At 50.8% G+C, this 57671-nt stretch carries 44 protein-coding genes (2 of these 44 running past the window's edge); 23 read left to right on the top strand and 21 right to left on the bottom strand.

Annotated elements, in window-relative coordinates; all coding sequences use genetic code 11:
- The 4 genes from SH451x_RS03350 to SH451x_RS03335 form a co-directional block, all read right to left on the bottom strand.
- Positions 1-472 carry the 5' portion of an MqnA/MqnD/SBP family protein gene (locus tag SH451x_RS03350; protein WP_479360965.1) on the bottom strand. Its footprint begins 413 nt before the window's first position, so 472 of the gene's 885 nt are visible here — the first part of the coding sequence; the start codon lies at positions 470-472; its stop codon lies off the left edge, out of view.
- A gap of 126 nt (positions 473-598) precedes the next feature.
- Positions 599-1426: an amidohydrolase family protein gene (locus SH451x_RS03345; RefSeq protein ID WP_479360963.1), complete on the bottom strand. Its 828-nt coding sequence runs from the start codon at positions 1424-1426 to the stop codon at positions 599-601.
- Positions 1427-1533: 107 nt separating this feature from the next.
- Positions 1534-2733 (bottom strand): metallophosphoesterase, encoded by a 1200-nt coding sequence (locus SH451x_RS03340; protein WP_479360961.1) that lies wholly within the window; start codon positions 2731-2733, stop codon positions 1534-1536.
- Positions 2734-2799: 66 nt separating this feature from the next.
- Positions 2800-4353 (bottom strand): response regulator, encoded by a 1554-nt coding sequence (locus tag SH451x_RS03335; protein WP_479360959.1) that lies wholly within the window; start codon positions 4351-4353, stop codon positions 2800-2802.
- 975 nt (positions 4354-5328) lie between these two features.
- Here SH451x_RS03335 and SH451x_RS03330 point away from each other — a divergent pair.
- The gene (locus tag SH451x_RS03330) at positions 5329-7119 is read left to right on the top strand and encodes a hypothetical protein (RefSeq protein ID WP_479360958.1); all 1791 of its coding nucleotides are present in this window, start codon (positions 5329-5331) and stop codon (positions 7117-7119) included.
- A gap of 138 nt (positions 7120-7257) precedes the next feature.
- On the opposite strand, the gene SH451x_RS03325 is transcribed toward SH451x_RS03330, so the two are convergent.
- The 3 genes from SH451x_RS03325 to SH451x_RS03315 form a co-directional block, all read right to left on the bottom strand.
- Positions 7258-8226 carry a hypothetical protein gene (locus SH451x_RS03325; protein WP_479360956.1) on the bottom strand — a complete coding sequence of 323 codons (969 nt, stop codon included), beginning with the start codon at positions 8224-8226 and terminating at the stop codon, positions 7258-7260.
- 41 nt (positions 8227-8267) lie between these two features.
- Entirely contained in the window at positions 8268-8921 is a 654-nt protein-coding gene (locus SH451x_RS03320; protein WP_479360955.1) for a hypothetical protein, read from the bottom strand.
- Between the two features lie 79 nt (positions 8922-9000).
- On the bottom strand, positions 9001-10050 hold the full coding sequence (locus SH451x_RS03315) for an exonuclease domain-containing protein (protein ID WP_479360953.1): 1050 nt from the start codon (positions 10048-10050) through the stop codon (positions 9001-9003).
- Between the two features lie 237 nt (positions 10051-10287).
- Here SH451x_RS03315 and SH451x_RS03310 point away from each other — a divergent pair, with 237 nt between their 5' ends.
- Positions 10288-11745: a sigma-54-dependent transcriptional regulator gene (locus SH451x_RS03310; RefSeq protein WP_479360951.1), complete on the top strand. Its 1458-nt coding sequence runs from the start codon at positions 10288-10290 to the stop codon at positions 11743-11745.
- 21 nt (positions 11746-11766) lie between these two features.
- Here SH451x_RS03310 and SH451x_RS03305 read toward each other — a convergent pair whose 3' ends face one another.
- Positions 11767-12729: a serine O-acetyltransferase gene (locus SH451x_RS03305; RefSeq protein WP_479360949.1), complete on the bottom strand. Its 963-nt coding sequence runs from the start codon at positions 12727-12729 to the stop codon at positions 11767-11769.
- Positions 12730-13223: 494 nt separating this feature from the next.
- Between SH451x_RS03305 and SH451x_RS03300 the strand changes: the two genes are divergently transcribed.
- The 5 genes from SH451x_RS03300 (at position 13224) to SH451x_RS03280 (ending at position 19462) form a co-directional block, all read left to right on the top strand.
- Positions 13224-14738, top strand: a complete 1515-nt coding sequence (locus tag SH451x_RS03300) for a hypothetical protein (RefSeq protein ID WP_479360948.1) — start codon at positions 13224-13226, stop codon at positions 14736-14738.
- 303 nt (positions 14739-15041) lie between these two features.
- Positions 15042-16067, top strand: a complete 1026-nt coding sequence (locus SH451x_RS03295) for a glycosyltransferase family 2 protein (RefSeq protein ID WP_479360947.1) — start codon at positions 15042-15044, stop codon at positions 16065-16067.
- Positions 16068-16144: 77 nt separating this feature from the next.
- The gene (locus SH451x_RS03290; RefSeq protein ID WP_479360946.1) at positions 16145-18091 is read left to right on the top strand and encodes an ABC transporter ATP-binding protein; all 1947 of its coding nucleotides are present in this window, start codon (positions 16145-16147) and stop codon (positions 18089-18091) included.
- 24 nt (positions 18092-18115) lie between these two features.
- A complete protein-coding gene (locus SH451x_RS03285) occupies positions 18116-19057 on the top strand; it encodes a prenyltransferase/squalene oxidase repeat-containing protein (protein ID WP_479360945.1) in 942 nt (313 codons plus the stop codon).
- Positions 19058-19225: 168 nt separating this feature from the next.
- Positions 19226-19462, top strand: a complete 237-nt coding sequence (locus SH451x_RS03280; protein ID WP_479360944.1) for a hypothetical protein — start codon at positions 19226-19228, stop codon at positions 19460-19462.
- A 346-nt stretch (positions 19463-19808) separates the two neighbouring features.
- Here the strand turns inward: SH451x_RS03280 and SH451x_RS03275 are convergent, their stop codons facing one another.
- The gene (locus SH451x_RS03275) at positions 19809-20909 is read right to left on the bottom strand and encodes a glycosyltransferase (RefSeq protein ID WP_479360943.1); all 1101 of its coding nucleotides are present in this window, start codon (positions 20907-20909) and stop codon (positions 19809-19811) included.
- 617 nt (positions 20910-21526) lie between these two features.
- Between SH451x_RS03275 and SH451x_RS03270 the strand changes: the two genes are divergently transcribed.
- The 6 genes from SH451x_RS03270 (at position 21527) to SH451x_RS03245 (ending at position 27175) form a co-directional block, all read left to right on the top strand.
- Positions 21527-21829, top strand: a complete 303-nt coding sequence (locus SH451x_RS03270; protein WP_479360942.1) for a hypothetical protein — start codon at positions 21527-21529, stop codon at positions 21827-21829.
- A gap of 18 nt (positions 21830-21847) precedes the next feature.
- Positions 21848-22618 (top strand): histidine phosphatase family protein, encoded by a 771-nt coding sequence (locus SH451x_RS03265; RefSeq protein ID WP_479360941.1) that lies wholly within the window; start codon positions 21848-21850, stop codon positions 22616-22618.
- A gap of 30 nt (positions 22619-22648) precedes the next feature.
- The gene (locus SH451x_RS03260) at positions 22649-23374 is read left to right on the top strand and encodes a proteasome-type protease (protein ID WP_479360940.1); all 726 of its coding nucleotides are present in this window, start codon (positions 22649-22651) and stop codon (positions 23372-23374) included.
- A gap of 12 nt (positions 23375-23386) precedes the next feature.
- Positions 23387-24229, top strand: a complete 843-nt coding sequence (locus SH451x_RS03255) for a transglutaminase-like domain-containing protein (protein ID WP_479360939.1) — start codon at positions 23387-23389, stop codon at positions 24227-24229.
- Positions 24230-24667: 438 nt separating this feature from the next.
- Positions 24668-26167, top strand: a complete 1500-nt coding sequence (locus tag SH451x_RS03250) for a trypsin-like peptidase domain-containing protein (RefSeq protein ID WP_479360938.1) — start codon at positions 24668-24670, stop codon at positions 26165-26167.
- A gap of 30 nt (positions 26168-26197) precedes the next feature.
- Positions 26198-27175: a UDP-glucuronic acid decarboxylase family protein gene (locus tag SH451x_RS03245; RefSeq protein ID WP_479360937.1), complete on the top strand. Its 978-nt coding sequence runs from the start codon at positions 26198-26200 to the stop codon at positions 27173-27175.
- Between the two features lie 33 nt (positions 27176-27208).
- Here the strand turns inward: SH451x_RS03245 and SH451x_RS03240 are convergent, their stop codons facing one another.
- Genes SH451x_RS03240 through nadC form a run of 3 tightly spaced genes read right to left on the bottom strand, consistent with a single transcriptional unit; the run spans position 27209 to position 30218 of the window.
- Positions 27209-27754 carry a hypothetical protein gene (locus tag SH451x_RS03240; protein WP_479360936.1) on the bottom strand — a complete coding sequence of 182 codons (546 nt, stop codon included), beginning with the start codon at positions 27752-27754 and terminating at the stop codon, positions 27209-27211.
- Entirely contained in the window at positions 27747-29258 is a 1512-nt protein-coding gene (locus tag SH451x_RS03235) for a radical SAM protein (protein WP_479360934.1), read from the bottom strand. Before SH451x_RS03235 ends, SH451x_RS03240 begins: the two co-directional genes overlap by 8 nt.
- Before the next feature lie 27 nt (positions 29259-29285).
- On the bottom strand, positions 29286-30218 hold the full coding sequence (gene nadC, locus SH451x_RS03230; RefSeq protein WP_479360933.1) for a carboxylating nicotinate-nucleotide diphosphorylase: 933 nt from the start codon (positions 30216-30218) through the stop codon (positions 29286-29288).
- 423 nt (positions 30219-30641) lie between these two features.
- Here nadC and SH451x_RS03225 point away from each other — a divergent pair, with 423 nt between their 5' ends.
- Together SH451x_RS03225 and SH451x_RS03220 are read left to right on the top strand one after the other, a co-directional pair.
- The gene (locus SH451x_RS03225; protein WP_479360932.1) at positions 30642-34175 is read left to right on the top strand and encodes a secretin N-terminal domain-containing protein; all 3534 of its coding nucleotides are present in this window, start codon (positions 30642-30644) and stop codon (positions 34173-34175) included.
- 187 nt (positions 34176-34362) lie between these two features.
- Positions 34363-35250, top strand: a complete 888-nt coding sequence (locus SH451x_RS03220) for a hypothetical protein (protein WP_479360931.1) — start codon at positions 34363-34365, stop codon at positions 35248-35250.
- 26 nt (positions 35251-35276) lie between these two features.
- Here the strand turns inward: SH451x_RS03220 and SH451x_RS03215 are convergent, their stop codons facing one another.
- Both SH451x_RS03215 and purE read right to left on the bottom strand, forming a co-directional pair.
- A complete protein-coding gene (locus tag SH451x_RS03215) occupies positions 35277-36446 on the bottom strand; it encodes a 5-(carboxyamino)imidazole ribonucleotide synthase (RefSeq protein WP_479360930.1) in 1170 nt (389 codons plus the stop codon).
- Between the two features lie 62 nt (positions 36447-36508).
- Positions 36509-37006 (bottom strand): 5-(carboxyamino)imidazole ribonucleotide mutase, encoded by a 498-nt coding sequence (gene purE, locus SH451x_RS03210; RefSeq protein WP_479360929.1) that lies wholly within the window; start codon positions 37004-37006, stop codon positions 36509-36511.
- Between the two features lie 187 nt (positions 37007-37193).
- Here purE and SH451x_RS03205 point away from each other — a divergent pair, with 187 nt between their 5' ends.
- Positions 37194-38111, top strand: a complete 918-nt coding sequence (locus SH451x_RS03205; protein WP_479360928.1) for a DUF58 domain-containing protein — start codon at positions 37194-37196, stop codon at positions 38109-38111.
- A gap of 96 nt (positions 38112-38207) precedes the next feature.
- Positions 38208-40211, top strand: a complete 2004-nt coding sequence (locus SH451x_RS03200) for a VWA domain-containing protein (RefSeq protein ID WP_479360927.1) — start codon at positions 38208-38210, stop codon at positions 40209-40211.
- A gap of 38 nt (positions 40212-40249) precedes the next feature.
- On the opposite strand, the gene SH451x_RS03195 is transcribed toward SH451x_RS03200, so the two are convergent.
- Positions 40250-41194 carry a sugar phosphate isomerase/epimerase family protein gene (locus SH451x_RS03195; protein WP_479360926.1) on the bottom strand — a complete coding sequence of 315 codons (945 nt, stop codon included), beginning with the start codon at positions 41192-41194 and terminating at the stop codon, positions 40250-40252.
- Positions 41195-41431: 237 nt separating this feature from the next.
- Between SH451x_RS03195 and SH451x_RS03190 the strand changes: the two genes are divergently transcribed.
- The 3 genes from SH451x_RS03190 (at position 41432) to SH451x_RS03180 (ending at position 47317) form a co-directional block, all read left to right on the top strand.
- Positions 41432-44281: a PSD1 and planctomycete cytochrome C domain-containing protein gene (locus SH451x_RS03190; protein ID WP_479360925.1), complete on the top strand. Its 2850-nt coding sequence runs from the start codon at positions 41432-41434 to the stop codon at positions 44279-44281.
- Positions 44282-44320: 39 nt separating this feature from the next.
- A complete protein-coding gene (locus SH451x_RS03185; RefSeq protein ID WP_479360924.1) occupies positions 44321-45796 on the top strand; it encodes a DUF1501 domain-containing protein in 1476 nt (491 codons plus the stop codon).
- A 414-nt stretch (positions 45797-46210) separates the two neighbouring features.
- Complete coding sequence (locus tag SH451x_RS03180) at positions 46211-47317, top strand: cache domain-containing protein (RefSeq protein ID WP_479360923.1); 1107 nt, start codon at positions 46211-46213, stop codon at positions 47315-47317.
- Positions 47318-47350: 33 nt separating this feature from the next.
- On the opposite strand, the gene SH451x_RS03175 is transcribed toward SH451x_RS03180, so the two are convergent.
- From SH451x_RS03175 to SH451x_RS03165, 3 genes are all read right to left on the bottom strand, one after another.
- The gene (locus SH451x_RS03175; RefSeq protein ID WP_479360922.1) at positions 47351-47590 is read right to left on the bottom strand and encodes a hypothetical protein; all 240 of its coding nucleotides are present in this window, start codon (positions 47588-47590) and stop codon (positions 47351-47353) included.
- An 89-nt stretch (positions 47591-47679) separates the two neighbouring features.
- On the bottom strand, positions 47680-48075 hold the full coding sequence (locus SH451x_RS03170; RefSeq protein ID WP_479360921.1) for a hypothetical protein: 396 nt from the start codon (positions 48073-48075) through the stop codon (positions 47680-47682).
- Positions 48076-48200: 125 nt separating this feature from the next.
- Entirely contained in the window at positions 48201-49037 is an 837-nt protein-coding gene (locus SH451x_RS03165; protein ID WP_479360920.1) for an SAM-dependent methyltransferase, read from the bottom strand.
- Positions 49038-49483: 446 nt separating this feature from the next.
- On the opposite strand from SH451x_RS03165, the gene SH451x_RS03160 reads away from it, so the two are divergent.
- Positions 49484-50761: a PQQ-binding-like beta-propeller repeat protein gene (locus tag SH451x_RS03160; protein WP_479360919.1), complete on the top strand. Its 1278-nt coding sequence runs from the start codon at positions 49484-49486 to the stop codon at positions 50759-50761.
- Positions 50762-50818: 57 nt separating this feature from the next.
- Here SH451x_RS03160 and larE read toward each other — a convergent pair whose 3' ends face one another.
- The 3 genes from larE to SH451x_RS03145 all read right to left on the bottom strand — a co-directional run bounded on the left by larE (position 50819) and on the right by SH451x_RS03145 (position 53853).
- Complete coding sequence (gene larE / locus SH451x_RS03155) at positions 50819-51652, bottom strand: ATP-dependent sacrificial sulfur transferase LarE (protein WP_479360918.1); 834 nt, start codon at positions 51650-51652, stop codon at positions 50819-50821.
- Between the two features lie 67 nt (positions 51653-51719).
- A complete protein-coding gene (locus SH451x_RS03150; RefSeq protein WP_479360917.1) occupies positions 51720-53057 on the bottom strand; it encodes a DUF4912 domain-containing protein in 1338 nt (445 codons plus the stop codon).
- A gap of 448 nt (positions 53058-53505) precedes the next feature.
- Complete coding sequence (locus SH451x_RS03145) at positions 53506-53853, bottom strand: 4a-hydroxytetrahydrobiopterin dehydratase (protein WP_479360916.1); 348 nt, start codon at positions 53851-53853, stop codon at positions 53506-53508.
- A gap of 163 nt (positions 53854-54016) precedes the next feature.
- Between SH451x_RS03145 and SH451x_RS03140 the strand changes: the two genes are divergently transcribed.
- Together SH451x_RS03140 and SH451x_RS03135 are read left to right on the top strand one after the other, a co-directional pair.
- Positions 54017-56395 (top strand): DUF1592 domain-containing protein, encoded by a 2379-nt coding sequence (locus SH451x_RS03140; RefSeq protein ID WP_479360914.1) that lies wholly within the window; start codon positions 54017-54019, stop codon positions 56393-56395.
- Positions 56392-57671, top strand: the 5' portion of a protein-coding gene (locus SH451x_RS03135) for a DUF1552 domain-containing protein (protein ID WP_479360913.1). It continues 64 nt past the right edge of the window; only the first 1280 of its 1344 coding nucleotides appear in the window; the start codon lies at positions 56392-56394; its stop codon lies beyond the right edge, outside the window. The genes SH451x_RS03140 and SH451x_RS03135 overlap by 4 nt, the downstream gene beginning before the upstream one ends.

Genomic DNA, 57671 nt, shown 5'->3' with positions numbered 1-57671 from the left:
TCAGTCCAGCATGAATCGTCTTACCACGCAAGTTTCCTTGTTTTACAACTTCGTTGATTTCGTCAAAGGGAACAACAACATGCTCAAAGTCGTTCTCGAGATACATCTTGAGGCTCAAGAAAGCTGTCGTCAATTCGCCGGGCACTGCGATCGTCTTGCCACGCAAATCATCTTTGGTCATTGGCGACGTCGACACGATCATCGGACCGTAGTTGTCTCCCATGCTCGCGCCGCACGAACAAATCATGTACTTGTCTTGCAAGTATGCGTATGCGTGCAAACTAACCGCCGTCAGCTCAAGTTCGCCAGTAAAGGCGCGGCGGTTTAGCGTCTCGATGTCGACCAATTCGTGGACGAACTCAAACGGTGCGGTATCGAACTTTTCTTTCGCTAACGCATAAAACATAAAGGCATCGTCAGCATCAGGCGAATGGCCCACACGTATCGTCTGCCGCACTTCTGTCGCACTCATTGTTCTTTCCCTTCAAAAGTCCGCATTATCAGGCATTTCGCAAAACATGGAAGTTGCAATATTGCTCCTGCCCGCAGAAATCGATATCCCGTAACGCAACAGCCACCCAATCCCAGCAATCGCTTGCTACAAACGGTACCATTCCGTCGCATTCCCGGCCCAAAACGCCAGTTGCTGGTCTTGTGAAAGGCCCGCGGCCAATGTTTCACACGCCTCGATCCAAGCCGGATACTCAGCCGCCAGCAAACAAACCGGCCAATCGCTACCGTACATTAGCCTTTTCGCGCCGAACGCATCCAGCGCAACATCCCAGTACGGGCGAATTGTATCCAAGTCCCAACGACCACCACGAACCTCCGTCGCAACTCCCGAAAATTTGCAGGCGACATTCTCGCGTTTTGACAGCACGCGGATCCCTCGCTCCCAATCCGTGTCAAATTGCTGCGGTTCAATGGCCGGTTTAGCTATGTGATCGAGCACAAACTTCTGTTCCGGGTGCCGATCGACGAAGCGAATCGACTCGTCTAACTGGCGACCGTAAATCAAAATGTCGTACGCAAGATTGTAGCGACGTAAGGAGGTGATGCCTTCGTTGAATGCCGGATCATCCAAGAATCCGTCAGCCTCGTCTTGCACTACGTGGCGGATCGATTTAAGCCACGGTTCATGCGTCCAACGCTCCAGCAATCCAGCAACATCCGGTTCGCGCAATGGCGCCCACCCAACAACGCCCTGCACAAGCTCATTTTCCCGCGCCAGCCAAATCAGCCATTCCGTTTCCGCTACCGTTTGGCGTGCCTGAACTGAAACGACGCCAGTGATTTTCGCTCCATCAGCTACTTGCTGAAGATCTCGCGGCAGAAAATCTCGTTGCAAACGCTCCATGCCTTCACCGATCCAGCCGTATTCTTCTTGGCTGTAATTCCAGAAGTGATGATGAGCATCAATGCGCATGGTGAGTCCCGTAGCTTTGACCGGCAATCAAAAAGTGAACTGCGATTCTGAGTCATGGGGCGGCCCGCGTCAACAGCCTGTCGCGTCGATGACGGCCAGGTCTAGATTTAAGTTGCGATTCGCAGCTTCAAGACACATGCTTCTGGCATACAACGAATGCGGAGAGGTTGTGTGCCCGAGAGGCCGCGAGTCACGTGCATGGTCTGATCTCCGCGTCGAAAGATCCCGGAGGCAAACCGACTTCCGTCCCAAGCCGGCGAAATAATTGGCCCAACTATCGGAACACGAACTTGACCACCGTGAGTGTGACCACATAACAACAGATGACACTGGCAACTTTTTCCCCATCGCCACTGGTCAGGACTATGAGCAACTCCGATTCGCAACAGGTTGTCGGGCACATCACTACGCAGCAAATTTCGTTCATCTATATTTCGATCGGCAAACTCAAACCAGGGCCGCTCGTTGCCAAGCATCTGTAATGAACGACGATCATCACCTAGCTCGACACAGGTTTTTCCTAAGTCACTCCAGCCCTCGTTTACCAGTCGCTTACGCAATTCCTCCGGGTCTGCGATCCGCCGATCATGATTGCCAAGCACAAAATATTTACCAAGTGGCGAATTGACATTCTGAAGCAGTTCCATGACTTCGTCGATACACTTCGCATAGTCGATTAAGTCGCCCGAAATGCAGAAAATATCGGGCTGTGCACTGACCAGTTGATCGATTGCATGCGCCGTATATCGCTTGTCAAACCAGCCCGTAAGATGCATATCTGACAGGTGCGCCACAGTGCAACCCTCCCAGGCCTTAGGCAAGTTAACAATGGGCACTTCCTTGCGACTGAGTTCAATATATCGTATTTGATTGCCAGGAAATCGGTCTAACTTTTTCAGCCATTTGGGCTTAAAAAGCTCTTCTCCAATTCTTTGCTTCATGTTGACCACGTCGCGCTGGATGTTCTTCTCATGAACGGCTTGCTTCCAGTGTTCGAGCCGACCAATGATCCACATCGGGAACAGGTACGCAAAAGCAGCAATGCATCCGATTCCGTAAAATCTGCTTGGCCAACTTAGATTGAAGAACAAAGATCTACCGTGAAAGACTGCGTCCCAAGCCGTGCGGCCATCGATCAGAAGTAGCAAGATTGGGAGTACGCCAAACGCTGCTAGAATTCCTTTCTCGATCCGTTTTACGATGTAGCGTGGCAAGCCGGTCGCGTTGATTCGATTGAATGCGTAGGTAAAGAACGCACCATGTCCTAACACAACAATGGCTATAAAAGAAATGGCAGCGACGTTCATGAACCGATTCCCAACGGTCGACAGTGGTGGGCAGGCAACATGACTTCAATCGCGAAGCCGGGCCGTTCAAGCAGCCGAGATTTGATAGACGTCAAGAATAATTTCCGTAACGCTCACCAGTTGATCAAGCCGGAATGGCTTGTAAAGAATTGCTTTTGGATGCAAGCCAGCTTGCCTCGCCTTCACGATCGAATGGCCAGGGTCGTAACCAAATCCAGTCATCAAAACCATTGGCACAGGATTCATGAAGGCCTGCAGTTTTACCATGAGCTGGTAGCCGGAAAAATCAGGCAAACGTATATCCGAGATGATGACATCGTACGCTTCCCCCTCGCCGCAGTTCCGGACCATCAACACCGCCTCAGCCCCCTCCTGCGCAGTCTCTACAATGCATCCATAACGCTCGAGCAATGCATGTGCATCGTTGCGAACTTGTTCGTCTGCATCGACAACCAAGATTCGGCGACCGCGGAATTTCTGGTGCTGGGCTGCGTTGCAACCAGGCGGTGTCGCTTCGGCTGGAGCTAGCGATTCGCCGATTCGATGGATCGACCGCTTGACTTCACGTGCTCGCTTCAAGATTCTTTGAAGGCGTCCAACGACTGCGACGTCGTGACCAATATACTTTTCCATTACGTGGACGGCGTTTAACAGAATGTCATCGATCGGTAACGCTACTGCTGAATGGATCGCTTCGCAGCTTTGCTGGGCTGCTGTGTTACCCTGGGCTACCAACAGTTCGAGTGTGTTCAGGGCTACAGCGATATCCTTGGCAAAGATTTCAAGGAACTGCTGATCGGCTCGATTAAAGGCACCGACCTTCGGACTTTCTACATTGATCGTCCCGATTAGCTGGTCATGGAGAATCACCGGCACCGTTAGCGAGCTTCTCGCTCCTTCGAAACCTTGCAAGTACAACACATCACAAGTCGTGTCATGGCAAAGGTAGCTTCGCCCACTTGCCGCCACGTAACCCGTCACGCCGTTACCTTGCGGACTGGCCATCAAACGCCTGTCGGCCGCATCTTGATCGATCCCAACAGAAAGCAGAGGAATGAGATTGCCCGTCGAATGTTCCAACAAACGGATTTCGATGATCTCGACATCCAACAAGTCTCGGGTGTAATGTCGAATATTGTCCTTAAGCAACTCAATGCGTTGCTCCACGTCCATCGCAAAAATTTCGTCAGGCTTCAAGTCAGTGAGCTGAGATCCTGCTTGATGAATGGCAGCCAACTTTTGCTGCTGAAGCATTTCGGCGGTTACATCGCTCAGCGTAACGATCAAGTAACGGTTGCCTTCCGAAACGTCGGAACTCGTCTGGGGAGAAGGGATGGCGTACAGCTGATAGTACTTACCGTTACTGCATTGCAGAGTGCAATTCGAAGCGCGGTCGGTCGCCATCGCAGTTTGAAGCGGACAGACTTCCGAGCCAATAATTTCGGGATTGGCGATGGCTTCGTAGAACGGTTGCCCAAGCGGGGTTTCGCCGTCAAACCAGTTTGCAAATTGGCGGTTAGTCCAAACAATTTGCAACTGCTGATCGACAATCGCAACTCCGTCAGGAAGGCAATCGAGGATTGCCTCTCGTGTAGCCTCGAAAGGTTTCTGCCCAGCCACGTTACATTCCCAAAAAGTTCACGCGTTTCTAAATCGCCCGCACCGCTATGTCAGCTCACGCGGACGCTTACCTTTTAGCAACATCTCTACGATCAAGTTGGTCCAGCCCGAAACATACCTATCCATCGGCTGAACCATGCAGCGAAACGTAGTATCGTCAACTATATTGCTCTATATGAGGGATAGCAATTGATCGGCCGCTAACACAAGTAGATATCTGCCGGGCCTTTGTCCAGTATGCGGGTCGAGAACTGACTTATGACAAGTACGTACTACTATTGTGCGACGTTCGGCCTCTTCGACCAAAAGCATGTTTATCGCCGTTGAGCGAGATTAAAGGCGAACGGCAAGCCGCAGTCAGCGGTGCATCACTTGTTCAAGATTTGTAACTGAAGAATGGGCCGGGCTGTGGACGAGGGCTAAATCATAAACCCGCGGCCTGTCAAAAAAATTAAAAAAAGTTTCGAGCCATGTCACCGGCTTTCACCCAGCTGTCCTGTGCATTGCTCGAAATGCGGCAATTCGTACTGTGTAACAACACTCCAGTTTGGGTCAGAAATTCGCACGGGCGAAACCTTGGTGGATATAGTGTACGGGCCGTGTACGAGGTCCTGCAAGGTGGGCAGTAGCTGGCAGAAATTAGTAAGAAAATCGCTGCGATCCGACAAAATTCTGCGAATCACGAATCGGAAAACCCTAAGCGCATCGCGATCGCATGTTAGTTTAGAAAAAATGCGTAAAATTTAACGCGCGAGGCTTCCATGTTAGGGGCCGCAAGATAAACTTCTGGGAAATGTTGGTTTAGGAAAAGCCTGCAAAGCAATTTATTGTAGCCGCATGTCCAACTGAATCAGCGAAAAGTCTATCCTATGCAGTAATTGCGGGTCCCCGTGGCCGGTATGGACATTGGGGTAATTTGTTCTTTTTGGTGCGGCCAACGGGGGTGCGCCAATTCAATCACTTGAGGAGACAGCAATGAAGTTGCGTCCAACGTTTTCACTAGCTTTAGCGGCTCTTTTGGGCCTAAGCCCTGTTTATGCACAAGACTGCGGTTGCAGCAGTCCAGCACCTGTCGCAACCAGCGGTTGCAGCTCATGCGGCGATAGCGCTGGCATGGGTTCGGCATGTGGTCCATCGGTTTCCTACGTTGAAAAGACCGTAATGGTTCCAACGCAGACAACCGAAACTCGAATGGTCAACAAGACCGTTTATCGAAGCGAAGAACGAACTCGCACCTATACGGTCAGCAAGCAAGTTCCACGTACTGAAGCTCGCACGAGCAACTACACAGTTATGGTCCCTTCGACCAAGACTGAAACCTACAACGTAACTGTTCCTGTCACTACTCAAGTCGCTGAGTCGTACAACGTTCAAGTTCCACGCACAGTAACGGAAGAAGTGCCATACGTTGTAAGCGTCACCGTTTACAATGACCAGGTTCAGGATTACACAGTAACTGTTCCTAAGACCGTTCAAGAAACCGTTGACTACACTGTCATGGTTCCTGTAACCACTCAAGAACAACAAACCTACACTGTTATGGTTCCATCAGTTGTACAGGAACAAGTTCCTTACACTGTAACCGTTCCAGTTGTTACCCAAGAGCAAGTACCTTACACAGTAATGGTACCGAGCTACACGACTGTTGACGTTCCTTACACTGTCCAAGTTCCTGTTACAACGCAAGTTCAACAGAACTACACTGTCAAGGTTCCTCACACTGAAACCCGTTCAGCAAGCCGCACCGTTTGCCAACGTGTTCCAGTTACTACCAGCCGGACTGTCTGCAAAGACATGGGTAGCTACCAAACAGTCATGGAAGAAGTTCCAGTTGCTAGCTCGTGCAGCGTAAGCAGCTCTTGCGGATGTGCAGCTCCAGCTCCAAGCTGTGGTTGTGGCACTCCTGCTTGCGGTGGCGGATGTGGCGAAGCAGCACCTAGCTGTGCACCAGCAACGCGTACCGTTTGCAAGCAAGTTTGGGTTCCAAACGTAGTAACGGAAGAAGTTCCTGTTACCACCTACACAACTCAACAAGTTGAGCAACCTTACACCTACAACGTCACTGTTTACAGCGACGAAGTTCGTACCCGTACCGTTAACCAAGTTAGCTACACGACCGAACAACGCTCTCGCCAAGTTCAACAGTGCTCGATGAATGCGGAAACGCGTTACCGCACTGTCAACAAGACCAGCTACACAACCGAGCAACGCACTCGAACCGTCAACAAGACTGTTTGCAATGCTGAGCAACGTACTCGTATGGTCAACAAGACTGTAATGCAACCAGAAACCCGCCAACGCACTGTTAGCAAGTGTGTTATGACGACCGAGACACGACAACGCACCGTCAAGGTGCCAAGCGTTCAACAAGAAAACCGTACTCGTACTGTCAGCAAGGTTGTCTATGACACCCAAACTCAAACTCGTATGGTTAACAAGACCGAGTATAAGACCGAAGCTCGTACCCGTGACGTAACTGTCATGGTTCCTGAGACTCGTACTCGTGACTACACAGTAACTATCATGGACACCGTTCAAGAACAAAAGACCGATACTTACATGGTCCAAGTTCCTGAAACTGTTCAAGAAGAAGTAACTGTTAACGTCTGCAAGATGGTTCCACAAACCGTTACCGTTCCAGTAACCACCTACGGCACAAGCTGTGGTTCGTCGGTTATCAGCGGTGGCGCTTGCGGTGCTGCAGCTAGCAGCGATTGCGGATGCTCGGCTCCAGTTGCTACCAGCAGCTGTGGTTGTGGATCGTAATTAAATTAGGCAATCTGAATCGACTTCAAAACGATTCAAATTAGTCTTGATGAAATGAAAGCCGGCCAGGTTGTGAAAACAGCCTGGCCGGTTTTTTTATGGATTCGTGAGCCCACAACGCTTCGAGCGAGAAACTTGTTATCGGCTCATTTCTACGCCGCGTAAATCTGGATCGTAAGCTTGCGGTTGTTCCGCCTGATATGCAGGCATCGTCACGCTCGGCGAGCCGAGATTGAGATTAGCAAGATCCACGACTTGGAATCCCTCCGTTGGTGGATTTGCGAACTTAGATGTATCGAGCTGCACGTCCTCGTTGATTCGATAAAATTCGAAGCTCACCTCCAAAGTCAATGGCTCACCTCCGACTGGCATCAACTGCACTTGAGTAGTTCGTGGCAGGGATGCGTTGATCGCAGAGCGGTACTCATGCCTCGAAAGCACGGCGTTTGCCAAGAGACGACCGTTAGGATCCCGCAACATAATTTGCTTTACCGTGCCCTGTTTTGCATCGATATGCAAGGTTCGATAGTAATCCCCAGCAGGGGAGGGCACGATCGAACTTAAACGGATCAAGCCATCAGGGCCAACTTGAGGTGGTTCTGTTACGTGCTCAGGCCGAATCGAAATGATACCTAACGCCTCGACTAACCAGAGCGGCGACACCGGAAGAATCTGTCGATTCAACTGCGATTCGAACTGTGCGTGATAGGCATAGTAAAGCGTGGGAGCCATATCATGTCGCGACGACATCCAAAAGATTTCGTCATTACTACCGAGATCGAAATCGACGCCGGTCATTCGCGACAGCCCACCCTTCATTCGAAAATTCCGATCTCGTTGCCAATCCAGAGTTGCGCTCAAAGTCGGCATACCAGCCAGACGCACGTTGACGGCTGGGAGTTGATACTGATAGACGCCAGATGTTCGGTTCACAACCTCAACCAACTCCGTCAGAGTCGGTGGCGTCTGAAACAAGATCGGCGGTTCGAATTCAGATGAAGCTCTCTTGGGAATGCAAGTAGCGCCACTACCACAGAAGACAATTACACAGCACAAGAGTACTAGTGGTATGGAATGACGAAGACTATTGCCTTGAAGTTTGTTCACGTTTCGTCTTTGCATCCTTGCAAGTTACTAGCTTTTATATTTTAGGCCGCTTCACCAAGCCGCAGGGCCGTTTCATCGTCGTCGATATCTAGTGAAATAGCGGGTGTTTTCACATCCTCTTGTTCAACGTCTTCCTCACTGTCGATGTTCGCCGCAGCAAGCTCGTCAACTTGCGTTTCGGCATCGTCTTCAGCCACATCGCTCATAACAAGCATGTCCTGCAGTTCGAGTTGTGTTTGGCTCACAACCTCTCCGACAAAATCTTCGCTCAGTTCATAGACCAGATACTCCGCATCTTCACCGGGTGACCGCAAGCTGACCGTCCCGTCATCAGCGGCCTGGCTATCGTCGTCAGCCATTGGTGATATTTCAAGCACGCGACGTCGCACGAGTAGCATTGCGAGCAAGTATGCAAGGTTTTCGCGACCTGGGTCGTCACAAAGTACACCGAGCTTTTCGAGCAATAGGTTGTTCGGAGTTGGCTTGGCTGCTACAGGCTTTGCATCGGGCATCACCGACTGCCACCACGCGACTGCCTCTTCCGGTGCCGAGGTCCATGCTGACGCAGCAATGTCGTATCGGACCGTCTGCGATCCCTTAAGTGCGATTACAGAATAATACCGCTCGCCAGGTTTCAGGGGGCGATCTGTCAATCGACAGCGTTTTGTACAGCGATGAATGGCATATTCTTGCATAGCCGTTCAGGCTACTAAAATCGATGATTGCAACGAAATAGCAATGTTTAGAATCATCGTTCAGACCGCCAAGACGTGGTTATCCAATGCCAGCGCGTGCCACCGCCGCTCCGCCTGGAATTAGAGCTAGCAATTGTCGCTGCGTAATAGTCCGGACAGGCTGCCCCTCTGCAGAACGGCTTTCGATTTCCAGAGCCTGCCTTTCGCTCAAAACGGCGGGCAAGAGATTGTCGCTTGAGGCTTGGGTGCTAGCACTAGTTTGCGTGCCAACAATAACGTAACTCGTCTGCATGTTGATGTCGGTCTGAACTTGAGCTCCGAGATACTCGAGAAAACCGACGGCAGTTTGCCGGTCCAGTCCTAAAAGCCGACCGGCGAGCACGACGCTTTTACCAGCCAGCGGTTTGGCGTCACCACACGCTCGAACGACAGCGTCAGCGACGATCGACGCGATGTCCGTGGAGTCTTTGTTTGAGCTAGCCAATTCCATTCTCGTCGCGGAACGAGCCGCCGGATCGTCGGCGGTCGCTTTAGAGCGTTTGATGGACCGCGTCTTTGGCGCGATCTTGACGCCGAATTGCACGCGTCCACGAAGGATTGATAGCTTTTGCTCTAACTGCGGAAAGCTTTCCACTTCCGCGATTTGCGCGGCGGCAAAAACGATATTCGCGCAGGCACGGGAATCCTCCAAGGCGTCATGATGCTGAAATTCGTAACGCAGATTATTGGCGATTGATTTGAGCGCAAAACTGGTCCATGCTGGCCACGTTCGCCTGGCGATTAGCCGCGTGCAGCTATATTCGAGATAGGGGCAAGTCAATCCATAAGCGGACATCGCAGCGCAAAGAACATTGAGATCGAATCCGGCGTTGTGCGCGATAATTGGATAATTCTCGAGCACCGGCTGGATCTCGTCCCAAACCAAATCCCAGGTGGGCGCATCCTTTACTTGGGATGGATGAATACCATGCACAGCAATGCACCGCGGTGAAAAGTACATGCTCGGGGGGCGAATGAGTCGGACCATTTCCTGAACGATTTGGCCATTTTCAACAATAACCAGTCCAATTTGGCAGGCACTGTCAGGTCGTTGGGAGGCCGTTTCAAAATCGATCGCCACAAATCGCATCGCATCTCCTTTGTGCTTTTTATTTCCGCCCCTGCATTTATAGGTATCTTCCAGCAGACTTCAAGCTGCGAAGAGATCAACGGTTGTAACGAATTTACCGAAACTTCGGAACGCGTTGACTAAAAGCAGTAGTTCGCAGCAGACAGATGTTGCTTTTTCTCCACATGCGTTGCGATTTGCGAACTACGTTTCGCTTAGGTTCTATTCGCACAACATTGCCAGGCAACTACAAGTCCGATGACAAAACGTTCTCAAGCTACTCAGTTACTACTCGTTGATGACGACCGCTGGCTAGCTGATTCGATGGCCGACTGGTTACGCACCGAGAACTTTGAAGTGCGAACGGCGTCGACGATTACGGAAGCAAAAGCGTTGCTGCGTAAGTACGATTTCGACTTGGCATTGTTCGATGTTCGCTTGGGAGCTGAGGACGGTTTTGACCTACTCCGTTTTTCGCGAAAGAATCACCCAAGTGTTCCTGTCATCATGATCACGGGTTACGCCGGACCCGAGAGTGGTTGCGAAGCAATTCAGCTGGGTGCATTCGATCTGATTACTAAACCGATTATAGATCAAGAGCTCTTGCTGTCGCTCAATCGAGCCGCCAATCAACAATCTGTTGCTCGCGAGAACGAACAACTTCGAGCCGCACTCGACCGACGATTCGGGCTCGAAGCGATCCTGTCTCAAGACATTCGCATGCAACGGATCTTTGACATCATTGAAACGGTCGCTGACACTCGTGCCAGTATTCTGATCACTGGAGAAAATGGGACTGGTAAAAGCATGATCGCCCGAGCGATTCATAAACGTTCGGACCGAGCCAACAAACCTTTCGTAGAAGTTGCCTGCGGCGCATTACCAGACAATTTACTTGAGAGCGAATTGTTTGGACATGTGATCGGCGCATTTACGGGTGCCACGACCAACAAAGTTGGTAAATTCCAACAAGCCGATTCAGGTACGCTATTTTTGGACGAAATCGGTACTTCTTCTCAGGCTCTTCAAGTCAAACTTTTAAGAGTGTTGCAGCAGCTTGAATTTGAACCGCTGGGTAGCAACGAAACAATATCGGTCGATACACGCGTCGTTCTGGCCACAAACGAGAATCTGGAGCTTGCCGTATCCGAGGGTCGCTTTCGCCAGGATCTCTTTTACCGTATGAATGTTATTCATATCGAGCTCCCAGCGCTCAGGGAACGAGTTGATGATATACCGCTTCTGGTCGACCATTTTGTTCATGTAGCGGCCAATCAATATGGTCGTGCCATCGAATCGGTGACGCCGCGGGCGATGGACGCCCTGCTTTCCCACAACTGGCCCGGTAACATACGAGAACTCGAAAACGCGGTCCAGCGCATGGTTTTGCTGAGCAAGAGTGCGATCCTCGACACCGATGTACTGCCTGTCTCGATTCTCAAGTCGCAAAGCATCCCGGACTCCGGCGCAACTTCGCGGCACACAAACACAAGTACCCCCACCACAATCGAATACCTTCCTCAACAGACGCTTACTGAGGCACTTGAGGAACCTGAGCGGCGCATCATTCTGGCAGCGCTTAAGAGCCACAGTTGGAATCGAGCCGAAACTGCGGACGCTCTTGGGATCAATCGGACCACGCTTTATAAGAAGATGAAGAAGTTGGGTCTCGAAAGTGATTCGTTCAACGCAACATCACTTGAACTTTCCGAATAAACATCAGGGGCAGCGATTCGACTAGATCTGAAAATCTGTCTCGACCGGTAGTTCCTCGCGTTGCTCGCTTCGAATTCTTAAACGTGGTTTTTCCAATACGACAGTCGTTCGCGGCTCAACGGTGCTCGTTATCCAAACGCTCGAACCAATGACGCTGTCGTGACCGATGACTGTCCGTCCGCCCAATATCGTTGCATTCGCATAAATTACGACGCGATCCTCAATCGTTGGATGACGCTTTGTGCCGCGAATCAGCGCGCCGTCGGCATCGGTTGCAAACGACAAAGCGCCTAAAGTAACTCCTTGGTAAACCTTCACCCAATCACCAATCTCACACGTTTCACCAATAACGACCCCTGTCCCGTGATCGATAAAGAAATAGTGGCCAATGGTTGCGCCCGGGTGAATATCAATTCCCGTTTGCTTATGAGCCCATTCGGTCATCATACGGGGCACAAATGGAACATTTGCTCGCAAGAGCAGGTTGGCAATTCGATATACCGTGATCGCCTCGAGTCCCGGGTAGCAGAAGATGATCTCGTCAGGATCGGTAACAGCCGGGTCACCTTCATATGCGGCTTTCACATCGGTTTGTAGGATAGCTCGTAGCGAGGGAATGCCTTCGATGATTTGAATGGCAATCTCGGAGCCCTGCTGATGATAGTATTTAGCGTCTTTGCAGTCGTCCGGCTTGCCTTTGACTCGATCCTGATGCAACAAAGCCCTCGCAATTTGCGAAGTCAGCTTGTCATGCAACGACTCCACTAAGTTCCCGACATGGTAACGAACGTTGCCAAGATGCAGGCCTTCCCGTCGCCGAAATCCAGGGTAGAGGACGTCTTTGAAATCCTCAAGAATCGATACAACGACTTCATACTTAGGCAGCGGGCAGTCGTTGAGATGATTTAGGCGATCGTCCGTGTGATAGGAATTGACGATGGATTCTGTGAGGGTCGGTAAGGTGTCCCGGATACTACGTTCCATGGGATTGCTCGCATGCCTGCAAGTTCAGGCAGAATTGAATTAGGAAAAATGCATGCATTCGCTGCTTAACAGAGCAGTTTCGTGCGATGTAAGTGATTGACGAGCAACGATTTTAGCGATTTTAGTTCGATTGTAAGGTCACACGCCGTGGTTTGAACATTTTGAGCGACTCGACGTTGGGAAAGATACGGTAACAGGATTCCTAGTACCGATTAGTAATGTATGGTTTGTTGACGATCGACCGCTGACATCATTAAGGTCAGGGCCGACCACGACGCATCCAATTCGGCTGATATATTTGGCAAAATCGACCGATTCCTTACCCTAGAAGGACAGAATGCGGCGATCCTAGCCGTAAGTGACTATATTTGGGTGATCAAAAGCCAAATTTTACTATCGAAATCGGGCTCTTTGGGAACTAGAATCAAAGGTCTGAATTTTATCCGACTGATTTTGCCCTAATCCGTTCCGCCTGCACTGACGAATCAGCACCTATGGAATTAAGCTCGATCCTCTTCCTCGTGTTGGTGTTTGTCGCCTTTATTCTGACCATTTTCTTTGTGGTTAAGGATTTCGCGGCGCTAGGCGTACTACACACCATCCTGTTCGTTCTGCTGTTCATTTGCGTTGTGACCTTCACGATCACAACGGCAAAAGTCCACCAATTTCGCGTTACAGACATCCAGCGTTATGCGAAGGCGAAAGCTGCAAATGTGAATTTGACAGATCAGCTTGAGCAGATTAAGTTCGGAAATCTGACCACACCGACGGCAGATACTTCAAATCTACTGCCGCTATTGAGCGAACTTGGCCGGCTGAATTTAGACCGTGGTCGAGTTTGGCGTGGAGTGGCACCTCAGGCCTTCAGCAATGGTATTGCAAGCGTTTCATTGCCGCCCGCTGCAGCTTCAGTCGCACCGTCCGCTTTGGGGGCAGACCCAGCGCCGGCAGCTGCGAATGTGACAGCTGATAACTTAACGCCCGAAATGATCGTTTATGTTTTCGGTGAAGGCGTCGATCAGAATAACCGCGTCGTACCGCTCTTTTATTTGGGTGAGTTCTTCGTAGCAGAAAGCCAGGGGGGAACGGCCAAGCTGCGTCCGACGATCAACTTGACGGTCTCACAAACTCAAGCACTTCAAAACGCGCAGTTCCCTCGCTGGTCTATCTACGAATTAATGCCGCTCGATGACCACCGCGCATTTGCCGAACCAAACAGCGAAAGAACGGAAGACGAGATTTTCGGCCGAATGGATCCAGCTGTCATTGGTTCGCTATTAAATATCCCCGTAGAATTGCTCGAAAAGGCGACCAGTGAAATGACGCCAGAGGAAGCGATTAACGCTGCCATTCTGCGGTCCTACGTGCTGGATGGCCAGCGATCTCCCGAGGGCACTCCTCCGGAAGCGATTTGGACAAGGATCAAATTCCTGCAAGAGCATTCGATTACGGTGGACAGCACGGAAAATCGAAATGCATTGGAAGGTGGTTATTTTGATCTTAGCGGTCGAACGGTCGATGCCAGACTCAAAAGAGCAACTGGTGAAGACGATCCGTCAAAGAGCACGGTCGAATTCCGACGGGATGATGAGGTTGTGTTTCCAAGCGAAACGGCAGACGATTTGATTGGGGAAGGGAAAGCCCAACTGCTGGCGGAGATCTACGTCCGCCCGTTGAACGATTATGCTTACCTTTTCAAACAAACCCAACTTCGTATTAATCGTGCGATTCAAGAAATTGAGTTGACGCAACGTGAAATCACACGAACACAAGAAACCGAAAAGAAAGGGCAGGATCAAATCGTTGCCAAGCAAGCTGAAAGGCAGAAGCTCAACGCAGACCTAGCCCAACTTGAGAAGGAGCTTGCTGTCGTCAGAAGCGAACTGCAAGGGCTTGACGGTCAGGTTGGAGAGATGAAATCCGAGCTCAGCAATCTTTTCCAACGAAGTCAAGAATTGTACCGCCGGCTAATTCAAACTCAGCAAGCCATGGCGGCAGGCATCAACTAAATAGCAAACGCTAGCATTCTCCAATCAAGTATGTCCGGTTCTAGCGTCTTCGGGACATTGGCGGACATCTGCGGCGTTTCGCAAGTGAAAAGCTTTACTTTGCGGTTTCACTATTCTGGCTCCGTCTCTGAGGGCACGTCTAAGTAGATGCGACCTATTAACGTCATTTGAAACTTGGAATGAGTTGAAAGCGACGTTGCTTCAGACGCCGATTTTTGCAATTGTGGCTTCGCTTCGTAGCCCGCTTTGTTCGCAGCCCGATTACTGCCGACAGCGATGCTACTTTGAACCCTAATTGCATAAATGAACATTTTTGACTTTGTACAGTTCGACGAAAGTCGGTTTCCCCCTGCCGATTCGGCATCGCAGATGTATCATCGGCGCGTGCAAGATGGTTACGATCGCATGCGGAATGCGTCCGTTGTCATCGCCGGACTTGCTCGGAATGTTGCACATATTTTGCCTGCGACGATTCTTCGAATCGAATCGCTCGGTAAGACGTTTCGCGATTACAGTGTCGTCATCTATGAGAATGATTCGAGCGACCACACGCGTGAGTTGTTAGAAAGTTGGCGGTCGGTAAATCCCAAAGTTCACTTGTTGAGCGAAACGCTGGAAGCCCCCGTCAACCGCCCCGTACGCTGCAGTTCGCGGGCACGTTGGATGGCTTATTATCGCGGCTGCGTACACCAGTACATCGTCGATACGCTTCCGCAATCTGATTTTGTCGTGTTGTTGGACACAGACTTGATTGGTGGCTGGAGTCCTGATGGCATCGCCAATACCTTCGGTCACGACAACTGGGATTTCGTTGGCTCGAACGGCATGATCTACAAGCGTCTTGGACTTCGCAGCAATCACTTGGCACACTATGACGCCTGGGCCTATCGCGTTGATGCGCAGATGACAGCCATTGCAACTAGCGAAGTTAACTCGATACACTTTCGGCGTGGCGAACAATTAAAGCCTATCTCGTCTTGTTTTGGTGGGTTGGGCATCTACTCCTATCCAGCCTTTAGCAGTGGCAAGTACGAGGGAGAAGACATCGAACACGTGGGCTTCCATCGCTCACTGATTGCCAACGGTCATGAACGACTATACTTGAACCCGAGCCAAGTCGTTATCTATGGACGCAAGCATCGGCGATTCGACGACTACTTTCGCTTTTTGCAGTCTTCGATTTTGATAAAAAGTTTCTTCGGAGCTGAGCCATGGAGATTTTATCGTCGCATAGATTTTTCACACTGGGGTTCAACTCAGCTGCTTCAGATGTTAGAGAGCTCTCATACGGGCAACAGCATTCCAATCGGCATTAGCCGTGCAGCCTAACACCCAATGAAGCCTTTTGTAGACGAACAAGTTTTAAAGACACTTGGTAACTTATTTAGATTCTCGAGTAAAACGTAATGCATAACTTCCGACGTGCTCTTAAAGATGCGACGAAACAATGGCCATCATTGCTCGCTGCTTCTGGTTGTTCGATTATCATCGCCATTCTTTGGTCAGGAAACATTGCGGCCTTTTACCCGATTTTACAAGTCGTGCTTGAAGACAAATCGGTTCAGCAGTGGGTCGATGAACAAATCACAGCCAACGATGCAACTGCAGCTCATTTCACCAACGAAATTGCCGCGTTGCAAAAAGAACTTGACGAAGGGCGACTGGAGCAACGGGAGTTCGAGCTACAAAAGCAGTCTCGCGAACTAAAACGCGATAGTGCTCTCGCAACGAAATCGTACTATGAAAAGATTAAGCCTAAAGTCGAAAAATGGGTTCCGAAAAGCCCCTTTCGCACCATCGTAGCCATTGTTGGGATCCTCATGATCACGACCGTCATCAAGCACGTTTTCATGATTGCCAATGAGCTACTGGTAGCGCGAGTTGCCATCGATGTAACGCGAAACTTGCGATCCAAGCTCTTCTCCAAAGCTTTGTTTATGGATAGAGCTTCCTACTCGCAGCTTGGCATCAGCGGATTTTCGGCGCACATTACACAGACCTCGGAAGGGCTTTCTGGCGGCTTGGTCAACGTGTTGGGAGCAGCGATTCGTGAGCCTTTGAAGATTATTACGTGTGTCGTCGGCGCAGCAATCATCAACTGGCGACTCTTGTTGATGAGTGTCGTTGTAGCACCATTTATCGGATTCATGCTGGTCTGGATCACGCGACGACTCAAATCAATTTCGCGCAGAATCCTCGGTCAAGCCACGCTTTTTCATGAAGTCATGCTGGAATCGCTCAACAACATGCAGACCGTACAAGCCTACAGCATGGAACCGACAGAATCAGCTCGCTTTGACGAATCGATTCGCCTAATGCGATCATTCGGTCTGCGACTAACGTTTTTCACAGCCCTGGCTAAACCCGTAATTGAGTTCCTTGGCTTGGGCATGCTGTGCATGACGATCGTATGTGGTTCCTATCTCGTGCTTCAACAGAAGACAGCCATTTTCGGCATCACTGTGTCGACCGAACCGATGACGGTGCAAGCACTCTTGACATTCTTCGGGTTCTTAATTGGCACGAGCGATCCACTCCGACGACTCAGCGGCATCTATTCGAGCATCTACACCGGCAGTATTGCAGCGGATGCGATCTACGGCGTTCTGGATCGTCAAGACAAAATTGTTGACGCAGCTGATGCAAAAACAATTGCCTCCCCCCACAGTACTTTGCGACTGAATAATGTCTCGTTCGGCTATCGAGCGGATCACGTGATCTTACATTCGGTAAGTTTGGAAATTCCATTTGGCTCGACGGTCGCCATTGTCGGTGCGAATGGAAGTGGCAAGTCGACTATGATCAACCTGCTATGCAGGTTCTACGACCCACAATCCGGGAATCTAACGCTGGATGGCGTAGATCTGAAAGATATGAAGGTTAGCGATCTTCGTAATCGACTGGCGCTTGTAACTCAACAAACCGAGCTCTTCAACAGCACGATCCTGTACAACATCATGTACGGATCCCCTAACGCGACGGAAGAAGAGGCACTGGACGCTGCTCGCGCAGCCCATGCGCACGAGTTCATTGAAATGCTTCCGGATGGCTATGGAACTCGCGTTGGCCACAGCGGTCACCGCTTATCCGGTGGGCAACGGCAGCGAATTTCACTGGCCCGCGCTCTCTTGCGAAACCCAGAAATTTTGATTTTGGACGAGTGTACTTCACAAATTGACATGCATAGTGAACGATTGATCCGTCAGTCATTACGAGAACATCGTGGACGACGTACAATGATCATCATCACGCACCGCGAGGCGTTGCTTGAACTGGCGGACGTCACCTATGAAGTGAATCAAGGTGTGTTTAGCAGGGTCGAGCTTCCGGAGTCCACTTCGCGTGCAGCCTAATCATCCTTGATTGAGTTCACCGTTTTGGAAAAGCTTACGTATCTTCAAAGACTGACGCTGCAACTCACCGCAGGCGCGGCATTGCTACCCGAAGGGCTGACCAGTCGACATACGAGTTACCTGCTGCAACAGCAAAATACAGACGGCGGCTGGTCGGGCCGCGAAGGTTCTAGCGACCTCTATTACACGGGGTTCGCGTTGCGAAGCCTGGCGATCACGGGCGCATTGGAAGGCGAAGTAGCTAGACGGGCTACGTCGTTCCTGCAATCTTCACTGTCACGCTCGCAGAGCATCGTTGATCTGATCTCATTGATCTATGGCGGTCAGCTAATTGAAGCTTCAACCGACATCGATCCATTTGCCGATTTTGCTGCAGATTGGCGTCAACGAGTTATTAGATTCTTTGAAACGCTACGACGCGATGATGGTGGTTTTGCAAAATCCCCCGACAGTTTGCTTGGCAGTTCCTACCAGACCTTTCTCGTAATTCTGTGCCGCGAGTTGTTAGGGGAAACAGTACCATCAGACGATCCCTGCGTCAATTTCTTGTTAGGCCAGCGGCAATCTGATGGAGGCTTCTTGGAGGTTCGCGTTGCGAAACGGTCGGGAACGAACCCGACGGCCGCTGCCGTTGAAGCGCTCAGTAGCGTTGGCGCATTGACCGACGACATACGACGCTCTGCAATCAGCTTCATGTTAGACATGCAGACTGATGATGGCGGATTTGCGGCAAACACTCGGATGCCAGTCGATGACCTGCTCAGCACATTTACAGCACTCGTAACGTTATGGGATTTGGATGGGTTGGAGGAGGCTGACTTGCGATCTGCGTGGGACTATGCGCAATCGATGGAAAGAGAGGGCGGCGGGTTTGCAGGCTTTGCATTGGATCCCGCCAAAGACGTGGAATACACCTTCTACGGACTTGGTACGCTCGCGTTGTTGGAACCCTATCGTGAAGAATAGTTCACAGCTTAATTCGGTCACACGATTACGCTTAACGCGTCATTGGAAAGCAGTTTGTTGGGCAAGTAAGCTCTCTTGACTGGTCCAACCCCCCAGGACAAACATAGATTCTTTCGGTCGTTTAAAACGAGGAGTTCGCCCCTGTATACTCGACTAGCAATTCGCTTGGTGCTCACTGTTTTGTTAGCAGTACCAGCTGCCTTTGGCATCCTGGGGATTGTCTACGTCTTTTTCATGCTGATGGTCGGCCCGTGGGGTGGAGCACTTGACCTACCTCCAGGTAGTACGCCATACGAGCCCGACAAAATCCTCCTGACTTTATTCAGGCTCTTACTGATCGTCGGGCCGCTACTAATTGGCTGGAGATGGGCTGGCCGTCTGATGGCAAAACGTCCTTTGAATTAAGTCGCGCATTTTTAAATTGATCGCGTTTCCTAAACTCATTTCGACTCAACGACGACAAGAGCAAAGGTTTCACCTTGACCAGCAGCAAGCCAGAAGTTTCCAAGACTGTTTTCTGCATTCTCTTCCCGAACTACAGTCCATTTACTCGTTCTGCTTTGCGTTTTGCTTAGTTTCCCTCATCAACATGCGTCAAGATCGACCAACATCTGTCAAATTGAGGAAATTCGTAACATGCGACTTCCGCCGATTCACCATGAGTATGTCTAGTGATTGCCGTTGAGAGCTCCAGGGGCAAAAAATGTTCATCCCTTAATGCTCCAGCAACTTTTGCGGGTGTCCAATTCATCTACAGATTCGTCGCGTCTTCTAAGACCGGTGGGGTGTTCGTGCGTTGCGGCAGTTTGACTTCAAGTCGCAAGGAGTTGAGTTCACTCAGGATGCTCGACTCGTTGAAGTCCTCCTGTGCAGATTTCCGTCTGACGACACAAGGCTTGACGACAGACTCAACGACAGAAAATTGTTGTGCTGATGGGCCGGCTTGTACGAGACGGTAGAGGTATTCACCAAGCACCACCATCCCAATGGCGAGTGGGCAAATTGAGCTCACAATGGTCATTGCCAGATAAGCCGTAACGGTCGCGGCCGATGCACCTGAAAGCAGAGCAACCGCTGAAGAAGTGATTCCGATAGCCGCAAATGCAATGACCGAGAGGGCTGATAGGTAAAGTCCGCGGACGGGTGTCCGGGAATGCGAAAGCAATGCTTCGCGCAAAGTATTGAAATGATTCTGGGCTCGGAGTTTCAAAGATGGAGGGCGGTGCCAAGTGCGTTCCATGCCAACGATTGAACGCCGAAAGCCAAGCCTGGCAGTCTGTTGCGCGAGAGTTCGATTATCGCACGGCTGGGTACGAAGGGCGCTGACTACCTTTTGATCCATCAAACAAAAGTTGGCTGCATTGTAGACGACAGGCACCGAGCAGCGGCGGCCGACCATACGGTAGCCAGCCCGGAGTGCTTGACGGTATCGCGACCTTTCCGCTTCTGTATCTCGAACGGCTAGAACGCAGTCGGAGCCTTTACGCCATTTGCGAAGGAACTCCGTAATAGTGCGAGGGTCTTCGCTGCCGTCAGCCGCAATCGTGATATAAGCATCGGCTTCCACTGCTTCCAAGCCCGCTTGGATGGCGAGTCGGTTTGAAACAGGAGCGGCAAGATTTACGCAATGGATGCTTGCCTCACTGAAGCAGATGGCGTCCAGATACTCACCCAAGTGTCGTTTGATCGGACCATTTCGAACTAAAACAATTTTCCAGGGTGCACGCGTCGTTCGCATTACGGAACGGATGTCATTGATGGTGCGTGGTGTCGCGATCGTACTGGCGTCGACGGGGACTACGATGGCGATCATTTTGTCTTGGACGTTTTCGCGGACTTGGGCGATAGACATGCTGTTTGCTTCCAAAGCCGGAATAACTCTTACACTGTTCAAAAGCGATTGCTCGAGGCGAGTTGGTTGCTCAAGACTGGCTGAATGAGGTGTGGCGAAGCAGAGTTTTCCAGCGGTATAGCGGTTAATCGAGGATGCGTGGAAGGAAGGTCGTTGGCCAGCAGGGAAACTGGAGCCATGAGAACTGTAGCCCACGAATAATTAGAACTGCGTTGGATTCGAAAACAGCCTGGGGCCAGCAACGTAAAACTGGATGGGTTGCATCGATTTTCACGATTGGCAAGCCAATACAGGGAAGGCGGTTTAGGCAAGCTTGATGACACTTGGGCGGCTGGAATGCTCAAGAATCGATCAGAATTCTGCTTCGCCTCTAAGGAAGCACGCTCGAACCGACCCCTATTCTCAGAGTTGATGCGAGGCTGGATACGATGTTAACCAAATTCTTACACAGACTCGCTTGACGCTGATCTCGGTACAGTATTTGATAGAGCAGTAGAACGATTCGGCGGTGCACATCTGGCTTTTGCCAGTCAATTGACATGAAACCTCTGGCTGAAACGCTGGTTGTCGCCCCATCGCTCCAACTCCTCCGTACGAATAAAAGCTGGCAGCAAATCATGGCATCAAATACTACGATGACTTCGTCGCAATCCTGGGGAGCTGGCTGGCGTCTTGCTTCTTACATATTGCTGACCACGGTCGTGAGCTGCCTTGCTCTGGTCGTGAACATGGGCATGATTTACGTCTTGTTTATGTCATTGGCCGGTTTCGTTTCCGAGCCGGTGGCGCTTTATGGCGGCCAATTCATGCTATATGTCGGTCCTTACATGCTCCTCTTTTTAGAGTGGCGGCTGTGGGATTCGATTGCTGACCCATTTCGACGGTATAGTTCCAACGGCTCCGGGAATACTGGTGAATGATAGTTTGATGAGTGTTGCATGACGTCGGATAGGTTAAAGAAAGCACCAGAGGCTGCGCAGATTCAGGGACGATTTCTTATCATTCGCCACGCGCAATCTGCCAACAACGCTCTACCGGAGCACTTGCGAGTCTGCGACCCAGGATTGACGGACGTAGGCCATAAGCAGGCTCAGCACCTGGCAGAATATCTTGCAAATTGGCCCATCGCACATTTGTACTGCAGCGGTTTTTTGCGATCTCTTGAGACAACGGCGGCGATTGCCAAGCTCAACCGTTTGCGGCCTTTTGTGCATAGTCAACTTTTTGAAGCCAAAGGTTGCTACAGTGGGCACGTCGAAGGAAGCCTCGTTTCGGAACCTGGATTAGGACGACTAGCTATTCTTCAAAAGTTTGAAGGCTGGGAAATCGACGAGGCCATCACTGACCAAGGCTGGCATTTTGGGAGGCCAGTTGAAAGTCACGAGCTGCTTGTACAGAGATCGAATGATGTTGTGAACTGGATGAGTCAGCGTCTGCTTGTTTCGCCTAATCAAGGCCTTGAGGCAGCGAATCCAGCGTGGCACGCCATGGTTATTCATGCTGATTTCAAGCAAACGTTGCTGTCGGCTCTCATGAACGCCAACATAAAGTCAAAGGACTCTGCACCGCGTGCGACTCATAATCAACCGTGGGAAGTTGAAATTCCCTGGAACACTTCTGTAACGCAAGTAGAACTTGTTGGTGGACAATGGAATGTCGTTCGCTATAACGAAGTCACTCACTTGGCAGATCATCTGCTAACTGCCTAAGTTGAACTTCATCGAATAGCGAAGAATAGAATGACATTTTGTATCGCCGTGCGCGTCAAAGAAGGAATCGTGGCGCTAGCCGACACGCGGATCGTGAAGGGGGGCGAGCGGCTGAGCAAAGCCAAGCTCGCCCTGCATCTGGCGCCGAATGGTTCGTTTTTTACCATGACCAGCGGACTGCGAAGCGTTCGTGACAAGATGTTGATCTACGGTGAAGAAGCGATGGCAAAGTCCGAAGACTCATTCACCCGACTTTACGAAGTCGTGAATTTGTTAGGTGAGCAACTGCGGCGTGTACGCAATGAAGATGGGGACGCGTTGCAACAAGGAGGGTTTGCTTTTAACCTGCATGCGATTGTGGGCGGAAGATTGTCAGAAGACACCGGCCCCAGCCTTTTCCTGATCTATCCTGAAGGCAACTGGATTGAAATCAATGACGACTCGCCTTATTTCATGATCGGCAGGACGCCGTATGGTCGTCCCATCATGGATCGGTATTTGGATATCAATCGGCCGCTCAATCAAGCCACAGCGCTTGCGTTGTTGGCTTTCGATATGACGGCTTCAAGCGTAACAGACGTTGACTATCCGATCGATGTTGCAATTATGCGATCAAACGCCACGGAGTTCGTGCAAGGGCGTTACAGTTCGGCTGACTTAAAAGGTGTCACTGATCACTGGTACAACGCTATGGCACAGTGTTTGCTTTCAATGCCCGACCAGTGGCTCCAGCCGCTCCTATTTTCTTCTACCTAAGCCTATAAAATTATGCAACCAATCGTTGTCGGTTCGAGATTAAACTATCAGATAAATAGCCCAACCGTCTTTCTACTCAATATCTCTATCGCAGCGACGTCCCATCAAGAGGTTTTACAGGAGTCACTGACAGTGAATCCGAACCTGCCGATTACGGCGTGCCAAGTCGGGTTGGCTCAGAACCGATTTCATCGCCTATCCGCTCAGCCGGGAGAGATCCAAATCGAGTACAAGGCGACAGCGAGCTTGCAACCTGTAACTGAAGACACGCCGCAGATCGAGCAGATCGACTATGCGAATTTGCCAGCTGATGTGCTAACCTATTTGAATCCGAGTCGCTACTGCGAATCAGATCGACTCGCGAACTATGCCTTTGCTCAGTTCGGCAATCTGCCAGCCAACTTTGATCGAATCAACAGCATCTGCGATTGGATTTGCAATCATCTCGAATATCGCGGCGGTACGACCAATGCGCAGACGACAGCTTGCGACGTGCTGTTACAGAGACAAGGTGTTTGCCGCGATTTTGCACATTTGGCGATTGCCTTTTGCCGGGCTCTGGGTGTTCCCGCTCGTTATGTTTCTGGGTATGCCTGCCGGTTAGAGCCACCAGATTTTCATGGCTTTTTCGAAGCGTACCTGGGTGACCGTTGGTTCCTGTTTGACCCAACTCGACTTGCACCTCCTGCTGGCTTGGTTCGGATCGGCACCGGTCGTGACGCGGCCGATACTGCGTTTGCAACAATCTGGGGAGCAGCTACTTTGCAGAGCATGGAAGTTTACGCCATTGAACCGCAGCAAGAAGAGCAGCTGTTGAATGAGCACGCATCTCAAACCGCAGTTAGCACTGCGTGAAAAGTAAGGCACGAGTTAGCCATCATACGATCGACGCGTGTTTGGTCGGACTAGACAAGCGTTTTCTATAAGTAAGCCGACTGCGGACGGGAGGTTCGCGAGCGGTAGAATCGAGGCAGCGACGGTAATTTTGCAGCGCCCGAGAATCGCGATTCTAGAATGCTGCGATGGTCTCGCTCCTTAGTCAGCTAGCTAAACGCACGCATGCGCACGGCGCGTTTGCCACGGAATCGCAGCTAAACTCATGCGTCAAATAACTCCGCCTCCATAGGCCTGGTAGACTTGGAAGACTTGGTAAGCCAGGGCGTTTATTCCCGATCGAGTTCGGGAGGTCATGCGGCTAGTCGTTTAGAACCGATTCAATGAGTCGATAGCGTTGCTGTTTGGTAATAACTCCAAACTGCATGGTCCGACTAGCCCTCCGAAGACTCAGAACGCATGAACTATATCAGCGACCATGGACGCGTCAATCGGCTTCGATATGTGCATTCGTTGGGATTTGCTATCGCAGCAATAGTTTCGACAAATTGCATTAGTAGTGCAGAGACCTGGGCGGTTGAACCACAAGCCATTCAGGATCGCGCTGAATTGCTGGCTATCCAACCGATTGCAACCAACGACGATTCGCCTACCACAAGCCGCAAGACACCGATCGTACGAGCGATTGCAAATGCGGAAGCAGCCGTCGTCAACATTCAAGGCAATAAGACGATTTCTACGGTAGCTGGGTCCGGAACGGTCAAGCAAGAAGTCAGCGGGATGGGTACTGGGGTCATTATTGATCCCCGCGGTTACATCATCACAAATTTGCATGTCGTTCAAGACGTTCCGCGTATAGAAGTCACGCTAGCCGACGGTGAAACCGAAATCGCTAAACTGTTGAACTATGATCTTGATACTGATTTGGCAATGATCAAGATCGAGTCCAAAAAACCGCTACCAGTGATCCCATTTGGCACTAGCCATGACCTGTTGCGTGGCGAAACAGTCGTAGCGATTGGCAATCCATTTGGTTACCAAAACACGGTTACCGTAGGCGTCATCTCTGCATTACATCGCGATGTCCCAGTGAATGGATCACAGCAATATCGAGATTTGATCCAAACTAACGCCGACATTAATCCGGGAAATTCTGGCGGCCCACTGCTGAATATTAATGGCGAAGTCGTTGGGATCAACGTTGCCGTCCGTGTGGGTGCTCAAGGAATTGGTTTCGCTATTCCAATAGATCAAGCGATCGACGTTATGGCAGACTTGATTGCTGCACAGAATCCGAACGCTCCAACGCATGGTGTGAATTTAATTCGGGTAGTCGACAGCAAAGGCCTTCACTGGCAAATACAACGGGCGCCGACTTCCGAAGTCCAGTTGACTTCCACCCGCAGAGAGGATGCTGTTCACCCATTCCAGTCCGATGTACCTTTGCAGACAGGAGACTTCTTGGTTTCCGTCGATGGGACAAAAGCGCCACCGCGATTGGCGCTTGAATTAGCCAGGATTGACCGAAGGGCTGATGATCGTGTCAGCTTGGTAGTAGAACGCAACGGAACAACACTCCAAACATCGCTTCTATTGGAACCCTCTTCCCAAGAGTCGCAACGAGCAGCGATCGCTGAAACAGAACTGGCGTGGACACAGTTGGGTGTTCGGCTGAAGGAAGTTGACGCAGATCAGGTTCGTACAACGGCGGAAGAATATCAAGGCGGCTTGAAAGTTGTTGAAGTGCGACCAGGTTCGCCTGCAGCTCGACAGAAGATTGCCAAAGGCGACACGATAGTCGGTATATTGAGCTGGCAAACTCCTGATTGGAAAGCACTTAACTGGGTGCTGAACAACAACGATTTCAAGAAGAGTACGAATACGAGATTTTACGTCGTTCGAAACAATAGGACCTTTTTTGTTGCGATGGATCTGGGACAATCGGGCTCTTTGCGATAGTTCTAGTGTTGCTTCATAATTGAGGTTCTTGTGGGACGAATAGAGCGAGTACTTGTAACGGGTGGAGCGGGTTTTCTAGGTTCCCATCTTTGCGAGCGACTGATTGAGCAGGGGCATGATGTGATCTGCCTGGACAATTTCTTTACCAGTCAAAAATCGAATGTCGAACATCTGCTCGATCATCGAAACTTTGAGCTCATTCGGCACGATGTGACGCTTCCAATATTCTTGGAAGTCGACCAAATTTACCATCTCGCGTGCCCTGCAGCTCCTGGACACTATCAGTATAACCCGATCAAGACGATGAAGACGTCCATACTGGGTTCTATCAATATGCTCGGGATGGCAAAACGTTGTCGCGCAAAGATCATGCTTGCCAGTACCAGCGAGATCTACGGCGATCCCCAAGTGCATCCGCAGGTTGAAAGCTATTGGGGCAACGTCAACCCAATCGGCATTCGTTCTTGCTACGACGAAGGCAAACGCGTCGCAGAGACACTCTTCATGGATTACTATCGCTCCAATAACGTGAATATTCGAATCGTTCGTATCTTCAATACGTTTGGACCTCGGATGCATCCTTATGATGGTCGCGTGGTCTCGACCTTTATTCGTCAAGCGATTACGAATCAGCCAATCACAATTTTCGGTGAAGGGGAGCAGACTCGGTCGTTCTGTTACCGCGATGACTTGGTTGACGGCTTTCTGCGATTAATGAATGGACCCGATGACTTTATTGGCCCCGTTAACATTGGAAATCCCGGCGAGTTCACGATACGCGAGCTCGCTGATAAAGTTATTGCGATGACTGGGTCGAAAAGCCCACTTGTGAAACGGCCACTTCCATCCGACGATCCCACTCGACGACAACCAGATATCACGCTCGCTCGAAAACACTTAGGCTGGGAACCCACCATTAGTTTGGAAGAAGGGCTGACCAAAACAATCGCTTGGTTCCGATCGATCGATATGACTCACTATCGTCCGCCGACTCCGAATTATTCTTAAATTTGTCGTTGCGACAGCGTAAGCAGATTCAGCTCAGAAGCTGCGTTTCATTGAGCGGGGGCGTCCAGCTGTCGCACGCAAGATGAGAACGGACACGAGCAAGCTGATCAGGAAACTGAACAGAAACACCATCGAAATTCCTAACCCGCTGTCGCCGCCAGCGCTGAAGACGACAAGTCCGCTTGGTATGCAAATGGCAACGAAAGTGCCTGTCATCGCAAACGCTACCAACAATCCGATCCCTAACGACGCAAAATAGCTCGCGGCCAACTGATCGCTAGGGCAGCGGATTTCTGAATCTGGTAAGCTGCTGTGATATTGGCGATTACTGAAGATCCCAGATCTAATCCAGCCGAAGATCATTGCGACTGTTAGAAACAGGCCTAGGCCTTGCGTGATCGCTGCCACAACGATGGAAAGAATCAATGCGATTGCCCACGAACCCCAGTACATAGGCGGATAAGTGCGCCGATTGGGGAACTGGTTGATTCCCAGATCGTTCTCAGGTGACTGATAAGGATCAGGCACTGCACTTGAGTTATAGGGGTCTTCGTAAGGGTTATTGTCTTGGTTATTCATTGACACTCAACTGGGCTGCAGGTTCAGTGGCACTGCGATTGCCGGTATCAGCCTTCAATGGCGGAAGTGCAACGTGTCCGTCGCGGTAAAGCACATTGTAAGCGCAAAATGGGATTAAATGTCCCGATGGCAGAGTGTGATGCGTGCAGCACTTCATAACACGTCGTATATCAAAGTTGTAGACATCTAGAAACGATGTAATCGTAATCCGCAGCAGATCTCTTGCCCCTAACTTTTGAGCTAGTGCGTCGGCAATGAATCTCTCCGTCATCTTCCTGTTATCGAATTCAACGTGGCTACTTTTCGTCGTAGCCTCAGCGTTTCCAATGGACATCAACTCAGGTTCTGGCTGGCAGTTGCTGTTGGGTCCGCAACAATTCTTTCGCGTCAAGTACTGTGAAACCATTCGGACGCCCTGTTCTCGGGTGAAAGCCAATCCGTTAGCCAGCAGGTCAATACTGTTATCCAAATCGAAGAATCGCGTTAGGGGTATGAACGTATTCCCATCGCGATACGCCAGGGAAAGTATATGGCAATTGGGATGAGCACAGGGCAGTGGGAAGAAATCACTTTCGCTGAATAGACCGTCCGTCTGCTCGCAAATTCCATGCACAACATCTGGAAAAGTTATTCGTTGTTCAAGTTCTTCGGGCAAGAAATGGCGGCCGCTGTAAGTTGCCGGCTGGAAAGAAATGCCCGTGACGCAACGATGCTCCGCAGCAAACTGCACGAGCGCGCCCATCTGGGAGTCGTTCACTCCCGCCTGCAAGGTCGCGACGATCGTGACATTTAAACCGGCAGCTTCGATACGTTCAATCGCCTTGAGTTTTGTTTCGAGCAATGGCTCACCGCGAAGTGATTCGTAAACGCTATCAGTTAAGCCATCAAACTGAAGATAAATCTCCATCCGTTTACGATTCGCCGCTAACTTTTCTAACAGCGTATCATCCGAAGCCAATCGAATGCCGTTGGTGTTCAGCATCACATAATCGATCGGCTGGGCGAGTGCGTAATCGATGATTTCATACAGTTCAGGGTGCACAGTCGGTTCGCCGCCAGAGATCTGCAATACTTCCGGCCTGCCTTCTGATGCAACGAGTGTGTCGATGGCAACTTTAATAGCCTCAAGCGATTTGTGCTTTTTCCCAGGTAAACTGCTGGCATAACACATGGGACAACTCAAGTTGCAGGCGTCCGTTATTTCAAGAACACCAACGCACGTATGCTGTTCATGTTCCTCGCATAACCCACAGTCGAGCGGACACCCTTTGTCAGCTGCAACACTAGTTTTCTGTGGAAGTTTGGCTGGTTGAGCGTTCTCAAAACGATCAAACCATTTTACGTCGCTGCAGATAAAATCTTCGCGCACACCATGATTTGGACAAGTTTTGCGAAAGTAAACTCGATTGTTGCGCGAGATGATCTTTGCGGGAACAACATCTCGGCAATCTGGGCACAGTGATTGAGTCAACCCCAGAAAAATATAGTTTCGATGTTTAACCACAGCAGTCTTTCTCGTTGGAAAATTTGCTCAAGACTGAATCAGCCAGTCAAGCCCAAGGTCTAGATTTACAGCCGAATGTGTCAACGCGCCAACGCTGATTCGATCGACGCCTGTTTCAGCAATTGCCCCGATCGTATCAAGGTTGACTCCTCCCGATGCCTCGAGCTCAACTGATGGCATGACTTGATCACGAAGTAGAACGCACTGACTCAGCTCGCTACAACTCATATTGTCCAGCAACACAATATCTGGATTCGCCGGGAGAGCTTGCTCAAGCTGTTGGATGCTATCGACTTCGATTTCTACGATGATCTGTTCGTGGTGTGGAATTGCGGCCGATTCGAGAAAATCTCTCGCCATCTTAACAGCAGTAAAGGTGTCGAGAGGCTTACCATCGCTACCGCCGTTGGCAGCCAGATGATTATCTTTAATCAACACGGCATCGTAGAGTCCCATACGATGAGTATGCCCTCCGCCACAACGCACAGCATACTTTTCGAGCCGTCGCCAGCCCGGAGTCGTTTTGCGAGTATCGTACACGCGAGCAGCCGTGTGTTCGACGCGACTAACAAAACGTTCCGTCCACGACGCGATGCCACACATCTTACCAAGTATGTTCAGGATCGTTCGTTCGCATGTCAACAGATCACGTATAGAACCGCTCAGTGAGGCCAAAGTTGTCCGAGGGCCGAATTTCTCGCTATCCCCGACCATGATTTCAAACTCGATCGATGCGTCGAACTGTTCTACGATGGCTTCTAGTAAATTAAAGCCAGCTGCTACGCCACCTACGCGAGAGACGATCGCCGCGCTGCCTCGACCTCCTTGGGGGACCAATGCCGCGGTTGTCAGGTCAACCGACCGATCGAGATCTTCGCGGATCGCCATTCGAACAATCTGTCTTAAATCGTCCAGAAGAATAGCGTCAATAATTTGCGGCTTAAAATCGCGAGTAGGCATCTTTAGTGTAGTTTGCGTAACGAATAAGTGACTGAACACATCGCGTCCAGTAATGGAAAAGCCGTTGAACCTGGGCGATAGACTAGCATATTCTCAGCAACCGTTCATCTGCCAGTGGGAAAGCACTTGGCCGGCGTAAATCGACAGGTGCGATCAGCGATGTTCGGCCTTGGGAGCAATTGTTGTTTTGCGGGTCCTTCCCTAGCCGCGGACAAGTTCGGTGATTCGGCAATTTGCGTAAGATATTCTGGAAAATCTACCTTTGCAGGTTCTTCCTGCCATTTCGATTGAACAAATAGGTCTGTCTTTTCCGATGTTGACGATGCAGCGGTGCTTCTGTACCGCATGCGCTTGATTCGATTTTCGTGTTTTTCGTGAAAACCGGATTTTTTTGTCAAGTACCTTTAGTCGGGTGGGGCAGCCGTGCTACGTAGTTCCAGAAAATTCGCGCGCTATGGTATTGGTATCTGCTCACTGCATCTCGCAGTGATCTTTGCCGCAACCACATTTGGGCAGCAGTTCCAAGTTCCTTCGCAGACACAAAGCCTGCCTAGACCTGCGAACAGCGGTAACTTGGGTCAACCCAATCTTTCGGCAGCCCAGCCTACCCTGCGGACGTACAATCTGCCGCCAGAAATGGTTGGTACCGTTGCGGCAGCATTGCGAGTGAAGTTCGCCAATGATCCGTCGGTAACCATCACCACGGAACCCAACAGCGATCGTCTGATGGTCATGGCAACGGAGCCAGTACTTCAAGATATAGCTGTCACCGTTGAACGTGTGAATCAGGAAGTCGGCGTTAAAGTACAAGCGAGTGGCGGTGAGCCGCTGACTCCGGCTGAAACGCAACGCATTTATCAGTTGCGAAATACCGATTCGGCTAACTTCGAAAAAGAGATTGTCGCGATCGGCGGACGACTGTTGTCCGTTTACAAAACATCCCAGGGGGATATCGCAGATTATCGCTTGGCTGGCCCAAACAAAACAACCAATGACCTGCGTGTAGATCGTCGCAATAACTCGGTGCTGCTGCAGGGTTCAAGTAAAAGTGTCTCGGCCTGGCAGCGTGTTGCGGCCGCGATTGACAACGGTTTTGCACCTGGAGGTAGCCCCGCAACGCTTGCAACGCTTGACAAAGCCAAACCAGAGAACATCCAGCGCGCAGTCAACCTGATCAAAATGGTCGCCTTCCAGAATGAAGGTGAAATCGCAAACGATGAAGACACCGGAGTCGTTCCGTTCGGCACTGATTCCGACGACGCAGCCACCGCACTTGGCACCGCCGAAACTCTGGGCGAAGAAACCGGGTTGTTCGGCGACGTGCAGATCGAGTTCGTTCCAGAGTTGGGTGTCGTGATCATCAAAGGCCGTAAGAGCGACGTGCAACGCGTTCTGAAAGTCATCGAGGACATCAAAAACAAGAGTGGCGAAACACAGCCACAGGTTGAGATTGTCGCATTGCGGCATGTTGATTCGCTTGCACTTGCCGGAATCCTAACAACGCTTTACACTGAAAACTTTGCATCACGCCAAGGCACAGTAAGTATCACCGGATTGGGACAACCCAACGCGATTTTGCTGATTGGTCGTCGCGAAGCAATGACGCCGATCCTGGAATTGATTACAAAGCTGGATCAACCTTTGGATCCGACAAGCCAGTTGAAGGTCTTCAAGCTGTTGCACACTTCAGCTGTCGATGTTCAAACGACCCTGCGTGACTTCTTTGTTGATCGTCCAGGCTCAGGCACCAACGCTCGTCCCGGCCTAGGTGTTCGCGTAAGTGTGATCGCCGACTACCGCACGAACTCGCTGATCGTTCAAGCCAGCCCGCGTGATCTTTTAGAGGTTGCGAAACTGATTGAAGAAATCGACGTCACAGCAACTGCCGCAGAGAACGAGATCCGCGTGTTCTCGCTTCGAAACGCTTTAGCGGCTGACCTGCAACCGATTTTGCAAAACGCTATCAACGGTGTTGCAGAAGGTGCTGATACTCGCGCTACGCCCCCCAGCAGTCGGCTTACGATGGTCACGGGCGATGAACGTGTAAACTCAGGGATCCTAGCCGGAGTGGTTGTCACCGCGAGTCCAAGTATCAATGCTTTGGCAGTGAGAGCTCCATCCAAGAGCATGGATTTGATCGCAACATTGATTCGAGAATTGGACCAACCGCCCAATCTGGAAGCCCAGATCAAAGTGTTCCCAATCGAGAACAACGACGCCACCTCGCTAGCTCAGCTTATTCAGCAAACGTTTGGTCTACAAGTCACCGCTGGTGCAGCCACGACAGGCATCGGAGCTGGCTTCAATCAGAACGCCGCCGCGCAGGCTGGCAGCAGCGATGCACTGGTACCACTTCGCGTTTCAGTCGACACACGTAGCAACAGCATCATCGCCAGTGGATCCAAGAGTGATTTGGAAGTTGTCGAAGTGTTGCTTTGGCGTCTCGATGAAGAAGGTGTTGAATCGCGTCGAACCGAAGTAATTTGGCTACGAAATAGCAACGCTTCAGATGTTGCAACCGCTATCCAGACGTTCCTTACTAACCAACGCACGACGATCAACCAGACACTACTGCAAGGTCAACAAATTAGCCCTTCGGAGCAGATTGACCGCGAAGTGATCGTGGTGGCTGAACCAACAACGAACTCGTTGATTGTCAGTGCGACACCGAAGTACTACGAACAGATACTTGCCGTCATCGAACGACTTGATCGTCGGCCACCGTTGATCATGGTGCAGATTCTCCTGGCCGAAGTTCAGTTGGACGACTCATTTGAGATGGGAGCAGAATTCGGCCTGCAAGATTCACTGCTTTTCGACCGCAACACAGCAACCGGCGGAACGCTGACGAGCCCTGGCTTCAATTTAAACACTCCTTTTACCAATGCTGTTACTACAGGAACACCTGGAAACTTGGCAGGTCAAGGTCTTTCGGGATTTGGCTTGGGCCGTTCCAACTCAGCCCTTGGTTATGGCGGGCTTGTACTATCGGCGGCAAGCGAGTCGGTGAACATTCTCGTGCGAGCATTGCAAGATGCAAACCGATTGCAAATCCTCTCACGACCTCAAGTGATGACTCTTGATACCATTGAAGCATTCGTTCAAGTCGGTCAAAACGTACCACGCGTGACATCGGTGACTGCGGGGAACGTCAACGTCGCTCCAACGATTGCTACGACTGATACGGCCGTTGGTTTGATTATGCGAATCCAACCACGAACAAACCAAGACGGTTTGATTATCTTGGACGTCCAAATCGAACGCAGTGCCCTTGGCAATGTCGACGCAGGTATCCCAGTTGGATTTTCAGCCAACGGCGACGTCATCCGTTCACCAATCATCAACATCACTCGGGCGCAAACCCGCGTCAGTGCCTACAACGGTCAGACTGTGGTCTTCGCGGGTTTGATTCAGAAGACACGTAACACACGTTCGCGTCGCATTCCATGGTTGGCTGATATTCCTATCGCTGGAAATCTATTCAAGTTCGACTCGGAGACCGAAAGTCGTTCAGAACTATTGGTTGTCATGACGCCACGAATCATTCATAGCGAAGAAGACATGGATATGATCAACGACATCGAAAGTTCGCGAATGAGCTGGTGCTTAGCCGACGTCGTCAATATGACTGGAATTACGGATCTGTCCCCAGGCAACGGGCTTTGGGGGCCAGCTTGCTCGCCAGTGATTTATCCTGACTTGCAACCAACCGTGGAATACATTGACGGCGTTCCATCGGAGATCATCCTACAAGACGATGCAGGGGGCTATCCGCAGCTAACACCAGCTCCAATCGGACCGGGTCCAACGGAAGTTCCCGAAATTATGAACCCCGTTGTAATCCCACAGGCCAATCGAATGATTACGCCGCAGCCAAACCAAGTGCAGCCATCACCGATTCAGCCTGCCCAAGCTTACGAATTGAATCAGGCGACAAGTATGAATACTTTCAACTAGAGCCATATCAATCATCCACTTTTAGGCCATCACGCTTGCACAAGCGTGGTGGCAAACGGCGAGCAAAATGAATCCTGTACAGCTTCAATACGCTCGCTATCAAGTCACTTGGTGAAACCAATATTTGAATCGCTTAACACTCGATTGCATCCCAGTACAGTAGTCTTAGGCAAGGAAGCCTGTAGTTATGTTCAACACTCGCGAAGTTTCGATTCATTCAGCACCAACACCGATTCAGCGTCGCCGCTTCTTATTGACTGCGACCCTGACGACTGGTCTTCTTATCACCGGCTCGACACAAACTGGTTGTAGCCCGTTTTCGTCGGACGCTAAAGCTGGTGCCAAGAAAGAATCAAAATGGTCTTGGTTTAAGAAAAAGGAGTACCAAGAACCTCGCTCGATGGTCGCTATTTGGACCGAAGATACTTTGGTCGCTCCTGGCAAACCGGTGACCCGAGGATTTGGCGGACGGATCTATTTCTACAATGAAAAAAACCAGGCAATCCCTGTTGATGGCGAACTGGTTGTCTACGGTTTCGATGAGTCGACGCGTAACATGACGCAAGATGTGCGACCGGAAGCAGATCGGCGATTTCGATATACCGCCGAACAATTCACAACGCACTTCTCTGAAAGCGACCTTGGCGCCTCCTATAGTGTCTGGTTGCCGTGGGAAGCTGATGGTGGAATGCAACGCGAAATTACACTCATACCAACGTTCACTTCAAAATCAGCCAAGATCATACGTGGCGAATCATCTAAAGTCTTGCTAACCGGTAAGAAGTCTTCGACGCCGACGCGCGAAACCCTTCCAGGCATGCCACCTCCAATGCAACCTTTGTTAGGAGCGAATTCTCCAACGAATCAGGTGCAAACAGCATCTGCGACCATGCCGACTAATGGCTACGGCTACTTGCCCGGCCCGACGATCCCTTCGCCGTCGAGCTTTGCTCCGAGCCAGATGACGAATCAAACGTTCGATAATATGCAAGGCGCTGCCTTGACACCAATGCGTACGACAACCATCGAGCTTTCAAAGTCGTCCAGCATATTCAACGGCGTACCGAAGAAGTAAGAAACGTAGTGACTACCGAGCGGAGTCTACTCAGTCACTGCAAATAGCCTACCTGGGGAGCGAATTAAGCTTCGCCTCAGGTGCATTGCATGGTCGCTCGCTGCCTTTGATGTCGGCGCGACCACGGTTAGGTGGCCCATCTTACGACCAGGCCGAGCTTCTGCTTTGCCGTACAGATGCAATGTTGCTGAAGGATCCGCGAGGGCATTTTCCCACAGCGGCTCTCCGCTGTTCCAAATGTCGCCCATGAGGTTCACCATGGCGGCCGGCGTACGTAGCGCAGTCGATCCTAAGGGCAGCCCGGCAATTGCTCGCAGCTGCTGCTCAAATTGACTGGTGATCGAAGCTTCAATGGTTAAGTGCCCTGAGTTATGAGGTCGCGGTGCGATTTCATTGATCAGCAACTTCCCGTCTGCAACGAAAAACTCGACGCACAGCAATCCAATCAACCCGAGATGGTCGGCAATTCCTGTCGCAATCGATTCCGCTTCCTTCGACAATCCCGCCAAATGCTCTGGCACCGGACAAACGGACAGGTCGAGAATATGGCGAACATGAGTGTTATGAATTAATGGGAAGGTCTTGATTTCGCCTTGTACCGATCGCGCCACCAGGATCGATACCTCGTCTGTAAAGCCAATCCTCTTTTCCGCGATGACATTGCTTGGTCCCAGAATCGCCAGTGCGTCCATCGCTTCCGCTTCGTTCCGAACAGACCGCTGTCCCTTGCCATCATAACCCCAGTTTGCTGTCTTCAGGATTAGGTCCCAACCTAATTCTGCTCCAGCCTGGCGGAGCGTTTCTGTGTCATGAATCGCTCGGAAAGGTGTGACCGGAAACCCAGCTTGGCTGAGCGTCGTTTTTTCGACAATACGATTTTGAGCGGTCGCCAGCACAAGCTCTCCCGGCCTAACGGGTGTTATCGAGGCCGCGCGTTGAATCGCAAGTAGCGGGATGTTTTCAAATTCCAACGTAAGAACGTCGACCGACTTTGCAAACTCTTCTATGGCTTGAGGGTCTTCTAATGCGCGCTGCAGCGTCTGCGAGGTTACTTGAGAAGCCGGGCTGTCTTCTTCCGGAGTGAAAATGCTGACATGGTAGCCAAATCGATGAGCAATTTGCGCGAACATACGCCCGAGTTGACCGCCCCCCAACACTCCAATTTTTGCACCCGGCAATAGTACTTTGTTACCCACGTTTATAATTGGTTGCCCTTGAATAGAGTTGAATTAGATTACACTTCGATATACCTGAGTGCTCATTCCGCAACTTTTTCGGAAACACTCTCGGTTTGTTGCTGCATATAACGGTCAACAGCTCCAGCCGTTATGGAAGACTGGTTGGCTAGAATTCTTGCCGCCAACAAACCAGCGTTCTTGGCTCCGGCGCGGCCAATTGCTAAAGTGCCGACAGGAATTCCACCCGGCATCTGAACAATGCTCAGCAACGAGTCGAGTCCCGAAAGTGCTGCTGACTGCACCGGGACCCCCAGGACTGGCAACCGCGTCATTGATGCCACCATGCCGGGCAGATGGGCAGCACCGCCGGCACCAGCAATGATGACCTGCAACCCTCGGTCGACCGCCGACGTTGCATATTCGACCATGCGCTGCGGAGTCCGGTGAGCAGAAACAACCGCGACTTCGTGCGGAATCCCAAGCTCTTCCAGGATATTTGCCGCCGACTTCATCGTCTCCCAGTCGGATTGGCTACCCATAATGATCCCGACCAGCGGCTTTTCAGTGGTGTTATTCATAGGATTGAGTCTGCAGTATGCACACGTGCTGCAGGTTTTGCTTTACAATTCAACGAAGCGAGGGTGAAAATGGCAGCGATGTCGGCCATCAGGCCTCTGATTATGGTTAAAGCGAGTTACCTTAAAAGCCGTCATCGGTTATTTCCTTTATGACGGGCAGGCCGAGCGAACGAGCGGTAAGAATCTGATGAGCACATTGGCGGAAACAACAAAGAAAACTGAAGCCATCTTGTTGCCGGAAACCATGGCTAAACTCGAGCGTATGGAGCTGGTGACGCGGAAAGTTTTTCGGGGCCGCATGAAGGGCGAACGTCGCAGCCAACGAAAAGGCCAGAGTGTCGAGTTTGCCGATTTCCGGGCTTACGTTCCGGGTGACGACTTGCGGTTCATCGACTGGAATTTGTTCGCACGCATGGATCGCTTGTACATCAAACTATTCCTGGAAGAGGAAGACCTGCATATCTATCTGTTGGTCGACGATTCCACTTCGATGACTTTTGGACAGCCGACGAAACTATTTGCAGCGCAACAGCTTGCAGCCGCCTTGGGTTACGTTGGTTTGTGCCGCGGCGATCGCGTCAGCGTCCAATCGTTTCATGCTTCACAGCCTGTCGTCCTGCGTGGACGCTCCAGCACGCATCGTCTGGTTTCGACGCTGCAAGATTTTTCCGCACCACAGAATGCCTCCGACATCCAGACTCGCGGTATTTACGAAGCCGTTAAACAATTTGTTTCCCGCTGCAAAGGGAAAGGGATCGTCGTCCTATTGACCGATCTAATGGACAAGAACGGATACGAATCAGCTTTGCGGATGCTGGTCGCTCGCGAATTGGACGTTTTTCTCGTCCATATTCTCAGCCCGGACGAGATTGAACCGACGTTGAAGGGAGACCTGAAGCTGATTGATAGCGAAGACGAAGACTCTCGCGAAATCAGTATTTCTGCGGCTCTGCTACAACGTTACCAAGCGACTTTGGCAGCCTTTATTGCGGAAGCAAAATCGTTCTGCAATCGCCGCAGTATCAATTACATTTCCGCAAGAAGCGATCAATCGATCGACTATATGGTTCAACATTACCTTCGGGCGCGAGGGCTGGTACGATGAAACGAAGTCGTGCAACTTTGGTTGGCACCAGGTAAGGTTGCCACTTTCGCTCCATCCGTTTTGACATTAACTTTCTTAATACCGCGATAGTTTTCTATGAGTTGGATCAGTGCGTTAGCGCCGTGGCAATGGGCTGTAATGTTGTCAGTGCCACCTCTGATTGTGCTGCTTTATTTTCTAAAGCTTCGTAGATCGCCGTTGCTGGTGCCTAGCACCTACCTCTGGCGACGAACGGTCGAAGATATTCAAGTCAACAGCCTTTGGCAGCGACTCCGGAACAATCTCTTGTTGATCCTGCAGTTACTCTTCATTTTGTTGCTTATATTAGCGTGCCTCCGGCCCGGCTTTCGATCAAGCGAAACCCAGGGTGATCGCAAAATTTTCCTGCTGGATAACTCTGCAAGCATGCAGTCGACTGATGTTGCTCCATCACGTTTTGAGTTTGCGAAAGACGAAATTCGCAAGCAAATACAGAACCTCAACGACGGCGATGTGGCCATGCTGATCGCCTTTTCAAACCGCGCCGACGTTCGCCAAGGTTTTACGTCCGATCGCAGTCGACTCCTGGCCGCACTGGATAGTACCCAAGCAACCAATCGAACCAGCAACATAGCAGAAGCCTTGCGCGCAGCGGCGGGATTGGCGAATCCTGGGCGTAGCAGTTTCGGAGATATGACCGATTTGCAAGTTGCCGAAGCAATGCCGGCAGAGATCGAAATTTACAGCGATGGTCAATTCCCAAACGCCAACGATTTTAACCTTGGAAACTTAACTCCAAAGTATATTCCGATTGGCACCGCCGAATCGGATAACGTCGGAATCGTTGCCTTTTCCGTCGACCGTTCGCTCGAAGATCGAAACCTAGCTGAAGCCTACGGGCGAATTCAAAACGCTGGTACAACAGAGCAGACCGTAACTGTCGCGTTGCGTCAAAATGACGATTTGTTAGATGCTTCGGAACTAACAATCCCCGCAGGAGAAGCTCGGGGTGTAACCTTTAGTTTAGAAGGAACTGTCGCGAACGCCGTCTATACTCTCGATATCGATCACATTGATTCATTGTCCGTGGATAACAAGGCCACGGCAGCTTTACGGCCCGACCGGCGCATTGAAGTGTTAGTCGTTTCGGACGGAAGCCAGGCACTACAAACGGTGATGGCAACCTCAACCATAGCCGAGATGTCGGCCGCGACCTTTATCACTCCCGACACCTATCGCCGTTGGAGTGAGAACAACTTTGCACCGCTTGCCGATGCCGGCATCAATCTTGAAATCGCGTTCGACTTGATCATTCTCGACGGCGTAGAAATCACAGCGATGCCTCCAGCCAACACCTTAATTATGGGGGGATTGTTAGGAAACAAGTCCGGTTGGAGCTTTGGCCAAAAGTCAGGTCCAGTCATCATTGTCGACTGGGATCGTGCTGATCCGTTAATGCAATTCCTAACCATGAGTAGCGTGCAGGTAGTTCAAGGGCAGAGTGTGGCTGGACCTGAAGGCAGCCGCATCCTGATGCGTGCAGACAATGGCCCCATCTTCTCGATAGGTCCTCGAGGCGCTTACCAGGACGCGGTGCTCGGATTTGGCTTGAGAGCTGAGATCGACGGTGAAGTAGTTACCAACACCGATTGGCCGATCAAGCAAAGTTTTCCCGTATTTATATTTGCAGCACTAGAGAATTTGGGGGGGGCAACTCGACATCGCTCCAATCTCTCCGTTCGCCCCGGTGACGCAGCCGTGCTGAACGTCCCTCCGCGACTTAACGAGTTCTTGATCGCCGGCCCGGATGGCACCAAACAAAAAATTGAGCGAGACAGTGCGGGGCAGGTTATCTGGACTTCGACCGAACAACAAGGGCTATATACTGTCGCCACTCCCGACGGTCCGGACCAACCACTTGATGCATTTGTTGTGAATCTAGCTTCAAGCGACGAGTCGAAGACCGCTATCGCTAGCGACCTACAATTTGGATATCAAAATATCGCTGCCACCACCGTAAAAACGCCTCAACGGCAAGAGCTGTGGCGATGGTTGCTGGTCGTTGGCTTGATGGTACTTGTGCTTGAGTGGACTGTGTTCTCCAAACGTGTTTTCGTCTGAAGCAAGCACTACACGAAAGCAACCGGTGAAAGCCTTACTCAAACCAAAGCGAACGCTTCCTTCATCGCCTTGGAAGTTGCTTCAGCTGCAGCTTCGTTGTTCATATCGTTCAACTTTTGATTGAACGGTTCAGCGCGGATAGGACCATCGAAACCAATTTCGACTAAGGCACCTAGGAAGGCTTTGAGGTCAATAACACCAGTTGCGCAGGGGAGCTCGCGGCGATTATCAATCTGTTCGTCACGTTCCAAGCCAGCAGGAGCGTCATTTAGATCAACCGCGATGATTTGATTGTTGTCTAGCGACTTAAGATCGTCCACCGACTCTCCGGCAGTGTACCAGTGCCAACTGTCTAAAATGAAACCAACGTTGGACTTATTGATTTCCGCCAGTAGATCTTTTGTTTCAGCCATTGTGTGAATAAACGGATGCTGCTTTGAGGCCCACAGCGTCTTGGGACCGACATATTCAAGGCCAAACCGTAAATTATTGTCGCCCAGAATCGACGCTATTTCTCCCAGGCGTCTCACGTGCAAGCGAAAATTTTCCATGTAAGTAAGTGACGCACTTGTAGGACTGAGCCATGTTCCAACGCGAGTCACCCCACACTTGTTGAGGGCAGCCGCAATCGGCGGTAGTTGCTTGAGTTGCGATTGGAATGTGGTTTCATCATTGCGAAAGTCGACGGAAACGCCACCGGCTCCCCAAACGAGCTTGTTTTCACCGAGCTGTGCAACGATTTCCGTACGAGCCGCATCATCCAAGCTAGCAAGAAATTCTCCCATAGGCTGGATCGATTCGAAACCGTTCGAGGCTGCCAACGCGATCAATTCGCGTTGGTTGACATCAATACCCACAGTGCCGGGACATAAATCGAGCGTGAACTTACGTGAAGCCTGAGCCGCACGAACAGTCGTCCCCCTTAACATTGGTCCCGCAACAGCGGCAGTGGCTAACAATTTTGTGAAAGTTCGACGTTGCATGAGCGGGGATACCTTAAAGTTCTAGTGAAAAAGGGAGCTTTGGGTTAGACTATAGCGTTGCGAATTACAATATGACACGGTTAGGTCTGTGGTAATACCCTTGTCGACGTAAGTCCGGCTGTCAAGGAAATCTCTCTAGCCGTTTCGAACTCGTAGATTGACCGCAAAGGCAAGTAGGAAGAGAGCCAGTTTTCCGTGAATGTTCTATCGAAAACTCTCGTTATATGCTCACTTCTAGTGAGTTATTCGATCTCCACAAGACGACGGTGCGCGGCAGAGGATTCGATCGACTTCAACAGCCAGATCCGGCCAATACTCAACCAGCATTGTGTATCTTGTCACGGCGGCGTGAAACAAGCGGGGGACATCAGCTTCGTCTATGCCGATCAAGCTTTGACGGTTATCGAGCCGGGCGCACCAGACGAATCCTACTTCATCGATCGAGTAACATCGACCGACGAAGACGACCGCATGCCTCCCGCCGACCATGGTCGTGCTCTGAACGACCAAGAGATCGACCTTTTGAGGACGTGGATTGTTCAAGGCGCAAAATGGGGTGAGCACTGGGCATTCGTAGCGCCCAAGAAAGTGAGCCCACCGCAGCTCGCGGGCGATCAGTGGAGCAAGACTCCTGTTGACCCGTTTGTTTTGGCACGACTGCGTGGGGCCAAACTCGAACCTTCTGTCGAGGCCGAGCCCGATCGTTGGCTGCGACGTGTGTCGTTAGACCTAACTGGCTTGCCACCAACTCCCGCAGAACGAAGCGAATTTTTGGAGGCTGTGAATAATGTCGGCGAAGAGGCTTATCGCGCCGCTGTTGATCGGCTTCTTGCATCGGAGAGATTTGGCGAGCGATGGGCAAGTGTGTGGTTGGACCTTGTCCGTTACGCTGATTCAAAAGGGCTTGGGCAAGATGGGCGGCGATCGATTTGGAAGTACCGTGACTGGGTTATCAAAGCATTCAATTCCGACATGCCCTTTGATCAATTTACTATCAAGCAAATTGCTGGCGACTTGCTGCCAAATGCACATATTGACGATTACGTTGCGACAGCGTGTCAACGCTTGACGCAAACGAACGAGGAGGGCGGTACGGATGACGAACAATTTCGAGTCGAAGCGGTCATTGATCGGATCAACACAAACTGGCAAACTTGGCAGGGCTTAACCTTTGGTTGCGTCCAATGCCACTCTCATCCGTACGATCCAATCCGTCACGAAGAATTTTACTCCTTCATGGCGTTCTTTAACAACACTGCCGACTGTGATCTTGATAATGACGCACCCAACCTCAATGTACCCTTGAGCGATGCAGACTTGAATCACGCGAGTGAAATTGACGCCGAGCTTAACAAGCTGAAGCTCGATTTCTGGAATTCTGCATACACAACAGTCACTGACAAAGCTGACTGGGAATTCCTCAGTGGCTTTAGCGTCAGCTCGAATAACACTACTCAAGTAGAAACCGTTACAGTGGACGGCATTGCTGAGTATCGCACGCGGGGAACGGTCGCAAAGAGCACGACGATCCTAGTTGATGCACCGCTTAAGCAAGATTTGAATTCGATTACGGCGCTGCGTTTTACAGGGCTACCGGAGAATGAGGCGCAAGCGTTACTGGATGCGGAATGGGGGTTTGTGATCTCGCATTTTCAAGCAGAATTGATTCACCCTGACAGCGAGCAACCAGTCCAGCTTGAACTGGCTTATGTGGTTGCCGACGAACCTTTTCCGCTGCTCGATCCACAACGCAGCCTCGACGCGAAGAACGATCGTGGTTTCGGCCCCTTTAGCAAGATGACAAACCCGAGATCGGTCGTCTTCGTACTCCCGGAAGCTGTTACTGTTGCCCCCGATTCGCGAATTCGTATAAGCGTCGCGCAGAACGTGTTTGAATTGGCAGCTTTTCCACTAGTTGCCCACCGCGGCCGCTTCGCAGTTACCGATTCGTCAGAAATAACACAGTGGTGGAACAGTGCTGATCGAAATGAATTACAAGCTCGATTGACGGAATTGGAAAGCGAACGCCGAAGGATCAAATCCGTTCCAACGCCAATCATGCAGGAAAGGCCGTCCCAGCTGACTCGGCAATCACATGTCTTTGATCGCGGCAACTTCAGTACGAAGTCTACTCGAGTGTATCCAGGAGTACCTCAGTTCCTACCATCCCTCACGACGGACTCGCAGCCAACGCGGCTGGATCTGGCGAAGTGGATTGCAAGTCCTGAGAATCCTCTTACATCCCGGGTGTGGGTAAATCGAGTGTGGGCGCAATTATTTGGTATCGGAATCGTGGAAACACAAGAAGACTTTGGTTCTTCAGGTGATCCGCCTTCCCATCCTGAACTTTTGGATGATATGGCGGCAAGGTTTGCAAGCGATATGAATTGGAGTCTCAAAAGTTTGTTACGAGAGTTGACTCTGAGCGCTACATACCGCCAGTCTTCGATAGCGAATGACCATTTGTTGGAAGCCGATCCACGGAATCGGCTATTGAGTCGTGGACCGCGGATTAGATTACCGGCGGAAACAATTCGCGATCAGGCACTCGCAATTTCAGGACTATTATCTCCGAACCTGTTCGGTCCTCCGGTGCACCCACCGTTACCAGAAGGCGTATGGATGCCTTTCCAAGCTGGTGATCGATGGAACACACCCGGGAAACAAGACCCAGATCGCTACCGACGGACAATCTACACCTATACGAAGCGGACGATTCCTTTCCCTGTAATGGCGTCTTTCGATGCTCCCTCGCGCGAGTTCTGTGCGCCGCGACGATTGGAGTCCAATACACCACTTCAAGCTTTGATGACGCTCAATGATGCCACGTTTGTCGAAGCCAACCAAGCCTTTGCGAAAAGAATGCGTGCCGCGGGGGACTCGTTAGAAGAACAACTGCGTTTTGGCGTAGTTGCCGCAACGTGCCGAGAGCCCAGTGAAGCCGAATTGAAGGAGCTTGAGTCGCTCTTTATTGCATTACGTGACGCTGGCGACGATCAAGGTGAAATCGATCTATCGTTTGAAAGCGATCCATTAGAGATAGTAGCTGGAGTGCTGCTGAACTTGGATGAAGTCCTGACAAAGTAAAGCTGGAAGACTTCGACCACAACAAGAATAAGAGCTGTTATGAGAATCAGTATAGAGCAAGAAGCCGCTGCCGAACTTTTAAAGAGTCAGACTCGGCGTCATTTCCTGGGCGGTTGCGCGACTGGATTAGGCGCGATGTGGCTCGCGAATCAAACTCAGCCAGCGATGGCTGGCGACTCGCTAGCCTCTGCGACGGCGAACCTAACATCCGGCTTGCACTTTCCTGCTAAGGCGAAACGGGTGATTTTTCTGCACATGCTTGGGGCCCCCAGCCAACTTGAGCTATTTGACTACCGTCCAGAGCTTAAGCGTTTCGATGGCAAGGACTGTCCCGAGGAGTATTTGAAAGGGCAGAAGTTTGCGTTTATACAGGGCGTGCCAAAAATGCTGGGCCCTCAGTACCCTTTCCAGCAGTATGGCGAGAGCGGTGCGTGGGTCTCTGATCGATTGCCGCACTTCAGTTCTGTTGTTGACAAAGTTTGCTTTATTAAAACGATGCAGACAGACCAATTCAATCATGGCCCTGCGCAACTAATGGTACACTGTGGCCAAGCTCGTGTTGGGTACCCTTCCATTGGCTCATGGGTAACATGGGGGCTGGGGACAGAAAACGAAGATCTGCCTGGTTTCATTGTTCTCCTCTCCGGCGGACGGCCACCGCGTGTCGGAAATGCGCTCTGGAGCAGTGGGTTCCTCCCCTCGGTTTACCAAGGGGTCCAGTGTCGCTCGAAAGGTGACCCGGTCCTCAATGTCGCAAACCCAGAAGGCGTCTCACGAGAGACCCGACGCGCCGCCCTCGATACGCTTCGCAAGCTGAACGAAATGAATTATGAATCTTTTCATGATCCAGAAACCGTTACGCGCATATCGCAATACGAAATGGCTTTCCGCATGCAAACCGCAGTCCCGGAATCAATGGATATCACGCAAGAGCCTGAGCACATTCATGAACTTTATGGAACCAAACCAGGCGAGACCTCTTTTGCAAACAATTGTTTATTAGCCAGACGGCTCGCGGAACGAGATGTCCGCTTTATCCAACTGTTCGACTGGGGTTGGGATTCGCACGGAGCAGATCGCAATGAGGCAATTAACCTGGGCTTTAAAGATAAATGTAAAGAGATCGATAAGCCGATGACTGCGTTGCTGCTCGATCTTGAACAGCGAGGAATGCTCGACGATACCTTAGTCATCTGGGGCGGCGAGTTCGGACGAACGTCGATGGCCGAAAATCGAGGTGGTGTGACCATGACGAATATCGGTCGAGACCACAATCCGAACGCCTTCACTATCTGGCTCGCTGGGGCTGGAATTCGACCTGGTATGACTTTCGGAGAGACGGATGACATGGGTTATCACCCGGCAGAAAACCCGGTGCAATTGCGAGATTTCCATGCGACTTTGCAGCATCTGCTGGGGATCGATCACGAACGTATGGTCTATCCTTATCAAGGTTTGAAACAGAGATTGACTGGCGTTAAGCCTGCGAGCGTGATTAAAGATATTTTGACTTGATAGCTACTGCGTCCTGTCAGCGCCTTAAATAATCTAATCATTTGCGGTTTCACGAAGCCTAATTGGTTGAACATTTGGTACAGCCCGTACAACCAGTGGATTGAACGCCAAGGTCTGCAAAATCTTTGCACTCTTGTCGATCGCGCACCTGAACAAGTGATAAGTTTTCTGAACGGTTTTTCGAGACGAGCTTGGCGGTGCGGCTCGACGGACTCGTTTTTTCAATAAGATTTCAAGGTCAACGAGAAATTACTGGCGCGAATGTGTGTCAGGAAATTTTAATAAGTCCATTGGGCTATGCTCATCGGATAACTTGAAAGTAAAACTGAGAAAACGGTAGCAACCGATTGTTCTAAAGTTCCTCCCTCAAAGTTCATTTCAGAACTTCGGCAGATCTGTCTGCTTGGTTAAATCATGAGTACTTCAACATCGCCAAAATTAGATTCTACACGCCCACAGGCTTTTACTCCTCCCTCGGAACAGATAGCATCTGAACGGAAAAAAGTCGGCGCGGAAGCGTATGTTCAAGAACTTGCCGCTGAAGTTGGAACAGCTGTTAGCGAAATTCGACGCGTCAATAATAGTACGCGGACTCTAGCCTTGAACGCGAGGATCGAAGCGGCACGCGCAGGCCAGCATGGTGCAGCTTTTGGAGTCGTCGCAAGCGAAATGCAAGATCTTTCTACGCGCACGGCGGAAGTTGCCGATGCACTGGCCTCCGTGACGAACTCAAAGATTCAAAGCTTACTCGATTTGATTGGTGGGAACATTCGAGGGACTCGGCTCAGTGATCTCGCAAGGACCAATGTCGACCTCATTGACAGAAATCTTTACGAAAGAACATGTGATGTCCGCTGGTGGGCGACCGATCGAAGCCTCACGGATGCACTAGAGAGCATGGATTCCACGGATTTCGACTACGCGTCCCAGCGGCTCGGAATTATCTTGGATGCCTACACTGTCTACCATGATCTAGTACTGTGTACTACCGACGGCAAAGTTGTAGCCAATGGACGACCAAACAAATTTTCTTCTCTTGGGAAAACTGTAGATCATTTGCCTTGGTTCCAAGCGGCAATGCGTACATCGTCGGGCAACGAATACGGCTTCCAATCGGCCCATGATTCCGAGCTGGTCAACGGCGAATCTTCGCTGGTTTATTCTTGCACAGTCCGACGAAACGGCAATGCGAACGCTCCAATCGAAGGCGTGTTAGGCGTTGTTTTTAATTGGGCGAGTTTAGCATTGCCAATCTTGCAGAACGTTCCATTGGCCGATGAAGAGAAGGCTGGCGTGCACTGCCTAATCGTCGATGAACTTGGAAGAATCCTTGCCACACAAGAAGGTTGCGACGGCAAAAGCACGATCCGCTTGGAAGAATTCAATCGTATCTTGAGTTCTCCCAAAGGGTTCTTCAATGCAAACTATCTGGGCGTTGATTCCTGCGTAGCTCATGCGCGCGCACCAGGTTTTGAAACGTACAGTACAGGCTGGTACGCTTTGATCATCCAGCCGCTGTAATGGTGTACGCGAGTTCTTGACCGACGCCCTTGATTACCGGGTTGCCACGCAGCGACGGATCGTTTGGTACAAACAATAAAGCCCGATAAGAAAGCCGGTTGCTGACACAATCCTAACCAACGGCTTGTCATGTGCAATCGGCGCGAAATATTCACCTACCGCGAATGCAATTCCGCTCATCCCAAACCAAGCCCAACGATTACCTGTCAATTGTTTCGACTTGTGCGATTCGCTCTCGGACTGCGGCGCTTCGTAGGGGTCAGTATGAGCCACGATCTAGTAGCGATGAGAAGGCAATTTGAACTAATCTACTATCCACTTAGGCAACGCCCCACTCAGGAATTGACGCAAACTTTGGTGAATTAGTCCTGGTTGGGAAGCAGCATGGATGCCATTGTAATAACGACCATCAAAGCAGTGAACAATGTGCCACCGATGAAGAGGAACCAGCGCAGCCACTTACCTTTAAAACCGAGCCAACGGACATAAGTCTCGCCAATCGGCCCTAAGAAGTAGCAAACACTTGCAATGACTGCGCCTTCTAAGATCATGACAATTGTCTGGAAACGAGCGAGATTTGGTGCCGCAATCAACAACGTTAACAGTCCCAGCGAGACGATATAGATTAGACGAAGGCGTTCCCAAGCCAAAAACGTTTGTCTTGCGATGCCACCCAAGGTTTGGTCACCTGATCGGGAAGAGGGGTCTAGGACAATTCCCGTTTCGTGTGTGGGCGATGAGTAAGGATTTTCATTCATGTAAAATTCCCACGGATTGTGCATTTTGCCTTAAATTGCCCCAACGATTCGACAATCGACTCATCTTGGCGCAGTGAGTGTTGCCGTTCAAACGTCGTCGTTAACATCTTTCTCAAGGTCAGTTTTTATGATTCTTTGACGGCAACAAAGCAGCCGTATTCCATGGCATTGCTCCGATACGCATCAAGAATCGAAGTAAATCGGTTCAAGAACAGGGTGTGGTTTTGTCCAAGCAATCTTGCAATTAGACGAACTCCTGACCGGTCAACGCGCTGGAGGCAGATTTCCCAGGTCTTAAGCACTTTTTCAGTCCAGAGTTGGCTCACTTGCACTTTCATGCCTGCGTCGACAAACCATTGTTCGTAGTCTTTCTGCGTGCCTAACGACGGGCAGAACATCCCTTCGCAAACTTGTTGCACTTGTTCGATTGTATTGGAAGCGAGTTCGTTTGCCCCTGCAAGCCATGCGCAGATAGCGAATTTTCCACTCGGACGCAACCAAGTTGCAGCTTGCATAAAAAATTCTCGCTTCCTAAACAAATGCTCGGTACATTCGATGCTCCAGACTAGGTCTAACGATTTCTTCGGCAGACGAATAGTTTCGACGTCTTCACATTGAAACACCGGTTTTGGATTGATTCGTTGAAGTCTCGAAGCTGCAGATGCCCAACGCTGTTGCACAGCACTAATCGTAACGCCTGTAACATGGCATCCAAGTTCGCTTGCGAGCCAGCGACTTGAACCACCCATACCACAACCTACATCGAGAACTTTGGATCCAGGAGCGATTTGTGCTCGGTCTGCAAGACGTTCCGTGAGTTGCAGCTGAGCCTTGCGCGGCGATTCGTCGCTCTCCCAGAAACCATGATGAATGTGAGGCCCCCACAAAAGTCGATAGAACAGAGTCGCAACATTGTAGTGGTTTCGAATAACGCTTTGCTGGATTCCTGGAAACTCGATCATCGGGTGCCCCTTCCGGTTTCAGGCTGTTTTAGTCCATCATACGGTTTGACGAGGTGCCATGTCGGCATCTTGCAAGCTTTACAGAAATCCACATAGAGTTGACTTTGTGGAAAAAAGCAGCGTCCTGCTCCTCATTGGGCCAAGCAACCTCACCCTATTGCCCAAGTTTTGACGCCTGGTCGCTCGGGCTGTTCCCAGGTGCTCTAACGTGGAGCCGACTGCATTCGTGGGATTTGAATGCTGTTTTCCTACGTTCTTGCATGGAAAATCACTACTATTCATTCACGCCCCCTATCGGGTAACCTATAAGGATCGAATCTGCGGTCCAATGGATTCGAACTTTGGCGAGCGCTTTCCTTATATAGCAAATAGCATCTTGGCAAAGACTCATAACCAGCGTCGACTACGATGCGTTTCAGATCGATAATTTCAGAGGATTTGTTTTTATGAATCGACAATTTCGTTCACTATCTTTGGCATCCCTCGTCGCCGTCAGTACGAGTTCAGTCATTTATGCTGAGACCAGTGAATGGCCAACGTTCCGCGGTACTGATCGAACAGCGGTTTCAAGCGAGACCGGATTGTTGAGCCAATGGCCTAAAGAGGGTCCAAAGCTTCTTTGGGACACCGCCGGTGCTGGTCGTGGTTATGCAAGTCCAGCTATCGCGGATGGCAAGATCTACACGCTAGGTGACTCGCTTTCGACCGCGAGTGATAAAGATGAATATCTGACATGCTTTGACATGAAGTCAGGCAAGCAGCTTTGGAAAGTCAAGACAGGAGAAGCGTGGAATAGCGGTCAGCAAGATTGGCAAGGCTCTCGAAGCACACCTACTGTCGATGGAGACAAAGTCTATGTCGTAACTCCGCATGGAGTGTTAGTGTGCGTTGACACCGCCGGTAAGATTTCTTGGACAAAGAATCTTAAGAGTGAATTTGGTGGAGATAAGGCTGATGGTTGGGGATACAGCGAATCAGTTTTAATCGATGGTGACAAATTGATTTGCACACCAGGCAAAGAGAAAGCAACGATGGTCGCCTTGAACAAGTCCAACGGCGAGACGATCTGGACAACCCCACGCCCCGGCGATCGGGGAGCTGGACACTCGTCAGCGGTTATCAGTCAAATTGGCGACATTAAAGTATACGTACAGACAACCGGAAGCGGCGGGATGGGTGTCCGCGCTGAAGACGGCAAGCTTCTCTGGACTTACGATATTGATCAAACGACAGCCGTTATTCCGACCCCGATTGTTCGCGACGACTTGGCCTTCATCGTCGCAGGCTATGGCCGCGGCGGTGCTTTGGTTCGCCAAGTAGCAGATGGCGACAGTGTAAAAATCGAAGAGATCTATCCGTTGCAGAAGGAACTAGCTAACAAGCATGGTGGTGTCGTATTGATCGGCGATTACCTATACGGCGATTCCGATGATAAAGGGATTCCATTCTGTGCAGAATTGATGACCGGCAAGGTGGTATGGAAATCGCGTGGTTCGGGCTCTCGCTCCGCTGCGTTTGCCGCTGCAGACGGCCATCTTTACATTCGCTATCAAGATGGAGTAATGACGCTGGTCGAAGCGACGCCTAAAGAGTTCAAGGAAGTGGGAGCGTTTACACCACCACACAGCGGAGATCGTCCAAGCTGGGCGCATCCTGTTATCGCAGATGGCAAGCTGTTCTTGCGAGAAGGCGATCACATCATGTGCTATAACATTTCGAAGTAGTTGAGCGTTGCAGACGCACCATTCGAATTCTCTAACGGCAGCGAAAGCTGCCGTTTTTCATTGCAGGATCGGCAACATACGATTCAGCCCGCCGCTCTGCAAACCTGCGTGATCAACCGAAACCATCGCAAATCCTAACGCTCGAATTTTCTCGCCCAGCGAATCGACGTCAACGGAATTCTGAAATTCAGCAAGCCTATGTGCTGGAAGCTCGATACGCGCATGGCTGCCAGGCAAATAGCGAACGCGAACTTCATCAAATCCGAGTTCGTGAAGCATCGATTCTGCCGATTCAATCATTCGAAGACGCTCTGGCGTAACCGCTGTTCCATAAGCAACTCGACTGGAAAGGCAGGGGGAGGCAGGTCTTGAAGCGATACTTAGTCCCCACATGGAAGCTAACTCTCGAACGCTTTGCTTGCCAATATTGAGGTCTGCTAAAGGCTGATGTACACCGTGCGACTTGGCCGCTTCCAGGCCTGGCCGATAGTCGCCAAGATCATCGACATTTGTGCCTGACACCAAATTTTCAATGGACATCTCCCCAGCAAACAACTGCAACCGAGTGTAAAGTTCGCTTTTACAGTAGAAGCAGCGGTTTCGATCGTTGCGAATATAGGCGTGATCGTCGATCTCATAAGTGTTCAGAAATTCATGGCGCATGCCAATCTGCGCGATAACATCCAGCGCAAATTCTCGATCCAGCTGACTGACGGCTGCCCCGAGGCCTGTAACGGCAATGCATTGCTGCTTGAGAGCCTTGAACGCCGCGAATGCCACGACGCTGCTGTCTACACCGCCGGAGAACGCGACGACGCAAGGTCCAATTTCGGCAAGCCGCTGAACTAGCAGATCGGCTTGCTCCTTGATTTGATCAGTCGAATCTTGCAATCTAGAACCATGTACCGAAACGAGAGAAACCGACGTTTGTCTACCGCGATGGCGGTGTGGCTTCAGTTTACTCTTCAGCTTCCGCGTTCGTAACTGCTTCCATGACCTTTGTGTTGCGTTCGATTGCAATAACGATCGTTTGCTCGTCATTGCCGTCCCGACCGCGCGAGGTCACCGGTAATACTTGCCGCGAGTTTGGCATCGGAATGCGGACCGAGAACGTACCATCGCTACGCACAGTCGCGGGTTCGCCTCCGACCGTAAGGCGCGAGTATGGCTGCGTCGATCCGAAAACTACCATCTCAACGTCCAATTCGAAATGGAAGTCGCGATGACGCCTCAAACTGCCGTCTGCTCCGCCTCCGAACTCTGCGGCCGTTGGACCAGCAATCGGACGCTTGAGTCGCTCCTCGAACATCGCCTGTAGATCTTCGGACGGATGCTCTTCATCGTACCCACCAGAGAGCCCATAAACCCGTTCCGCATCTCGAGCGATGTCGGCCCAGTGGTCATCGATCGCATCATTCGAACCGGGCACTGGCGTTTTAGCTTTATTGCTTCGGCACAGTTCGTGGAACCGTCCCGATGCGCAGAGGTAGCCAAGGATTGCCACATAGGATGAAGGTGCGTCGGTCACTGGGATATACCAATTGCGAACTCCACTATGGATCTCGATGTCACGAACAATCTTTTCTGCGTTCGTGGTTGTGCCCGAGTCGTCGAAGTGCATTAATCGCAGCACAGCCTTGACCGTATGCCAGTTGCCGCTCAGAGCAGCTTTCGCTCGCTGTACACTCCGACGGCTGATATCCCAGCTCGCGTGCAGCCAATATGGATCGCGAACGAGCAGCACAAGCCGGTCTTTGCCTTCTTCCGGTGCCTGCAAAGCAATAGGGTCGTTGTGAGTCAAGGATGGCCGAGAGTCTGCGGCACGAGCCAAGTCTTTGCTCCGTTCGCGTTTCTCTTGCAAGTCTCGAAGTTTCTCGACAACAGCAGGATTTGTCGGAGGAGTCGTGTCGACTTTCGGCTGAGGTTTTGGGGCAGGCTTGGGTGGCGCCTTAACCGCTGCAGTCTTCTTTGCAGGCTTGGCAGGGCTCTCGCTGGAAACGGTTTTTGGCTTGGTTTCAACTTGCGGGACGACAGATTTTTTGGCCGTAGCAACCTTGGATTTACCAGCTGAACTGGCTACAACCGGCTCAGTATTCTTCTTACGATTTTTCTTCGCAGGTGCCTCCGTCGGTTCTGGCTTCGTGGACTGCTGGGTCGCGGGAGCGGCTTTTTTGCGAGTGTTTTTCCCCGACGCCAAGCTGACTTCGCCTTTCGAAACTGTTTTGGTCGGTTTCGTATCCTTCAGCGGCACATTCTTGGCCGTTGTCTTCTTTTTTTCTTGTTCGGTCGTAGCCACTTTGGACTTCTTAGAAGCGGAACTTGCCGACGTTTTTTTACCAACTGCGGTCTTCGCTGGCTTCGCAGTGGATTGCGACGCCTTTGCACTTTGCTTGGATGGAGCTCCCCCTTTTGCCGTGGATTGGCTAGATCTTGACTTTGCCTGAGCTTTCAATTGTCGTTCTCCGAGGGCTTAAGTTCTAATGCTATGAAAGGGGCTATGTTGAAAAACTCCGCCGGAAGACCGTGCGGCTCGTTCATAGTTAAGCGAAATTCGCCATACTTATGGTTCAAAAAAGCGTACTCTTTGACAAGGGTGCTGCTTAGGACGCCCTTCGATCGATTCAGTATGGTCAAGAAACGCAATCTTTCTAGCGTAATGCGTGGGAATAGACATCAAAACCACTACAACCCATCGTTTACGCTAAGCAATTCTTAAGAACCGCGGCCAACCGCTCACGTCTGGCCTAATCAAGTTGGTCGATTTTCGCTGCCAAGATAAAGTCATTTTCGCTCAGCCCGCCCACGGCATGCGTCATCAAAACGACCTGGAGGTGACGGTACCCAGTTATGTGGAGGTCTGGGTGATGCTGCTCTTGTTCCGCCAGATCCGCGATCTGATTTACCAGTTTCATAACTTTCACAAAACTCCCGCAATTCCATTTTTTGAAAATTGAACGGCCATCATCGGCCAGTTCCCATTTTTCCAAGAGTGCGGAGTGTGCAGCAGCGTCGTCCTTCGAAAATGCCGTTACTCCACCTTCACAGGGAGTACATTTTGCCTGTGTGAGCGCTTCTTTTGTTCGGATGTTCATTTTTATTCCCTCTTGTGTTTGACGGCCGCTGGAACGCAGCCCTGGTACAAATGCTTCGAATAAGTGCCAAAACTAAGCTAAACTGTAAAGCGTAGTGTCTGGCGGGTACCTTACAGCACATTTTCGTTTGGGCGTTTTTGACTACTTACTGATTGTACGCGCCGTGAGCCAAAATAAGTCATCCAAAGAACATCAACAACCGCGATCCAATGCTCGCGTTGCGGTCCACATCGCCGTGTGTGGCATGGTATGGCTCTCCAGTCTTGCTCTATCGTGTAAGGTCAAAGCAATAAATTGGGACGAACAAGAAAAGCAGTTTGCGGAGAAAGTCGTGCCGCTTTTGCAGCGAACATGTTTAGACTGCCATAGTGGTGCAGAAGCATCCGCGGGGCTCGCTCTTGATCATTTCTCCACAGCGAAGTCACTTACGAAAGAGCGTGGCACGTTTGCAAAGGTCATCGCAAGGCTGGAAATTGGCGACATGCCTCCAGAAGGGGCTGAGCCTCTCAAAGATACAGACCGCGCCGCCCTCGTGAAATGGCTGGACAATTTGATCCACGACGTCGATTGCGGAAAGACTCCGAATCCAGGCTCTGTAACGCTTCGCCGATTGACTCGGGTCGAATACCGCAACACGGTCCGCGATTTATTAGGAGTCGACTACGAAAAGGCGATGGATTTCCCTGGCGATGACGTTGGTTATGGTTTTGACAATATCGGCGACGTGTTGAATCTGCCCCCGCTGTTGATGGAAAAATATATCACCGCCGCAGAAGAGATTAGTAGCCAAGCCATCAAGTTGCCGGAGCCAGGTCCTTCGATTTCGAATACATATCCACTTGAAAGATTTAAGCTTGAGCAAGGCGGGCAAGTTACCGGTTCTGAAATTTCGATGTGGAGCAATACTTCGATTGAGTTTGAGGAGAGCGCGCCTTGGGCTGGAACATATCACCTTGAGATTATTGCTGGTGGAACCAAATGTCGAAATATCGGCCCCGAGATGGCCATCGCACTCGACGATAAAGTGGTGGCAAGAAAAGTCGTAACTGCTGGTAATGGCAAGGATGACACATTCGATATTCCGCTACGTATGAAAGCTGGCAAGCATAAGATTGCTATCGGCTTTATCAACGATGAAACTGGTAAAGGTGCAGACGGTTCTGACGAGGATCGCAACCTGTCGCTCTTCTCAATTCGTTTTTACGGAGCGAAGCCCCAAACTGCCCTCGATCCCGCTTTGCTTCCAGAGTCGCACCGCCGCATTGTAACTGCTACTCCCAACGCAGTCGTCTCAAACGAACAAGCTCTACAAAAAGTCATCTCGCCTTTGATGGTCTATTTCTATCGTCGTCCAGTTGCAAAAAACGAATCCGACCGGATCGTAAAGTTGGCACTTACTGCGATGGAAGATGGGGAGTCGTTTGAGGGTTCAATCCAACTTGCCATTCAAGCCATGTTGCTGTCACCGCATTTCATTTTCAAAGTCGAACAACCGCTTGTTAAGAAAGGCGAGGATTTTCCGCTGCTGACTGAATTCGAACTCGCGAGCCGCATCAGCTATTTCATTTGGGGAACAATGCCAGATCGTGAACTGTTCACGCTTGCATGGCAAAAACAACTTCGCCGACCGGAAGTCCTTTCCAAGCAGATCGACCGAATGCTCAAGGATCCCCGTGCCGCGTTATTCATTGAGAACTTCGCAGGCCAATGGCTGACTTTACGAAAGCTGGAAAACTTCGAGCCTAACAAGAATTTGTTCCCAACGTGGAACGACGAAGTTAGCGACCTAGCGCGACAAGAAACACTATTATTCGTTTCCGACGTTTTTCGCGGCGATGGGAACATCCTCGATCTGTTAGACGCTGACTACACTTATCTGAATGATCGACTGGCCAAGTTTTATGGCGTGCCAGGAATCAAAGGGAGCAAGTTTCAAAAAGTTTCCATAAAATCACAACCTCGTCGTGGATTGCTGACGCAAGCGGCAATCTTGGCAGTCACAAGTAACCCCACTCGCACCAGCCCCGTCAAACGCGGTCGCTTTGTCTTGGACAATATCTTAAACAAACCGCCACCGCCACCGCCGCCAGGAGTACCAGAATTAGAAAAAGCTCAGCTTACGGGTTCTTTGCGGGAACAAATCGAACAGCACCGCGCCGACCCGGCTTGTGCAGGTTGCCACAAATTGATGGACCCACTTGGACTTGCGATGGAAAACTTTGATGCCGTGGGGCTTTGGAGAACTTCTGATCGGGGGCAGCCAATTGACGCTTCCGGAGTCCTCCCCTCAGGCGATAGCGTTCGTCATGCTGGCGATCTGATCAAGACGCTTCGAAGTAAGCATGCGGATGATTTCGCGCGATGCCTGACCGAGAAACTAATGACATATGCACTTGGTCGCGGGCTAGAATACTATGACAAGTGCGCTGTTGACCGCATTGTGAGTGACCTCAAACAAGACAATTATCGTTTCACGATCTTGCTACTGGGCATTATCGAAAGCGATGCGTTTCAAAGAAAAGGTTATCGGGAACAAGAATGAGCCATCGCCCACTTTCTCGCCGCACAGTCCTACGCGGTCTCGGTACAGTCGTTGCATTACCTGCACTCGAAGCTATGACGCCTGCAATCTCAAGAGCAGCCTCCGAAAAGGCACCGCCGTTGCGAATGCTTTTTCTTAACACACCCAATGGCGCGCACATGCCTGCCTGGACGCCGAGCGAGGTTGGGCCAAATTACACTTTGAACACAACGCTGAAAGCCCTTGAACCGTATCGAGAATATGTAAGTGTCTTGAGCGGCCTAACACTAGATGGTGCTCGGGCTCATGGCGATGGTGGTGGCGATCACGCTCGAAGCGGCGCTTCGTTCTTGACCGGTTCTCACCCCAGAAAAACCGATGGCGCTGACATCCAAAACTCGGTTTCGGTCGACCAACTCGCGGCCCAGAACAACGGTCACATGACACGTTTTGCATCGCTTGAACTTGGTTTGGAAGGGTCAGCCCAAGCAGGCAACTGCGACTCTGGCTACTCGTGTGCATACTCAAGTAATCTGGCATGGCGAAATGCGACCAGCCCCTTGGCTAAAGAAGTCAATCCTGCGTCCGTGTTCGATCGGATCTTCGGTTCCGAGGACATCGCCGATGCGGCTCAAGCAAAAGCGTCGAGAATTTCTCGTCGTAAAAGCGTACTCGATTTTGTTCTAGAGGATGCGAAAAAGATTCATAAGAATGTCAGCGAAGCCGACCGCCGCAAAATGGACGAGTACATGTACGCCGTGCGCGACGTAGAGACGCGGCTTACACACAGCAACAAGTTGCGCGTGGGTGAAGATGGCATTCCAAACTTTCCTCGTCCCGCCGGAGTACCTCGCGATTGGTCCGAGCACTGTAAACTCATGATGGATATGACGGCGATCGCTCTTCAGACTGATTCGACGCGTATTATTACGTTTATGCTGGCCAATGAAGGGAATAATCGACCTTACCCTGAAATTGGCGTCCCCGAAGGTCACCACGACGTCTCGCACCACGGCAAGAGCGATGACAAACAGGAGAAAATCCAGAAGATCAACCTTTATCATGCTGAGCATCTCGCTTACATGGTAGGTCAGTTAGCGTCGATCGAAGAGAATGGACGCTCCCTACTGGACAATATGATGTTCGTTTACGGCAGTGGCATCTCCGACGGTGACCGACATAACCATGACGATCTCCCAATTTTAATGATTGGCAAGGCAGGCGGAAGAATCAAACGCGGAACACACCTTCAGTTTGACAAGGACACCCCGCTGTGCAATCTCTACGTCTGGATGCT

This window comes from Njordella aestuarii (genome assembly GCF_056494165.1).
The sequence above is the reverse complement of the archived record's forward strand: the minus strand, read 5'-3'. Positions and strand labels throughout refer to the sequence as shown.

What these genes read in the sequence shown, in the direction of transcription:
- SH451x_RS03160 (WP_479360919.1), top strand. Translation starts at nt 49,484, where the DNA reads ATGAATCGACAATTTCGTTCACTATCTTTGGCATCCCTCGTCGCCGTC.
- SH451x_RS03320 (WP_479360955.1), bottom strand. Translation starts at nt 8,921, where the DNA reads ATGCAAGAATATGCCATTCATCGCTGTACAAAACGCTGTCGATTGACA.
- SH451x_RS03305 (WP_479360949.1), bottom strand. Translation starts at nt 12,729, where the DNA reads ATGGAACGTAGTATCCGGGACACCTTACCGACCCTCACAGAATCCATC.
- SH451x_RS03295 (WP_479360947.1), top strand. Translation starts at nt 15,042, where the DNA reads ATGAACATTTTTGACTTTGTACAGTTCGACGAAAGTCGGTTTCCCCCT.
- SH451x_RS03260 (WP_479360940.1), top strand. Translation starts at nt 22,649, where the DNA reads ATGACATTTTGTATCGCCGTGCGCGTCAAAGAAGGAATCGTGGCGCTA.
- SH451x_RS03220 (WP_479360931.1), top strand. Translation starts at nt 34,363, where the DNA reads ATGTTCAACACTCGCGAAGTTTCGATTCATTCAGCACCAACACCGATT.
- SH451x_RS03240 (WP_479360936.1), bottom strand. Translation starts at nt 27,754, where the DNA reads ATGAATAACCAAGACAATAACCCTTACGAAGACCCCTATAACTCAAGT.
- SH451x_RS03250 (WP_479360938.1), top strand. Translation starts at nt 24,668, where the DNA reads ATGAACTATATCAGCGACCATGGACGCGTCAATCGGCTTCGATATGTG.
- SH451x_RS03170 (WP_479360921.1), bottom strand. Translation starts at nt 48,075, where the DNA reads ATGAATGAAAATCCTTACTCATCGCCCACACACGAAACGGGAATTGTC.
- SH451x_RS03300 (WP_479360948.1), top strand. Translation starts at nt 13,224, where the DNA reads ATGGAATTAAGCTCGATCCTCTTCCTCGTGTTGGTGTTTGTCGCCTTT.
- SH451x_RS03180 (WP_479360923.1), top strand. Translation starts at nt 46,211, where the DNA reads ATGAGTACTTCAACATCGCCAAAATTAGATTCTACACGCCCACAGGCT.
- SH451x_RS03165 (WP_479360920.1), bottom strand. Translation starts at nt 49,037, where the DNA reads ATGATCGAGTTTCCAGGAATCCAGCAAAGCGTTATTCGAAACCACTAC.
- SH451x_RS03345 (WP_479360963.1), bottom strand. Translation starts at nt 1,426, where the DNA reads ATGCGCATTGATGCTCATCATCACTTCTGGAATTACAGCCAAGAAGAA.
- SH451x_RS03340 (WP_479360961.1), bottom strand. Translation starts at nt 2,733, where the DNA reads ATGAACGTCGCTGCCATTTCTTTTATAGCCATTGTTGTGTTAGGACAT.
- SH451x_RS03310 (WP_479360951.1), top strand. Translation starts at nt 10,288, where the DNA reads ATGACAAAACGTTCTCAAGCTACTCAGTTACTACTCGTTGATGACGAC.
- SH451x_RS03195 (WP_479360926.1), bottom strand. Translation starts at nt 41,194, where the DNA reads ATGCAACGTCGAACTTTCACAAAATTGTTAGCCACTGCCGCTGTTGCG.
- purE (WP_479360929.1), bottom strand. Translation starts at nt 37,006, where the DNA reads ATGAATAACACCACTGAAAAGCCGCTGGTCGGGATCATTATGGGTAGC.
- SH451x_RS03330 (WP_479360958.1), top strand. Translation starts at nt 5,329, where the DNA reads ATGAAGTTGCGTCCAACGTTTTCACTAGCTTTAGCGGCTCTTTTGGGC.
- SH451x_RS03290 (WP_479360946.1), top strand. Translation starts at nt 16,145, where the DNA reads ATGCATAACTTCCGACGTGCTCTTAAAGATGCGACGAAACAATGGCCA.
- SH451x_RS03205 (WP_479360928.1), top strand. Translation starts at nt 37,194, where the DNA reads ATGAGCACATTGGCGGAAACAACAAAGAAAACTGAAGCCATCTTGTTG.
- SH451x_RS03265 (WP_479360941.1), top strand. Translation starts at nt 21,848, where the DNA reads ATGACGTCGGATAGGTTAAAGAAAGCACCAGAGGCTGCGCAGATTCAG.
- SH451x_RS03200 (WP_479360927.1), top strand. Translation starts at nt 38,208, where the DNA reads ATGAGTTGGATCAGTGCGTTAGCGCCGTGGCAATGGGCTGTAATGTTG.
- SH451x_RS03185 (WP_479360924.1), top strand. Translation starts at nt 44,321, where the DNA reads ATGAGAATCAGTATAGAGCAAGAAGCCGCTGCCGAACTTTTAAAGAGT.
- SH451x_RS03255 (WP_479360939.1), top strand. Translation starts at nt 23,387, where the DNA reads ATGCAACCAATCGTTGTCGGTTCGAGATTAAACTATCAGATAAATAGC.
- SH451x_RS03275 (WP_479360943.1), bottom strand. Translation starts at nt 20,909, where the DNA reads ATGTCTATCGCCCAAGTCCGCGAAAACGTCCAAGACAAAATGATCGCC.
- SH451x_RS03315 (WP_479360953.1), bottom strand. Translation starts at nt 10,050, where the DNA reads ATGCGATTTGTGGCGATCGATTTTGAAACGGCCTCCCAACGACCTGAC.
- SH451x_RS03270 (WP_479360942.1), top strand. Translation starts at nt 21,527, where the DNA reads ATGGCATCAAATACTACGATGACTTCGTCGCAATCCTGGGGAGCTGGC.
- nadC (WP_479360933.1), bottom strand. Translation starts at nt 30,218, where the DNA reads ATGCCTACTCGCGATTTTAAGCCGCAAATTATTGACGCTATTCTTCTG.
- SH451x_RS03145 (WP_479360916.1), bottom strand. Translation starts at nt 53,853, where the DNA reads ATGAACATCCGAACAAAAGAAGCGCTCACACAGGCAAAATGTACTCCC.